Raw genomic sequence first — 57,671 nt, forward strand, 5'->3', positions numbered from 1 at the left:
CACCCCCACCCTTCCCCGCCTCCATCACCGCCCGCACCTCCTCGCGCACCTGCTGTGGTGTGCCTCGCGGCAGTGTCTCCTGGATGTCGATCCCGCCCTGGAAACACAAGTCCGTCCCGAACTCCCGCTTCAACACGCGAAGCTCCATCCCCCGGGCCCGCGGCTGCAAGGACTGCAGTACATCCAGCCCGCACTCGATGAACTCGGGGATCAGCTCCACCACCGACCCGCAGGTGTGGTGCATCACCTTGATGCCATACCCGTGCGCGAGTTCGATGTACCGGCGGAAGCCCTCCCTGAAGAACCGACGCCAAGTGTCCAGGCTCATCATCGGGCCGGTCTGGGTGCCAAAGTCATCGCCCATCATGAAGATGTCAATGGCGTCCCCGGCGGCGACGAAGACGCACTCATTGTACTGTAGGAAGTAGGCCACGATGTGGGCAATGATGGCCTCGGCCACGTCGGGGTTGAGCGCCAGGTCCAAGTACGTCTGCTCCATGCCGCGCAGGTACATCATCGGCTTGAGCTGCGCCGTGCGGTCCAGGCGGTCGCCGGCATTGACGACGGCATACCCCGCTTGCGCCCGGCACTGCTTCCGAAGCTGCGCGTAGTCCCACCAGTCGGCGCTGGGCCAGCGCGCATAGGCCTCAATGTCGGCTGCCGTCTGCGCCGCCTGCAGGGGCGACTGCACCACGTGTTGGTAGGTCCAGGTGTAGCTGCCGCCGGTCACGGTGCGCGGTCGGCGACGCACCCCCCACAGGTCCTCGACGCTGCCGTCGGGATGGGTGCGCAGGCTCTGGCCCACGTACGAAGGCCCCTCCACATAGCGCAGGTCTATCCCCAGCTGCCGCAGCAAGCTCTCCCGGTCCGGCAGGCCGAAGTGCTCCCGGAGCCTTTGCGTGACCTCCGGTGTGGCCCAGTAGTCACGCGGGAGGCGGTCCGGCGGCTGGTGGAACAGGGCGGTCAGGACGCGAGCGCGGGAATCCATGGCTTCCGTCGTTCACCTGCGGTGGGGGTCGCTCTACGCGCGGGAGCTAGTGCGTGCCCCCGGTGGCCTGGGTCAGGGGTAGCCGCACGGTGAACACGCTGCGCACACCGAGTTGGCTCTCGACGCGGATGTCGCCATGATAGCTGCTTATGATGCGGCGCACAATGGCCAGGCCCAGCCCCGTGCCGACCACCATGCGCGTGGCGTCCGTCTTCTCACGGTAGAACTCGTCGAAAATGCGCCGCAGACCTTCCTCGGAGATGCCCACCCCCGTGTCGGACACCTCAATGACCGCATACGGCGGCTCCGCCAGCACCCGCACCGCCACCTTGCCCTGCGGCCGGTTATACTTGATGGCGTTGCTGATCAGGTTGCTGAAGATGGCGCTCATCTCCTGGGCATCGGCCTCGATCGGCGGCATGGGCTCCTGCACCTCGACCGAGATCGTCACGCCGTGCTCGCGGGCCGCTTCCTCCATGAGCGCGCCGACCTCACGGGCGATGGCGCCCAGGTCCAGCGCCCGAATCTCCCGGACGGTCGTGCCGGCGTCCGAGCGCGAGATGACCAGCAGATCGTTCACCAGCTCCAGCAGCGCCCGCAGGCGCGCGTGCGACCGGTCGAGCAGCTCGAACTGCTTCTGGACGTCCTTGACGTAGCCCTGGAGGATGGCCTGGACCTGTGAGTCCACGGCGGCCAGCGGCGCGCGTAGCTCGTGGGCCACCATGTTGATGAACTGGGCCTTGACCAGCTCGACCTTCTTGAGCTCGCTGACATCGTGCAGCACAGTGACGACGCCCAGGCAGCGCTCCTCGGCGTCGGTCACCGGCGCCGCCGAGGCCTCCACCACCTCGTGCGCCTCCGGCCCCACTGAGATCTCGCGGCTCCGCAACTCCACCTCGGGCTGGCCGCTGGCCTCCTCGATCAGCGCCACCAGGTCGGGCGGGTAGCCGCAATCGGCCAGGGGCGTCGGGCCGCCCTCCGGCGCGCGGCAGCCGGTGAAGGCGGCCGCCGCGGCATTGTGCAGTACGACTTGCCCCTCGCGGTTGGTGACGATGACCCCGTCCCGCATGGCCTCGACGATGGAGCGCAGGCGACCCTTCTCGGTCGCCAGTTCGAGCAGCCGCCGGTCCCGCTCCTCGTACAGGCGGTTGCGCTCCCGCACGAGCCGGGCGCGTTCGAGGGCCCGGCGCGTCATCGTGATCAGTTCATCGGGAGTGAAGGGCTTGGCGACGAAGTCGTAGGCGCCGCGCTTGGTGGCCTCGACGGCCATGTCGAGGGTGGCGAAAGCCGTGATGACGACGAAGACGCTCTCGACCGGCAACTCGTGGGCGGCGGACAGGAACTCCAGACCGTCCATGCCGGGCATCTTCACATCCACGTAGACGAGGTCATAATCGGTCTGCTTGAGCAGGTCCAGGCCGGCGAAGGCATCCTCGGCGATGTCCACCGCGACCTGGTCATCCTGCAGCACGCGGCGGCAACCCTCGCGCACGCCCTTCTCATCATCAATGACGAGGATACGTGTGGAGGTGCTGGGGTCGGCGCTGGTGATCTGCAATGGGTGCTCCTGCCCGGCAGTACGCCCGACACTCTTGTCGGGCGCCGGATCGGGGTCGGGCGCGTCCGGGCGAGCCTCAGCTCGCCGCGGGCTCCCCGATCGTTTCAGGCTGATCGCCCTCGATGGGCGTGTGCACCGGCAGCGTCACCGTCACCACCGCGCCCCCTCCGGGACGGTTGGCGATGGTGATGTCACCATGGTGCAGCTTGACGATCCCCCGGGCGATGGCGAGCCCCAGGCCTGTGCCCTGCCCCGGTGGCTTGGTGGTGAAGAACGGGTCGAAGACGTGGGGGATCACGTCCTCGTCCAGGCCGGGGCCGGTGTCGGCGAAGCTCACCGCCAGCATGTCCTCGCCGCGCCGGGCCGTGGCGACCGTCAGCGTCCCCGCCCGGTCCATCGCCTCGCAAGCGTTGTCCACGACGTTCTGGAACACCTGCGTCAACTGGTCCACATCGGCGAGCATGTCGGGCAGGTCCGCGGCGAACTCGCGAACGACTTCAACCTCGCCCATCTTCGGGGCCCCCGTGGTCAGGACCGAGTCCAGGAGCTGGTTGAGGTCGAAGCTGGTGAGCTTGAGGCGGTTCTGACGGGCGAAACTGAGCAGGGCGACCATGATGCTGCGGCAGCGGGCCGCCTCGTCGGCGATGACCTGCAGGTCCTCGCGGCGCGGATCGGTCGGGTCCAGTTGCCGCAAGATGAGATGGCTATAGAGCAGCACCGTGGACAGCGGGTTGTTGACTTGGTGGGCCACCCCGGCCGCGAGCTGCCCGATGGCGGCCAGCTTCTCCGCCTGCACCAGGCGCTCCTGCGTGCTGGCCAGAGCCGCATGGGAGCGCGTCAGCTCTTCCAGCGACTTCTGCGTCTCGTCAATCAGGTACGGCAGGCACATCTGGGCCTCGGCGAGTCCCTGGCAGACGGCGATCGCTTTCTCGCGGCAGGTGGAGTACCCGCAGGCCATGCAGTTCAGCTCGTCGGCCTCGCTGAACTTGTTGATGCTGGCCAGGGCCTCCTTGATCTCCTCCTCCGACGGCATGGGCGCGACGATCGGTGGCGCGGTGTACTCACGCGTGAGGTCCACGTCGTCATACTGCGCCAGGAAGGCCTCCGCCTCCTCGGGGCTGAGCGCCTCGCCGCGCGTGACGTAGTCGCTGACTAGCTCCTTGCGGGCGAACTCCCCCGCCTGGCCGCCCATCACCGGGCCGTTGATGCACCCCTCGCACATCAGCACATCCACGATGCCGGCATGGATCTCGCCCTTCTGGAGGTCCTCGATCAGCCGCTGCACCCGCAACATGCCGTCGGTGACCAGGATGCGGTTGTCGAGGACATCCTGCTGCACGGCGGCGGTGCGGAGCAACCCACCGGACACGGGGAACACGCGGCCGAGCATGGCCCGCGGGGGGTCGAAATCGCTGTCGGGCTCGGCGGTCAGGTCTACCTCCGCCTCCTCCAGCATCGCGCGCAGCTCGTCGAACGTCAGGGCGACCTCAATCGCGCCGGCGACATCCGGGTCGCGGATCTCGCTCTTCTTGGCCGTGCAGGGGCCGATGAACACGATCCGCGCCTCCGGCCAGTGCTTCTGCTTGAGGGCACGGCCCAGCGCGACCATGGGTGACACCAGCGGCGCCAGGTCGGGCACCAGCGCCGGCGCGAACTTCTCCACATACGCGACCAGCGCCGGACAGGGGCTGGTGAGCATCGGCGTACCGTTCTGGGTCGCCATGAGCTTCCGGTAACGGCGGGCCACGAGGTCGGCCCCGAAGGCCACCTCGACGACCCGCGTGAAGCCCAGACGGCGCAGCGCGCTGACCACCTGGCCCGGGCGTGCGGGGCTGAAGGCCGCCGGGAAGGACGGCGCCAGCGCGGCCACCACCTCGCCACCCTCCGCCAGCACCGCGCGGGTGTCCTCGATGCCGCTCTCGATCTGCTTGGCCTGCTGGGCGCACACGCGGAAGCAGTTGCCGCAGGCGAGGCAGCGCTCCTCCACGACCGTGGCCTGCCCCTCCACGACCTTGATGGCCTTGGCCGGACAGTGCCGCACGCAGTGGTAGCAACGCTTGCAGCGGTCGCCGATGGTCTGGATGATGCTGGCCATGTCATTCACCCAAGACGACAGAACTATACTACGGGGCGGACGTTCCCTCAACGGCGTCGGCCTCGGCCCCTGCTGCCGCGGGCGCCACCGGGAGCGCCACGGTGAAGGTCGTCCCCTGGCCGACCTCGCTGGCCACTGCTATCTCCCCACCGTGTGCTGTGACGACGGCCTTGACGATGGCCAGCCCGAGGCCCGACCCGTGCACCTGCAGAGCGCGGGCGGCCTCGGTGCGGAAGAACTCGTCAAACACCCGCGGCAGGTCGGCCGCGGCGATGCCGATGCCGGTGTCGGCGATGCGCACCAGCACACGGCGGCGGTCGTCATCGGGGACGGCACTGAGTGTGACGCGGCCGCCGGCCGGCGTGTACTTGATCGCATTGCCCAGCAGGTTCTCCAGCGCGGTCCGCAGCCCCTCAGGCTGTCCGTGCAGAGGCGGCAGGCCCGGCTCTACCTGCACGTCCAGCGCCACACCGCGCTGTTCGGCTGAGTCGGTCAGCGCGTCCACGGCCTGGCCTACCAGATGGCTGAGCGCCACCGGCGCAAAGGGCTCCTGCAGCGGTGCCTGACGCATGCGGCTGAGGGTCAGGAGGTCGCCCACGGTGTCCAGCAGTGTCTCGGTTCGCGCCTCTGCCCGCGCGGTCAGTTCGCGCACCTTGTCGGGGACGTCGCCGGCCCGGCCATCCCGGATCGCGCGCAGCGTCATGTTGATGCTGGCGAGCGGGGCGCGTAGCTCGTGCGACACCTTCCGCATGTACTGCAGTTGCATCTCCTGGGTGCGCTGCAGGTCGTCGCGGGCCAGGTCGCACGACGCGGCGTGATGCTCCACCTCGTCCAGCGCCTCGGCCAGTTCCCGTTCGCGCTGCCGCAGCTTCTGGCTGACGGTGACGGTAAGGAACACCGCGATGAAGAGCGCGGAGGTCATGACCCCGACGTGGGCTGCCGTATCGAGACCCCCCAGCAGCCCTCTCCCGGCGAAGATCGGCACATGCGGCAGCAGTCGGTAGTGCTCGCCGAACACCACTGCCGCGTACAGCGTGGAGGCCAGGGCGGCCTGCGCGTAGGCATGGTCCGGGGGGAGCAGAATGCTGGCGATGATCATGTGGAAGACGAGGTAGAGGGCGAAGGGGTTGTCCAGGCCGCCGGCGAGGTGGATGAGCACCGCCACGGCGATGAGGTCCAGGGAGATCTGCGCGTTGGCCAGGCACCGGGCGGCCCGGCCGTTGCCCACCCCCGACCGACGCAGATGGCGCGCGACAGCCGCCAGCACGGCGTTGTACGCCGCCACAGCCACGCCGAGCAGCACCAGCTTGACCAGCGGCACGGGGTAGCCCAGAGGGCCGGAAGCCACAGCGGCGGCCAGCACGATGCCGACCGCCGCCAGCCATCGAAGTCGTATCAACCAGCGGTTGTTGCTCGCCAACTCCTGCTCGGGAGACATCGAGGTGTTGACGGGATCTCACTCCTGGTCGAGACTACTTGCGCCACATCTGCAACACCTGCTCGATCCGCTTGAGCAGCATCTCCGGCTCGGCCGGCTTGTCAATGAAGCCCTGGACCGGCAGGAATTCCCCCGACCGGTAGGTGCCGTCGCTCTGCTCCGGGTAGAAGCGCAGCTTGGTGGTCCCGTGGATCGCTGACAGCACGATGATCGGCGTGTCCGCCAGTTCGGCAGGGAACTCGTTGCGCAGCTTCCAGACGAACTGGAAGCCCTCGGTGCCGTCGGGCATCATCACATCCAGCAGGATCAGGTCGGGACAGAAGCCCGGCACCTTGTCCAGGGCCTCGGGCGCGCTGTTGGCCGCGGCGACGTCGTAACCGGCCGTCTCCAGCACCAGGCGCAGGATCTCGACCACATCGGGGTCATCGTCAACCACCATGATCTTGGCTTGTGCCACGGCAGGACCCTCCTTGACCATCATGTTCCCAGACCACGGCCCCGTCTCACGGCGCCAGCGCAACGGCCTCTTCGCATGTCAGCCCATCTTCGCGCAGCAGCCGTCGCACTTCCGCCAGCGCCACCGGCACCGCGCGCGCGGCGGCCTCGCTCAGGGCCAAGCCCGGCGCAACGCGCTCCGGCTCGATGCCGACGACGTGCAGGCGCGGCGTCACCCCCATGAGTTCGGCCAGCCCCAACACCTGCTCCAGCCCGATATGGTGCAACGAGGCCACCGTGCCAGGCGGCAGCAGCTTCACTTGCTCGGGTGTGAAGACCACGACCTCGCCCGGCGCCCGGCCCATGGCCACGGCATCCACGAAGATGACGTGATCGGCCTCCTCCATGTCGAAGAGCAGGTCGAGCCCGCCCACATGGCCCTCGATGACCTCCACGCCCGCTGGCGGGCCGGCGGTGGCCAGCTCGCGCGCCACCACCACCCCCACACCGTCGTCGGCATACAGTTCGTTGCCCACGCCGACGATCACCACGCGCCACGCCACACCTTCGGGCCTCACACGAACTCGACCTTCAGCAAGTGCGTGGCGCAGGAGATGCACGGATCGTAGGCCCGCACCAGCATCTCCAGTTGCAGGGCGATCTCGTCTTGCGGCCGGTCCAGAATCTGCGGCACGAGCGCCCGCATGTCGTGCTCGATGTTGCTCAGGTTCTGGCCCGTCGGGATGATGAGGTTGCAGTCCACGATCGTGCCCTCATCGTCCACCGCGTACTCATGGTAGAGTGTACCCCGCGGCACCTCCGACGCCCCCACGCCGCGGCCGGCCTTGACCTCCACCGTCATGTCCTCCTCGTGCAGCCCCATGTCCACTAGCCGGTCAATGAACTCAATGCCGTCGAGGGTGCACTCGACACACTCGACGACCTGCGCGATGGTGTTCATGAAGGGATTGTAGGAGACCGGTTGCAGACCCAGCGCCGCGGCGACCTCCTTGGACTCGGGCCGCAGCTGGTCGTAGTTGATGTTGAACCGCGCCAGCGCGCCGACCATGTATGGCCCGACCGCCGAGGCCACGTGCTTGGCATGGGAATGCGGCGCCACGAATTCGCGCACCTGCTGCTTGTAGTCAGGGATCGCGGTGTCCCCGGTCTTGGTGGAGCGGATCACCTCCCCCCGGTACAGTGCGTACTCCTCGGGATGGTGCAGCGCCGTGAACTCCATGTCGCGCTCGAACTGCGGCAGCGCGAGGGTCTGGAGCAGCGCGACCGTGGCGTGCAGGTCGGGCACCGAGTCCACCAGTCGCTGGCGCAGCGCCAGGAGGTCCTCCGCCTGCGGCACCTTGGGGAAGGCCTTGACCTTCATCGCGCAGGCATGGATGTGCCGGCCGGCGACGGTGCAGCAGATGTCGTTGCCCAGGCGCTTGAGGCGCAGCGCCATCTTCACGACCTCGGGGTGCGACGCCACCAGGGGCAGCACGCTGGGCACCCCCAGCAGGTCCGGCGCCACCAGGTAGAAGGCGTGCAGATAGTGGCTCTGCAGCGTCTCGCCGGCGAACGTCAGCTTGCGCAGCAGCAGCGTCTGGTCGGAGATCTCCACGCCGAGGGCGTTCTCCATGGCCTGCAGCGAGGCGCTGGTGTGGCCGACCGAGCAGATGCCGCAGATGCGGCACGTGATGTGCGCGGCCTCGTACCACTTGCGGCCCAGCAGGAAGGCCTCGAAGAAGCGCGGCGACTCGGTGATGGCGAGCTTCAGCTCCTTGATCTCCCCGGACTGCACGTCCAGGACGACATCCCCGTGGCCCTCCACGCGCGTGACGTCATGGATGTTGATCTTCACCTCGTTCATGCCCGTACCTCGCTTGCTCGTTCGTGAGCCGACGCGCCCATGCGCCACGCGTTACGCCGGTTGGTCTTCCTGGTAGCTGTTGAACATGTTGAAGTGCATCAGCACCTCGTCCACCTTCAGTCCGTGCTCGGCCAGCGTTTCCTTGTGGGCCTGTTCGTTGGGGTGGCTCACCAGGCCCCGGCAGGCCTCGCAGCCGTCCCCGTGGGTCGGGCAGATCGCGCCGCACCCGGCGCGGACCACCGGGCCCATGCAGAAGCGACCCTGGAAGAACACGCAGACGTTCTCCTTCTTCTTGCACTCCACGCACAGCGGGTAGTCGGGCAGACGCGGGGCCTTGCCCAGAGCCACGTCCCGCACCACGCTCAGGAACTCCGTGCGGTCAATGGGGCAGCCGGGCAGGAACAGGTCCACCGGCACGACGGCGCTGAGCGGCCGGGCGGGAATGGTATCGAACTGTGCCCCCGCCTCGCCATAGACCATCTGCTTGACCTGGTTCATGCCATAGCGGTTCTTGAGGGCGTTCAGGCCGCCGGTGTGGGCGCAGGCGCCGAGGGCTACCAGAACCTTCGCGCGCTCGCGGATCGCCTTGAGCTTCTGCTCGTCGGCGTGGGTGGAGATGCTGCCCTCCACCAGCGCGATTTCCAACTCCGGCGGATTGGCCTTCTCGCTGAGGCCCTCACGCCACTCGACCAGGTCAATGAGGCTGAGCACATCGAGCAGTTCGTTCTCACACTCGATCACTGCGAGGCCGCAGCCCTCGCAGCAGGTGAAGGCAAACATGCCGACCCGTGGCTTCATTCAGATCGCCTCCCACATGTGCTTCAGCTCCGAGTAGGTGAAGACGGGGCCATCGAGGCAGACGTACTTGTTGTTGATCTGGCAGTGCCCGCACTTGCCCACGCCGCACTTCATGTTGCGCTCCAGCGACAGGATGATGTTCTCATCCGCGAGGGCCTTGTTCTGGCACTCGAGGATCACGAAGCGGTACATGATGGGCGGGCCGACGACCACGGCGCGAGTCCGCGCCGGGTCCGGGTCCAGGTCCGGGAACAAGGTGGTGATGACCCCGACATGCCCGGACCAGTCGGGGTGCGGCCGGTCTATGGTCAGGTGCAGGTCCACCGCGTCGCTCGCCTGCCACTGTTCGACCTCGTCCCGGAACAGCATCTCCTCCGGTCGCTTCATCCCGTACAGCAGCGTGAAGGTACCGTAGTCGAAGCGGTTGCACATGATGTGGTGGATCAGCGGCCGCACCGGGATCAGACCAATGCCGCCGGCCACGATCAGGACGTCCTGCCCGTGGAGGGCCTCGTCTGGGAACCCGTTCCCGTAGGGCCCACGGATGCCCACCAGCGCCCCCTCCTGCAGGTTGTGCAGCGCCGTCGTCACATTGCCGACGCGGCGCACGCACAGCTCGAAGATGGGGTCCTCACAGGGGGCCGACGCGATCGAGATCGGCGCCTCGCCGATCCCGGGGAGCGAGACCTCTACGAACTGCCCCGCGCGGTGCCCCAGCGGCTGGCCGTCCTCGAAGCGGAACTGGAGGAGCGTCTCCAGCGGCGTCTGCGGGGTGATGTGCTCCAAAACGGCCAGCTTGGGCACGTACAGTTGGCGATTGGCTTCACACTGGCAGGTGGCGGCCATCAGCTGCGCCTCCCTTCGGCCTCGGCGATCAGGTCGTTGAGGACCTCCACCGGGTCTATGTGTACGAGACACTGGCGCACGCAGCGGCCGCAGCCGCAGCAGTAGGGCCGCCCGTACTTGGTGAACAGATAGGAGTACTTGCGGTAGAAGCGATGGCGCAGCCGGTCCTCCCGCTCCTCGCGGAAGTTCTCACCCGTGGCCACCTTGCTGAACTCCTCGAGCATGCACCCGTCCCACTCCCGCTCCTTGGTGCCGCGGTCCAGCGTCAGCGCCATGCGGTCTATGACATTGAAGCAAAAGCAGGTCGGGCAGACGAGGTTGCAGGTGCCGCAACTGTAGCACTTGGTGGCGTGCTCGCCCCACTGCTCGCTGTCCGCCAGCCCCGACAGGAGCAACGGCAGGCTGTGGCACTCCGCGCTGACCCGTGTGGTCTGCTGGATGCGCCGCGCCAGACGCTCCTTGGCCTGGGCCAACGCGGCGGCGCTCGCCTCCTGCGTCGGCAGGCCATCGAGCATCGCGGCTCCCGCCTCGGTGCCGATCTCCACCAGGTAGCCGCCCTCGACCACCGTCAGGAACAGGTCAAAGCCCTCGGCGGGGGTGGCCGTGCCCATGCTGCCACAGAAGCAGTGCTCGTCGGGCACGCAGTCCACGCCCACGATCCGCATCCCGCTGCGATGGGCCGTGTAGTTGGGGTCCACGTTCACATCACAGAAGGCCTGGTCCAGCGCCCAGAGGCCGTGGATGTCGCAGGGGTGGGCGCCGAAGATGACGAGCGGCTCGCTCTCCACCACCGCCTCCATGAGGGGGCGCTCCGCCAGCTCGTAGCGCACGAGTTGCTCCACCGGCGGGAAGGCGTACTTCTTGGCCGGCAGGACGGTGCTGATGTACTCCAGCTCGACCTCGCAGGGGTCCCTGACCTCCGCATAGGCCCACTGGTCTGCGCCAGTGCGGCGGTGAGGCGCCACCACCCGGGCCTCCGCCATGAGCCTGGCCAGGAGCTGCGGGACCACCTCGCAGCCGATCACCTGTAGCGGCATGCAGATACCTCCTTAGGCGGCCTGTCCCACGCCACCAACCCGCGTCCCGTCGCCGCCGGACCAAAACAACAAGCCCACCTCCGCCAGCGAGCCATCGCTGACGACGGTGGGCTCTATGTCTCTTTGGATGTGATCCCGGGCTCTACGGCCATCTTGGACCTGACCGATCCGCGACACGGCCCTCGCTATCCACGATGCTCCGGAAATCAGCCCTTCCGGACCGGCCGCGACCCGCCCCCGCCACCCCTGTGGGATCGCGTACCACTACGACCTGGCACTCCGCCAGTCGGCGTGTGGCCTCATGGGCCTGGGGCGTATTCGCACGCCCTGATGACAACGGTCTCGCCGCCACACAGGCGCACATCCCGGGCGCCGCAGGCGGGGCACGTCATGTCCTCATCCAGTGGCGACGTCTCGTGGCAGGTGTTGCAGCATCCCAGCAGTGGGACTGTCTCCACCCGCAACGCCACCGGCGGTAGCCCCTCGTGCTCACACACATGGTCCAGGCTCGCCTGCAGGGCCTCCTCGCTCACCCCTCCGAGTTCGGAGACCAGCACAGTAAGGGCCTGCGGAATAGCCTGCGGTGGGCGATGTGGATGGTTCAGCACGGTATGGAGGATGTGATCAGCGAGTCCGTGCTCGTGCATGCCACCGGTGCCCCGACGAAGTGGCTGAGGTCGTGATATTGTCCACAATATGAAGATTGTGATAGAATTCACAAACCCATATACCAGTTTACCCCTTTCCCGCGCCCCTGTCAACCGCCTTTCTCCGACAGCCGTTAGGAGCGCGACCCCTCGGCGGGCCGCTTGATTTGCCCCACCGCGCAGGTACCTCCCATCTGCACGACGAACTGGCAACTACGGTCGAGACCCACGGCCCTCAGGCAGCAACGACTTCCCCAGCCCGAGTGGCCCGCCCAAATGGAGCCTGGCATGAGTCCCTCGCCCTCCCCGCACAGCGACTGGTCGCCCGCGCAGGTGGCGGCCGCGGCCCAGGCCATCGTTCAGCCCGCAGCGATCACCGCACTGCTGGAGCACAGCACCGGGGCCAGCGCGGCCGATGTGCGGGATATCCTCTTCGAGGCCGGCCACTGTCGCGGGCTGACGCTCCCGCAGGCGGCGACGTTGCTGCAGGTCACCGACCCGCCGCTGCGCGAGCGCATCACGACCACGGCGCGCGTGGTGCATGAGCGCATGTTCGCGCGCCGCGTCCGGCTGTCCGATCCCGTCTGCCCCACCAACCGCTGTGTCAATGACTGCCTGTACTGTCCCCTGCGGCGCTCCAACACGCACCTGCGGCGCCATACCACCGGGCCGCGCGACCTGCAGCGGGAGGTCATCCCACTGCTCGAGGAGGGCCACCGGCACCTGACGCTGGTGTTCGGCGATAGCCGCACCGGCATCCAGTACGTCCGCGATGTCGTAGACGCGGTGTACGCACTGCGCTCGCGCACCGGCCGCGTCCAGCGGGTGGATGTGAACCTGAACTCGTCGGGACCCGAGGAGTTGGCGGCGCTGGCGGGCGTCGAGCGCCTGGGCACCTACCACCTCTACCAGGAGACGTACCATCCCGAGACGTACGCCCGCCTGCACCCCGAGGGCCCCAAGGCTGACTTCGCCTGGCGGCTCACCAGCCACGACCGCGCCGCGGAGGCGGGTCTGCGCGATCTGGGCCTGGGGGTCTTGCTGGGCGTGTACGACCCCTGCTTCGATGTGCTGGCGCTGCTCACCCACGCCCACGTGCTGGTGACGACCGGCCGCGCCCGCTCGGTGACGGTGTCATACCCGCGGCTGCTGGCGACACCCGTAGCCCCGGCCTCGGCCGAGACGACCTGGGCCGTAGACGACGATAGCTTCGCCTTCCTGGTGGCGGTGACGCGGCTGGCCCTGCCGCGCACCGAGATCATCCTCAACACCCCTGCGCCCTCGGAGGTGCGACGCACGCTCTACGCCCAGGGCGTGTCACAAGTCAGCGTGGGCTCCTCCAGCTACCCCGGCGTGTACAGCGCCGACGGAGCCCCCGAGGCAGGCGGTCGCCTGACCATCGGCCGCCCGCGCAACCTGGAGACCCTCGTCTACCGCATGTGCGAGGTGGGCTTCGTTCCGGACTTCTGCGCCGTGTCCGGCGCAGGGCCCGAGCCACCGGCCGACGCCGGCCCTGACGCGGCGCGCCTGGCCCTCGACCACAAGGCGGCCAACTCGCTGCTGGCCCTCAAGGAGTACTTGCTGGACTATGCCTCCGAGGACACGCAGACCATCGCCGCCGGCATCATCCAGGAGGAGCTGGCCCGCCTGTCCAAGAAGGTCCGCAACCAGACGCTGGAGCTGATGGAAGAGGCCGAAGCCGGCTTCCGCGGCCAGCGCCTGTAGCCGCTCGGCGATCCACATTCCGTCGGGCCGCGCGAGGGAACACCGGGGCTGCCACCGTTGTCTGAGAAGACAGCGGGACCGGTCGCCCTGCGGCCTCGCGAACCGCCACACCTGGAGGGGGCCTCCCCGATGAGAACCATCCCTTGTGCCGGACTCACTCTCGCCGTGGTCGTCGCGCTGATGGGGGCGGGCCCCGCGTTGGCGGTGCCGCTCACGTTCTCAGGCACCGTCGTGGATGCCGCCGGCCACCCGATCGCTGACGCGCAGGTGGCGGCGGTGGTCGTCGCCCTGCCCAACAGCACTGCACTCACGGTCTTCAAGACCGACGCAGCCGGGGCGTTCACCTTCCAGTCAGAGCCCCTGCCGTATGACCAGCGCAACGCCAGGCGGCCCGTGCTGGCCTACAAGGCCGGCCTGGCGATGGCGTTGGGCAGCGCGGAGGCGGGGAAACCGCTCGTGCTGACGCTGGGCGACAAGCCCGAGCAGCGCTCCGGTCTGGTGCTGGGCCCGGACGGCAAGCCGCTCGCGGGCGTGCCTGTGAGGGCTACCTCAGTCTCCCAGACCGACAGCGGAGGGGCCAACGCCCTTTCCAGCTCATCGCTGCCCTCGTCCGAGGGCCAGACGGTGACGGACGCGCAGGGACGCTTCGACCTCCCGGGCTTCGCGCCGGGCATAAGTGTGTTCGTCAGCATGGAAGCGGAGGGCTGCGCCGGTGCGGGCGTACGGATCACCGATACCACCCCGATGACGATAGCCCTCAAGCCCGAGGCCACCGTCAGCGGCAAGGTGCTGGTGAACGGGCAGCCTCAGGCCGGCGTGCGCGTGTGGTCGTACCCGACACAGCCGATGGCGGGCGCGCGTTCGGCCTCAGCCCAGACCGCCGCCGACGGCACGTACACGCTGCATCACCTGGGGGCCGGCGTGCTGTCCGTGTCTGTCAGTGGCGCCCCCGGCATGGCGCGTCCGCTGGAGCAGATCGTCACGATCAAGGCCGGGCAGGCTGAGAAGGGCGTAGACTTCACGCTGACGCCCGGCGCCCTCATCCGGGGCAAAGTCACCGATGAGAAGACCGGGCAGCCTGTGGCGAAGGCCAGTGTCACCACCATGACCGCCGAAGGCCGGTCGCCGGCCAGCGCCTCCACCGACGCCGATGGCAAGTATGAGCTGCGCGTGCCGCCGGGAACCTATCGGCTCGTCTGCCAGGGCGTCGGCGGGGCCTGGACAGGGCCCGTGTTCGTGACTGTCGGCGGACGTCCCCAGCCCGTTGGCTCCGTCGAGGTCACGGTCAAGGAAGGGGATGCTCTCGAGGGCCAGAACCTCACCACACGCCTGCCGCGGACGATCAAGGGTCAGGTGCTCTTGCCCGACGGCCAGCCCGCCACGGGCGCCTTGCTGACCATGCTGGGCGGGTTCGAGGGGCGGGCGATGCCCGACCTGCAGCCGGAGGCGCGGTTTGAGCTGAAGCTGCCCGACCCACCCACGACGCCCGGTCCCCTCTCGTACCAGTCCCAGCCCACTCTCCTCGTCACGGAGCCGACGCGCAACCTGGCGGCTGCCATTCAGAGCCCGTTCGCCGACAGCCTGACGGTCGCACTGCAACCCGCCGCGACGGTCAGTGTGCTGATCGCCGACGAACAGAACCACCCGCTCCCGGGCTTCCGGGTGTCCGTCAGCTACCCGATGGGGGAACATAGCTGGATGAGCCAGGGGTCGGTGGTGTCGGACGCGCTGGGCCTGGTGCGGCTGGCGCTGCTGCCGCCGGGCTTCAAGCTGCGGGTCACCCCGGACACCACGCTGCAGCAGTTGATGGTCAACGACACGGCGCTGCGCGAAGCCGAGTTCGTGCTGAAGCCGGGCGAGGAGCGGCAACTGCCGACGATCATCGTCAACCCCGCCGGGCGCAGCCTGAACGTGTTCGTGGGCGAGGCGGACGGCAAGCCGGTCGCCGGCGCCCAGGTGTATGCTCCCGGGGCGCAGACCCCGGCGCTCACCGACGCCGCCGGGAAGGTGACCCTGACGAAGCTGCCGCTGAAGGGGAAGGTGCTGCTCATCGCGTTCCATCCCACGGAGGAACGGCTCGCGGTCGAGAGCGTAGACCCCGACGCGGGGGTGTGGCCGGGCCTGATCGTCAAGCCCCGGGGCACGACGACCGGGATGCTCATCGCCAAGCCGGGCGGCAAGCCGCTGGAGGGCTGGCAGGTCTGGTGTTGGGCGCGGGGCGACATATGGCGCCTCCCGTATGAGGTGCAGCAGCGCCTCGGGACCTCGGGCGGCGAGCGGCCGCGCAGCACCACCGATGCCCAGGGGCGCTGGCGCCTGGAAGGCCTCATCCCGGGGCTCGAGTACCAGTTGGTCGGCTCCACCGACGCGGCCGGCGGGGCCCGCTGGGGGGGCCGGGGCATCAGCACCTTCACGGCCGCCGGCGGGCCCGACCAGCAGGACCTCGGGATCGTGGAGTGCGACGTGCCCGAGGGGCAGTAGACGGCGCGGTCAGCCTCCGACCCGCAGGGCATGGCCCGGCCCCGTCGCGACGTGGCGGCCCAGCGACTGCAGCCGCGCCTCCAGGCAGCCACGACAGTGCTCCGGCTGCTCGTCGAGGCAGATCTTGCCCGGGTAGATCTCGTACGCCGCCCGATACACCTGCGGCGTCGCGTTCGGCATCATGACGTTGGCCCCCGCCTGCAGCCCCTTCTCCCGGCCCAGCGGATCAATGCTCCCCAGCGCCGTCGTCGCCACGAGATGGCACTGCGGCAGTAGCAGCCGTGCCAGCGCCATCATGCGCAGCACCAGCCCGACCTCACACCGGGGCGCCTCCGCCAGCGGTGTCTGGGGGTGCGGGATGAACGGGCCGAGGCCGACCATGTCGGGCGCCAGGTCGCGCAGGAAGAGCAGGTCGCGCGCCAGCAGGGCCGGGGTCTGGCCGGGGAGGCCCACGAGCAGCCCCGAGCCGACCTGATAGCCCAGCTCCCGGAGGTCGCACAGGCAGCGCACCCGGAGGGCGAAGCTCATGCCGGGGTGCAGGTTCGCGTACAGGTCCCGGTCGCTGGTCTCGATGCGCAGCAGGTAGCGGTCCGCGCCCGCTTCACGCCAGGCGGCATAGTCCTCACGGGGGCGCTCGCCGAGACACAGGGTGACGGCCATGCCCGTCTCGCCCTTGATCCGCCGCACGAGGTCGGCGACGACCGTGCGGCCGAACCACGCATCCTCGCCCGACTGCAGCACGACCGTCTGGTAGCCCAGGCTCGCGGCGTGGCGCGCGGCGGCGGCAACGGCCTCGGGCGTCATGCGGTAGCGAGGCAGTCCGTGGTTGGGCGCCCGCAGGCCGCAGTACCGGCACGTGCGGGTGCAGTGGCTGGAGAACTCGATCAGGGCGCGCAGGTGCACCCCCTCGCCCATGTGCTCCTGGCGCACCCGGTCGGCAGCCGCGTACAACGCCGCCTCGAGGGCCTCGTCGCTTGTCGTCAGCAGTGCCTCGAGCACCTCCGTCTCGATCTCCCCCGCCAGCAAACGCTCTACCAGGGTCATCGTTGGCCTCCGATCCGCTCTACCAGGAAGAGACCGGCGTCCGCCCGCAGGTTCGGCAGGAACCGCACCACCCGGCACCGGCCGCGCGCATCCGTGCGCAGCGGGACCTCGCGCAGGATGCGCAGGTCCGCGAGCCGGCAGAAGTCCCGGAAGTCCTTCAGGGTCGTGAGGTGGATATTGGGTGTGTCATACCACTCGTACGGCAGACGGGCGGTCTTGGGCATGCGCCCGCCGAAGAAGAGCTGCGCCCGGGCGGACCAGTGGGCGAAGTTCGGCAGCCCGATGATGCAGCGCCGGCCCACCCGCGCCACCTCCCGCAGCAGGTGGAGCGGTCGCTGTAGGACCTGGATGGTGTTCGTCAGGATGACGACATCCACAGACTGGTCGGCGTAGTCGGCCAGCCCCTCGTCCAGGTCGCCGTGGACGATGTTGGTCAGGCCCCGGGCCACGCAGGCCTGGATGCACTGCTCGGACAGCTCGATCCCCAGGCCGCGGACGTGCCGCTCGCGGCTCAGCGCTGCCAGCAAGTCGCCGTTGCCGCAGCCCAGGTCCAGGACGGTGCTGCCCGGCTCGACCAGCTCAATGACATGCCGGAAGTCCTGCGGCGGACATCCCACCCAGGAGGCCGGCTGTGTCAGCGTTGAGGCAGTCATCGGTTCATCTCCTCTCTTCCTGCCCCGCCAGGAACCCTCGCACCAGGCTGGTCAGGCTCTCGGCCTCCAGCAAGAAGGCGTCATGCCCGTAGTCGGTGCTGATCTCGGCATAGACGACGTCCAGACCGTTCTGGCGGAGGGCCGTCACGATCTCGCGCGATTGGTAGGACGGGAACAGCCAGTCGGATGAGAACGAGGCCACCAGGAATCTCGACCGCGCGCGGGCGACGGCCTCGCGCAGGGAGCCGTAGGCCCGTGTGAGGTCGAAGTAGTCCATGGCCTTGCTGATGTACAGGTACGAATTGGCGTCGAAGCGCTTGACGAAGCTGTCGCCCTTGTAGTGCAGGTAGCTCTCGACCTGGAAGTCGGTGACGAAGTCGTAGCCGTACTCGGCCTTGTCCTGCAGCCGGCGCCCGAACTTCTGGCGCATGGACTGGTCGGACAGGTAGGTGATGTGGCCGACCATCCGCGCGATGGACAGGCCGCGGACCGGTATGCTCTTGCCGTAGTACTCCCCGCCCATCCAGTCCGGGTCGGCCATGATCGCCTGCCGGCCCACCTCGTCGAAGGCGATGGCCTGCGGTGACAGGCAGTGGGTCGTGGCCAGCGGCAGGACCAGCCGCACGCGCTCGGGATAGCTCACCGCCCACTGCAACACCTGCATTCCGCCCATCGAGCCGCCGACGACGGCATGCAGCACGTCAATGCCCAGGTGGTCCACCAGGACGCGCTGCGCGTTCACCATGTCCTCGACCGTCAGAACCGGGAAAGACAGGGCATAGGGGCGCCCTGTCCGGGGGTTGATGCTGGAGGGTCCGGTGGATCCTTTACAGCCGCCGATGATGTTGGAGCAGAGCACGAAGTACTTGTTGGTGTCGAGCGCGCGGCCCGGCCCGATCATCACATCCCACCAGCCGGGCGCCGTGTCCTGGGCACTGTGGTACCCCGCCACATGCGCATCGCCCGACAGGGCGTGGCACACGAGGATGGCATTGTCCTTCGCCGCATTCAGCTCGCCGTAGGTCTCGTACGCGAGCGTAACCGGCCCGAGTTGCTGCCCGCTGGTCAACACGAGTTCATCCGGCGCGGCGCCGAAGGTATGGGTCTGCGTCTCAACGATGCCGACTGATCCCTGTTGCATCATGCACCTCCTTTCCGACATGCCCATCAGGCCCGGATGTCGGGAGGTGACATCCGGGCCTGGGATAGGGTCGCGGAGACAGCCCGCGAGGTCCGGCAACCGCTACGCCTGCGAGGCCGCCAGGGCCTGCTCGATGTCGGCGATGATGTCGCCGACGGATTCGATCCCCACCACCAGCCGGATGAAGTCATCGCTCACGCCGGTGGCGAAGCGCTCGTCATCCGACAACTGGGCATGCGTCGTGCTCCACGGGTGCACCACCAGCGACTTGGCGTCCCCGATGTTCACCAGGTGCGACAGCAGCTTGACGTTGTTGATGAACTTGATGGCGGCCTGAGCCCCGCCCTTGATGCCGAAGCCCAGGATGGCCCCGTAGCCGTGACGCAGGTACTTCTGGGCCAGGTGGTGCGTCGGGTGGCTGGCCAGGCCCGGGTAGTTCACCCACGACACCGCCGGGTGGCTCTGCAGGTGGTTCGCCACCGCCAGGGCGTTGTCGCTGTGCCGCTGCACCCGCAGACCCAGGGTCTCCACGCCCTGCAGGATCAGGAAGGCGTTGAAGGGGCTGAGGGCCGGGCCCACATCGCGCAGCAGTTGCGTGCGGGCCTTGACGACATACGCGACCGCCCCGAAGGTGTCCCAGAACCGCAGGCCGTGGTAGCTCGGGTCGGGTTCGGTGAAGGCCGGGAACTTGCCGTTGGCCCAGTTGAACTTGCCGCTGTCCACGATGATCCCGCCGACCGAGGTGCCATGCCCGCCCAGGAACTTGGTGAGCGAGTGCAGGACGATGTCCGCGCCCCACTGGATCGGGTTGAGCAGGTACGGCGTCGTCACCGTGTTGTCAATGATGAGCGGCAGCCCCGCCTCGTGCGCCACGTCGGCCACCGCCTGGATGTCGAGCACGTCGTTCTTGGGGTTGCCCAGGCTCTCGGCATACACGAGCTTGGTGTTGTCCCGGATGGCCCGGCCGAAGGCGCCCGGGTCGGACGGGTCGGGGTCCACGAAAGTCGTCTCAATCCCGAGCTTCTTGAGGGTGTAGTGGAGCAGGTTGTAGGTGCCCCCGTAGAGACTCGACGAGGCCACGATGTGGTCGCCGGCGCCGGCGAGGTTGAGGATCGCCAGTGTCTCGGCCGCCTGCCCGGAGGCGGTCACCAACGCCGCCGCCCCACCCTCCAGCGCGGCGATGCGCTGCTCGAGTACGTCCCACGTCGGGTTGGTGATCCGGGCGTAGATCTGGCCGGCCTCCTTGAGCGCGAAGCGGTTGGCGGCCTGGTCGGTGTCCTTGAACACGTATGAAGTTGTCTGGTAGATCGGTACGGCGCGCGATCCGGTATCCGAATCGGGTTGCTGCCCGGCGTGCAGCGCGAGGGTATCGAAGCCGGTGTAGTCGCCGATGGTAGACATGGTCTTCCCCTTCTCAACCGGCGTCCTCCGGACGCCGCGGTTCACACTAGAACACGTGTGTCACAGCTACGGCAAACTGGTCGTCGAGGTCGTCGTTGATGCGGGCCAGGCCGGCATCAACGAAGGTGTTGGCGTCCGCGACATAGCGCGCCGCCAGGTCGAGCCAGGCATCCGCCTCGGGCTGGTCGTAGTACTCCACGCCGACGATCAGCTTGGGGGTGGCTTGCACGCCCAGGAAGCCGCCGAGCTGGAAGCTGCGGTCATCGTCCTTGCCGAACAGCCCCGAACCAAGACCGTCGGTGTTGCGGAGCGTTACGCTGGCGATGACTGGCGTCTTGGACGGGAAGATCTTCGTGGCGGCGAGGTAGATGTCACTCGTGGTCGGCCCGTCGTCCTCGTTGAGGCGCAGGACGCCGCCCAGCGCGACATTCGGCGCTCCGCCCTTGCCCGGCCAGACGTACTTGGCGTGCAGGAGGTCTATGGAGGTCAGCCCGCCCACCGCCAGGTCAGCGCGCGTGACGCCCACTTCGAGGTTGTCATAGGCGCCATAGACGAGGCCGTAGGTCGTCAGGCCGCCCGCGGGCTGCAGGTTCAGGTAGTGGAAGGTCGCGGCGGCCTTGTCCCGGCCCAGGTTGAGGGCCAACGGGTTGAGGAAGACCCCGGTGGGGCCCTCCCAGGTGCCCTGTGCGCACGCGGCGGTGGCGGCGACGACGATCAGCAAGACGGCAAGCAAGGTCGTGACGGTTCTCACGGAAGTAGCCTTTCTCACAGCGCCTCTGCCGGCGCTGCTGTCGGTGTATTTGGCTGCGGCGGGCGCAGCCGCGATGCGTCATGGACGGCGGGTGGTGAACCAGGGGTGACGAAGGGGGAGAGAGGGGAAGACCGCTTCAGCCCTATGCTACCGCTTCGTACACCCCGGGCGCATGCTACATAGGCATCGCATCATGGCTACCTCCTTGTGGCGCGCCGGGCGCGGGGCTACTCCAGCTCCACGCGCTCCAGCACGGCAGGATCGTACTCGAACAGGTCGGTGGACAGGTACCGCTCGCCGGTGTCCGGCAGCAGCACGACGATCAGCTTGCCCTCACTCTCGGGTCGGGCCGCGATCTGCAGGGCGGCGTACGTGGCTGCGCCCGATGAGACGCCGGCCACGACACCCTCGGTGCGCGCCAACCGCCGGGCCGTCGCCACGGCATCATCCCCCGTGACCTGGAGGATCTCGTCAATGAACTCGCGCCGCAGCACCTCCGGCACGAACCCGGCCCCGATGCCCTGAATGCGGTGGGGGCCCGCCTGCCCGCCCGACAGCACCGGCGACTCCGCGGGCTCGACGGCGACCAGCTTCAGCTCGGGCTTCAGCGGCTTGATGGCCTCGGCGACGCCGGTGAGCGTGCCGCCGGTGCCGATGCCCGAGACGAACACGTCTACGCCGCCGCGGGTGTCCCGCCAGATCTCCGGCCCGGTGCTGCGCCGGTGGGCATAGGGGTTGGCCAGGTTCTCGAACTGCTGCAAGAGCAGGTACCTGCTGTCCTCAGCGGCAAGCTGCGTGGCGTAGGCGACAGCGCCTTTCATGCCCTTGGCGGCCGGCGTCAGGATGAGCTTGGCTCCGAGGGCGATCAGCAGGCGGCGGCGCTCCTCAGTCATGCTCTCGGGCATCACCAGCGTGAGCTGGTAGCCCCGGACGGCCGCGACCAGGGCCAGGCCAATGCCGGTGTTGCCCGAGGTGGGCTCCAGGAGAATGGTGTCCGGCCCGATCCGGCCGATGGCCTCCGCGGCCTCGATCATGCTCAGGGCGATGCGGTCCTTCACGCTGGATAGGGGGTTGAACGACTCCAGCTTGGCCGTGACGCGCCCCGGCAGGCCTGCCGCCAGGCGGTCCAAGTAGACCAGGGGGGTCTCACCGATCAGTTCTGTTGCGTCGGCAGCGATGGGCATGGTGGTCTCACTTTCGCTCGATCAGAGCGTCTTCCGCAGCCTGGGACACTGGGTCGTGCCGTGCTCTGATCGCAAAGTCAAGTATGTGGGTCGGGATTATATAGATTTGCAGCCGCCTGTCAAGACCCTTTTTCGCGGCGTCGTGCGGAATCTCTACCCGCCGTGGCTCCCATCCCCAGAACCGACGCAGGGCAGGCGCTGTCGCCTGCCCTGCCGTACCCCCCAAGATGCCCCGTCAGGAGCCTATCCGCCCACGTACACCTTCACGTTATCGAACTCGCCCTTGGCCCAGGTCCACAGCCCCGGGAAGCGCGGCCGCGCCGGGAGAGCGCGGCCCTTGTAGTCCAACGCCATCTGGTTGTCCACGATGAGCTGCACCCGTTGGTCGGGGAGTACCTGCGCGATGACATGCTGCCACTGGTTCGGCCGGGCCAGAGGCCTCTCGGAAGTGGCCACTTCCTCCCCGTCCACCATCAGCTTGTTGAGGCCGTTGTTGTTGGAGGCGAAGCCGAACAGCAGCCCGCGGGTGAAGTCCGGTGGCTCGTCGAGCACGAAGGCCGACAGGTCGCCGGGAGCGGCGCTGCGGGCGTCATACTCGATCCGCACGACCGGCGAAGTCTGCGCCTGGGGCAGGCAGATGAAGGCGCGCGGCCCCTCGCCACTCAGGATGCCACCGCCCATGCGCCACGTGCCCGAGGCCAGGCGCCACTTGTCCGTCAGCTTGCCACCCTCGAAGTCGTCTTCGGCCAGCAGCCGCCAGGCCACGTTGCCCGGGTGCTGCAGCTCGCCATGGGTCGCGGGCGGGAGGGGCTGGGGGGTCAGCTCGGGCAAGTCCTTGAGCTGCTCGGCGGGGACAATGCTGATCCGCCCGCCGACGCTCGCCGACGCATCATCGAGGTTGACGTACGTCAGCCCCCACTTGCCCGTCGCGGTGCTGGAGATCTTCAGCAGCAGCAGGTTGAGACCGGCGTTGAGCTGGACCTCGGTTTGCCCGCCCGCCCCGGCGTACGCGGGGATGGCGCTGCCGTTGAGCCAGGCCCGCAGGCCGCCATCGCACGCGATCAGCAGTGTCGCGGCGGTCGGCTCGGCGGCGCGCACGGCCGTGAGCACATAGGCCGTCGCGGGGCCCGTCGGCTTCAGCGCAGTCGCCAGGGCGATGCCCCGGTTGCGGATCGTCTGCCAGCGCACCTTGCCGCCCAGGCCGTCACACTCAGCCTTCAGGTCCAGCCGCGTCTCCGGCGGGTGCACGTAGTCGTCCACCGCCTTGCCCTCACGGTTGGGGAAGGGGCCCACGCACGCGAAGTCGAGCACCACGCCTGCGCCGACCACGAAGCTGGTGTCGAAGGCGAGGGGCGGCAGGCCCTCGCCCGACAGCCGCAGCTTCATCGGCACCGTGTAGGGCCCCCACGCCCCGGCGGGGGCCTTCACCTCCAGGGGCACGGGCGTCTCGGCGCCGGGCTTGAGTTCGGCCGTGGCGCTGGCCGCCGTCGGCTGCCAGCCGTCCGGCCAGGTCGGGGTGACCTGCAGCGTCAGCGGCGGGGCCTCCGCCGGCAGCGTCGCCAGCACCGCCCACTTGCCGTCGCCGCCCTTGCCCTCGTGCAGCAGGCGGTGGAGCGACGAGGTCTTCCAGCCCTCCTCCGTCAGCTTCAGGCCCGACAGGAGTTCGATCAGCTCCAGGCTGTAGCCGCCGGGGCGGAACTCGGCCAGGTCCTGCCAGAGGAGGCGGGTGAGCCGGGCCGGGTCCACCTGCCCGGCAGCCTTCGTCCGCTTCCAGGCGGGGGCCTGGCCGAAGGCTTCCCGGGCCAGCACGTCCACCGTCTGCAGCCGCGCCGCCAGCAGTCGCTCCGGCTGCACCCAGGCGTCCTGCAGGCCGTCGCCCCCCAGCGGGCGCTTCACGTCGGTGCAGTCGTTGTTGCGCACCAGCACCCGCGCCGCGTTGGGGGCGACATCCACGCCCCAGTCGGACCGGGCGATGCGGTTGCCCTCGACGACGGCGTCCTCCAGGACCGGCGCCGCGACCTGGCCCGAGGTGCTCACGCGAATGCGGGCGTTGGAGTCCAGCCGGTTGTCGCGGATGACGATACCCAGGGCCATGGGGTACTTCCAGGGCGAGCCGTCGGGGTTGGTCGAGGGGTGGGCGCCGACGCCGATGGCCGAGTCACCCCCGCCGTACTGGTAGCCCGCGGGCACAGCGTGAATGTGGTTGCCCTCGGTGATGTGATTGCCCAGGTACTGGATGAAAAACTGGGGCTGGGAGCCCTTCTGCGGCGGCCCGGCGTAGTGCGAGGCGTGGCTCCAGAACCCCCCGGCCCGCGACGCCTCGTTCTCGGCCACGAGGCTCTCCATCCCCGTGCCATAGAACTGGAAGGCGATGCGCACCTCGGCGTACTTGTTCTGCACCACCAGGAAGCGGTCCATGGTGTGGTTGATGCCGATGACAGACGTGGCATCGGGCGGCAGGGCGAAGGGCTCGTCCACTGTGACCGTGGTGTCGGTGTTGCCCACCACGCGCCGGTACTGGCCCTTGCCCCGCCCGCCGACGAGGTACAGCGTGTGCCCGGCCAGCACGTCCGGCTTCCACTCCTGGGCGGCCGGCAGCGTCACCGTCGTTGCCGTGGCTGAGGCCACGCTGCCGAAGTACTGGCCGCTGGCCCCGTCGGTGCTGTTGCACTCCCGGTCCCAGCCCCAGATGTCGCGGAACTCGTTGCGGGCCAGGTAGATGCGCGACACGGTCGGCCCGGCCAGGTGCGAGCTGAAGAACAGGGCGCTGCGGGCGGTGTTGTCGGCGCCGAGGAACTGGTTGTTCTCGATGGTCAGCCGCTCGCCGTCATGCACGAAGCAGTAGCCGAGGCTGCCGATGCGCAGGCGGTTGTTCTGGATGCGCGCGCCCCGGCCGTTCATGAGCCAGAAGACATTGCCGGAGCTCTCCAGGTCGCAGTCGGTCACCTCCACATTCCTGCCGCCCAGGTGCAGCAGCGTACCCTTGGCCCCGGCCCCGCCGTCGGTCGCGGTCTGCCGGAAGATCTCGTTGTGGTCCACGATGTTGATGTAGCCGCCGTACATGATCCACTGCATCCGCACCCGCCGCACGAACACATTCCCTGCCTCCGGCGGCTTGTCGTCAGCCAGCAGGCCATTGTTGGCGTTGACAAACCAGAACGTCAGGTCCTCGAGGCCGAAGTCGTGTGTGCCGCGCAGGACGCAGTCCATGCGGTTGGTCGGGGTGTCCTTCCACGCACTGCGGCCGTCGCCCCAGAAGAGCTGCGACAGGCTCCGGCCCTCGCCGCGCAAGACCGTCTTGACGGGGATCGTCAGCGGGCGCTTCAGCAGGTACCGGCCGCGCGGGAAGGTGACGATGCCGCCCCCGCCCTGCTCGGCCTGCTTCAGCGCCGCCTCCACCGCGGCGGTATCATCGGCCAGGCCGTTGCCCAGCGCACCGAACTTGCGCACATCCAGCACTGTCTGCGGCCACACGGGCCGCGCCTCCACCGTGAGCTTCACCGGGGCGCTCCAGGCCAGGTCGCCGCCCTTGCCCCCGTGAGCGAACACCTCGTACTGACCGGGCGGCAGGTTCGTCGGCAGCTTCGCCTGCTCAGCATAGGCATCGCCGGTGGGCGTTAGCATGAGGCTCCGGGGCCCCCGGAGCCACAGGCGCGGCGGCACAGCCCCGGCCCACGCCAGGTTCTTGCCGAAAGCGCGGACCCAGCCGCCAGGGCTGGCGGTCAGGCCCAGGTCGCCCTGCACCCACCAGACCTGCGGGTGGTTGAGCAGGCCCCGCACGGAGCCTGCAGCCGAGGTGAGGCGATACGCGAAGACACCGGGTGCGAAGGCGGCGGGGACGATGAACTTGACGGAGATGTCGGAGGGCTGGATTGCCTCAACCGGCTGCCATACTTGCGGCCAGGCCGGGGCGGCGACGCAGGCCGTTGCGGCCTTGTCAGGCAGCCGCGCGATCTCGGCTTTGACTCCGACCCCGAAGTCCCCGCCGCACACCAGTGCGGTCTCATCGGGCCGGATAGGGTCACTCGCCCAGTACACAGCCGGGGCCGCCGCCAGCGGCAGCACCCCCGTCACCCAACACGTCACAATGACGGTCACGAGTCGGAGACGAGCCATGGCAGACACCTCCGCGCAGGGTCGGCACATCTTCCCTGCGGCGGGCCGGTTCTCCTCGCCCCGGCCTGTTCTTCCTGGCACGCGACCACCGGTAGAGCAGGTTTCGTGGCCCACGCCTGCGAAGGACCCTCCGTCATGGCTCCGGTCGCACAGACTGTGGCGACTGCGGTTTCCGCGTCGCCCCATGTTCACAGGAGGCGCCGACATGCGATGGCTGCTCACGTGGTGTGCTGTGTGCGCCGTGCTTGCCGCTCCGGTCGCGGCCCAGCCCCAGCCCAACCTCCTGGCCAACTCCGGCTTCGAGGAGATCGGCGCGGACGGCAAGCCCCTGCAGTGGAGCTTCCTGGGCAAGGGTGAGCTGGTCACCGATGGGAAGCTGGCCCATGGCGGCAAGCACTATGCCCGGGTGCGCTTCGAGGACTGCGCCATCCAGACCGTCCCCATCGAGCCGAACACCTACTACTTCGTCGAGGGGTTCGTGCGGGGGGAGAAGCCCGACACCGACGAGGTGCCGCGCATCAAGGTGTACTTCCAGAACCCCGCCGGCAAGAGCAGCCTCATTGCCGGCGGCTACATCACCAAGCCCTCGTATCGCGACTGGCAGCCCTTCCGCATTACGCTGCGGTCACCGCAGGATGGCGTCAGCGTCGCCGTGCGGCTCATCGGCCAGTACAACGGCTACGACTGGTTCCACTTCGACGAGGTGACGATGCGTAAGGTGCCGCTGCGCGAGTGGCCGGCCGCTGCCGACCTGCCCGACGTCAACGGCCAGACAGTCGTCGTGCCCGATCTGGAGGATGTCTGGTCATTCGCCCTGTATCGGGTGCCACCGGCGGCGCAGGCGCCGATTGACGGGCTGCTGACCACCCAGGCGTGGACGGCCCGCGCCCGGGAAGTCGTCTCGCGTCCCCCCACCTGCGACTTCGACCTCCGCTTCCGCCGGCCGGTCAACACCTCCTGGGTGCTCATCCACGCCATCAGCCCCGACGAGAGGCTGGGGCAGGCGGCGCTGTTCACGCTGCCGCCGGACCGGCACGATGAGGGGCGGAAGCTACTCGACATCCCGGCGGGGGACAACGTCATCCACTCCCTGCGCCTCAAGCCGCAGCCGCTGCCGGGCCTGCGGGTGCGCCTGTATGGCACCGACCGGCGCACCGCGCTCGTGCAGGAGATCCAGGCCTTCGGCGTGCGCCCCGGTCTGGCCGAGCAGGGGGCGGCAGTGCGCTTCGGGACGGGGGCTCCGCGGGACGCTGAGCGGGCCGCGCTGGAGGCGGTGTACGCCAACGACGAGGACCGGCAGGCGCTGGTGGGCGGGCTGGAAGCCCGCACTACTTCAGAGGCTCCCCCCGCCTCCCCCCTGACCGTGAAGGCGGGCAAGACGCTGAGCCTGTTCGCCGATGTCACTGGTGGCAAGGCCTGTGGCGTGAAGTCCGTGACGCTGCGTGTGCAGCCGCAGGGACTGCCGGCCGGGTCCGTCATGGAAGTCTGCCTCAAGCAGCCGGCCGAGCTGGACCTGAACCTGGGCTATGCCGAGCTGACCGACCGCCGCGAGGAGCGGGCCAAGACGCTCCGGCCGCGCAACTATGCCGACCTGTGCCGGGTTCTCGCACCGGTCGGCCCACAGGGCCTGGCCCTGACCCTCGACGTGCCGGACCTTCTGCTGCCTGCCGGGGAGAGCCTGTGGCTGACGCTGCGCGCCGAGAACGGCTTCAGCCTCGACCCGAGCCGCCTGAAGCTGTCGGCCGAGACATGTGCGGAGGCCGCCGCCGTGGCCGAGTATGCCCCGCGCCTGGACCGCATCATGCGGCGGCTGTACTCCGACGAGACCGAAGCCCACCCGTACGACGGCCTGCCCTACCAGGACATGATCCTGTACCGGCTGACGCAGCGGGTGCTGGCGCTGGACCCGGGCAATGAGCCGGCGCAGCTCATCCAGCGGCGGATGGCGCACCGCTGGTGGCCGGTGGAAGTCAGGAGCGCGGGCTTGCCAGCCCGCGAAGACACGCCGCGGGCTGGCAAGCCCGCGCTCCCACCCGAGTGGGCCGTGTGGGGACGGCACTGCGCCCGCGAGTGGAAGCGCGTGGGCGACTGGTGGCTGGCGAACCGCTGGGTGGAGAACGGCGAGCTGGGGGCGGTGCTGGGCGATGACGGTGAGTACACCTGCCACTGGCCGCTGGCCTATCTCATCACCGGCGATGACCGCTACCGCCTGGCCCAGGGCGCGATCGCCGATGCGGTCTGGGAGCAAAGCGGCGGCAACGGCTATGCCATCAGCGCCTCCGATGTCGAACATGCGGCCGAGGACTCCAGTTGCACGCTCCCGCAGATGCTGCTATGCGAGTACGGCAGCCCGGTCCATGTCGAACGCATGATGAAGATGAGTGAGCACATCCCCTTCTGGACGGGGATCAACGACCAGGGCCGGCGCCACTTCCGCTCCTACATCTTCAGCACCAAGATGGTCAAAGACCAGCCGAAGGACGACATTGACCACCTGTACTGCTCCCTGGCGATGTGCGGGGCCACACACCTGGCCTGGTACTGCCGCAACCCCCAGCCATTGGGCTGGGTGCACGAGTACGAGCAGGCCTGGTGCGCGGTGGCGATGAGCACCGAGAAGGGGAAGCCCGTCGGGGCGCTGCCCTGCGACGTGCGCTTCAAGACCGGAGAGATCGCCCCATACACCGACAAGTGGAACCGGAGCGTCTACTACTCGTTCGGGGACTACGTGACCAAGAACTTCCTGTGGGGGGCCCAGGAGCTGACGCGCGACCCGGCGTTGCAGCCGGCCGTAGACCTGCAGTTGCCCCGGATCGAGGCCGCCATCCAGAGCGCGGACGCCAACCTGCAGCGCTTCGCCAACCCACCCGTGGGCGACCCGGCGAAGCCCGAGAGCCTCGACAAGACGTGGCGCGGCGCCGGCGACGAGCTGACCATGTGGCGCGCGGCCATGGCCACCGGCAAGCAGGAGTACCTCGTCGGCTGCCTGAAGGAGCTGGCGGCTGAGTTCGAGCGCACCCGCTGGCTCATCACCGCGGCCGAGCCGATCACCGACCGCGTCCCCGTGCCCGGCACGACCCTCCTACGCTACATGTTCCTCGGCGGGGACTGCGGCGGCAAGACCCATGTGCCGCGCCTCGGCGTATCATGGGAGGGCGGCGGCACCGACTTCGCCGCCTTCGTGCTCAAGAACGGCTATGACGCGCTCAAGGTGCTGCTCTACAACTTCCGCGACAAGCCCATGGCCCTCACCATGCGCGTGTGGAAGCTGGACCACGGCACCTACGAGCTACGCGTGGGCGCGGACGTCCCGGGCGCGGCGCAGGCCGCGCGCAAGCTGGAGCTGTGCCGCTACGCGGCGGTGCCACTGACGCTGCCGCCCGGCCAGACGACCGTCGTGGAGGCACGCCAACTGGCGAAGCTGGAACCACTGGAGGGGCGCGCGGACGTGGCGCTGTCGGATCGCGACCTGGAGATGGTGGGGCCGAAGGAAGTGCGGGTCACGGTGCACAACATCGGCGCGGCGGCGGCCGAGAACATCGTCGTGGTGCTGAAGGACAAGAGCGGCAAGGTGGTAGATCGGCAGGTCATCGCCAAACTCGACCCGCCGGCGGACCTCAAGCCCAAGACGGCGACGGTGACGCTGAAGGGCGCTGCCCCCGCGAGCATCGCCATTGACCCCGACGACAAGATCGCGGAGATCTATGAGGGCAACAACAGCATGGCCGTGGGGCCCAGGCGGGGGAGGTTCGTCTATCTGAGGTAGGGCGGAAATGGCAAGATCGGTCATCAGCCGCAAGGAATTGCGAGCCGGAAGGAGAAGAACGTAAGAATACCATAGCGCCGGGAAACGCCCCGGGAGGCCCATGCCATGTCCCGACGAGGCTTCACGCTCATCGAGCTTCTGGTGGTCATCGCGATCATCGCCATCCTGGCGGCGATCCTCTTTCCGGTCTTTGCCAGGGCCCGCGAGAAGGCGCGTCAGGTGTCGTGCCTGAGCAATCTACGACAGCTCACCACCGCGGCGAATGCGTACGCGAACGATTGGGACGAGATGTTCTGCACGACCGCGTATCGGGGCTATACCTGGTACGCCGACTTCCTGCAACCCTACATCAGGAACACGCAGATTCTCATCTGCCCCACGAGCAAGCGGACCTACGGCTACAGCGTATACGTCGGCGGAGTATTGGTTTGCACGACGTCCCTCGCGGTCTTCACCAAGCCCGCTGAGACAGTGATCCATGCCGACTCCTACAGCTACTGCATGTTGCCGACCTCGCATCGCAACCCGGCCGGCAATCCGCTGGGCAGCGCCTATGGTTTCTTCCCCGCGGCATGCCCCTGGCGCAGCCCCAGCGCTCCGCACCATGACGGCGGCAACTTCGCCTTCGTGGACGGCCATGCCAAGCACCTGAAGCCGATCATGGACAACTACCGGCCCGGCCTGGCCGCCTGTCCTGACTCGCCCACGCCCGACTATCGCGGCTTCGAGGAAGTCAGCCGAGACATCTGGCTGATCGCGAAGTAACACGACGCGATAGCCGCTCGCCGTTGCCCTCAACCCTCCAGAATCGTCTCCACGCACGCCACCGCGTTCTCCGTCCGCACGTCCGGCAGGATCGGCTTCTTCGGGCCGAGGACGAAGCCGCCGTCGCGGCAAGTTCGTGTACCTGAGATAGGGGAGGGCGCGTCAGGGCGTCTCATCCATGGGCAGGTACGGGAAGCAGCCCGCGCCGACCGGCGCCGGGGCGGGCGTGGTCAGCCGCGTCATCACCGCCGGCGTGATCCAGGAGCGGTCCTGCCCCTCCTCCAGCCGCCAGTGGATGTTGCGGAGCCACGCGTCATTGCGCGGCTCGGGGAAGTCGTGACGCCAGAAGCACCCCCGCGTCTCCTCGCGCATGAGTGAGGCGAGGAGGATGGGGCGGGCGAGCGTCAGCAGGTTCAGGCACTCCAGCCCGCCGCGCAGCTCCGCCGGCGAGCCCACCCGCAGCGTCGGTCGCAGCGTTTCGAGTCGCTCCAGCTCGCGCAGGCCGATCTCCAACGCGCCGCGTGACTTGATCGCCCCGCAGTACCGCCACATGAGGGCGTGCAGCCGGGCCGTGACCTCCTCGGCCGTCGGCCCCTCGCCCGTCAGCAGCGCCGCCACGCGAGCCCGGCCCTCGCGCACCTGCGCCTTGTCGGGCTCGCAGGCTTCCGTCGCCGCCGCATGGGCCGCGGCCTCGCGCCCGGCGATGGCCCCGAAGACGAGCACGTCCGCCACGGCCGCCCCCCCCAGCCGGGCAGCCCCGAAGAGTCCGCCCGTCGTCTCCCCGGCGCCAAAGAGCCCGGCCAGGCCGGTCTGGCAGCGGTCGTCTATGGCGATGCCTCCCAGGAAGTAGTGCGCCGCTCCGGCCGAGAGCAGTGACTCGACTGGCACCCCCGGCGCGGCGAACGCCTCGGCGATGCGCCTGGTCGGGAACTGGAAGCTGATGAGTTCCATGTCCACCAGGTCCGCGCCCGCATGGTAGGCCAGGGCGATGCCGTCACCCGTCGTGCCGGGCGGGTTGTCGGTGCGCTCAAACAGGCAAGCGCCGCCGCCGCAGGCGATGATGACCGCCTTCGCAGCGATGACCACCGGTGTGCCGTCGCGCAGTTGCACCCCCAGTGCCCCGGTCACGCGCCCGTCGCGGACCAGCAGGGACGCGATCATCAGCTCGTCCACGAATCCCACACCCGCCTCCATGGCCCGGCGGCGCAGCGGCCGCACCATGCCGAAGCCCCGCGGCCCGTTCCCGCCCCGTACCCGCGCCACCCCGAGGCGCCCCTCGGTGTCGGCGTGGTCGAGGATGTCCAGCGGCACCTCGCAGTCCACCAGATCGGCGACGCTCTCGGGCACGCCGCGCACGAAGGCCTCGACGAGGCGTTGGTTGCTCAGGAAGCCCCCGGTGTGGACGACCTGGCGGAACAACTCCGTCTCGTGGGCAGGCGTGGCGTAGGTCGTGCCGCCCCACGCCGCCGCAGTGCAGTTGGGGTCCTCGGCCTGCATCTTGGACACGACCAGCACCTTAGCCCCGGCCTGCCGTGCCGCCAGGGCGGCGCGCAGCCCCGCCCCCCCGGTCCCCAACACCAGCACGTCAGTCTGCAACCGCAACTCGTCTGGACCGCTCATCTGCATGCTCTCCCCGCTGTGGCGATGATGCAGGAGTGCTTCGCCGCACGCGTGGCGCGCTCCTTGCCCGGAGGTCTTCCCGTCCGCCAGGCGGAAACGAGCCCCCCGTTCGCGCCGCCCGCGGCAGCACAGCGGGCATGCCGTCACCATCGGAGGGGCTCGGATGATGAGCAGAAGGTCTGTTGTGCTGGTGCTGGCTGTCGTAGTCGGGGCATGGGCAACCACGGTGGCCCACGCCCAGCCGGCACGCGGCGGCCCGGGCGGGCTGCTGCGCGAGTACCAGCAGCTCCTCACGCAGGTGCGCAACCAGGGCGGCGACACCCGCCAGGCCGAGCAGCTCGCCACGCAGTCACGCGTCGCCGCGCAGCGCGGCAAGCAGCAACAGGCTCAGCAACTGCTCCAGCAGGCGGTGAACCTGCTGCGCGCCCGCACGGGTGGCACGGGAACCGCTCCCCCGGCCACCACCCCTCCGACTTCGGGCGGGCAGGCGCCCGTCTACATCTGCGCCTTCACCCACCACTACAGCGGCCCCGGCGGCTACTACGCCAGCGCGGCCGAGGTGCGCACTATCGCCACCTTCTTCCACCAGTACGCCATCCCCGGCACGCTGTTCTTTGACGGAATCCTGGTTGAGCGGCTGCAGCGCGAAGACCCGGCCCTCTTCGCCCAGATCAACGAATGGAAGCTCCCGCTGGGCTACCACGGCGAGGAGACCCATGGGCCCTACCCGGTCCCCTCCGACCTGTTCGCCGAAGTGTACCCGCTGCGCGAGGCCCAGGGCTTTGCGGGGAAGTGGTCGCTGACCACCGGGCTGGAATGGGACGAAGCCGTGCGCCAGACGACGGAGCGCACCACCCACCGCGTGCCGTGGATCGTGGATGAGAAGACGCGGATGCTCGACCGGCGGCGCGAGGCGGCGTCGGACCTGTCCCGGATCGGCGGGCTGGCGCTGGTGCAGCAGGCCTTCGGGCGGGATGTCTCGATGATGCCCAGCCACGCGTTGGAGAGCGCCCCCGAGGGCTACGCCTTCCGCCGGATGAGCAGCTTCGGCCTCGATCAGCCGGCGGTGCCGACCGCCGCCCACGCTCTGCGCATCTACCACCTGGACCAGTACGTGAGTGCCGTGATGTCCATTGCCGGCGCGGAGACGAGCATCTTCTGGTACATGGGCCGCCTGACCAGCAAGGGCGACGACATCGGCGAGGCGGGCTATCGCCTCGGGCCGCTGCGCGCGGATCTGGCGCGGCTGGACCGCAGCCGGCCGCGCCTGCTGCTCATGGGCTTCAGCCGCCTGCAGGAGCAGGAAGCCGCGCCGACCGTCCGCTATCTCAACGAGGAGTTCTTCCCCCGCAACCCCGGCAGCCGCTGGGTGAGCGGCGACACACTGCCGGACTGCTTCGAGCCGGAGAAGGGCTACGCCCCCACGACGGCCGACCTGCGGGCGCTCAGCCAGGCGCTGGTGTCCTCGTGGCGCGGCCGCCCGCCGGACATGGTCCGCACCCCCGGCCGCGACTTCTCGCTCTGTGACGCCTACGAGGCCCTCGCGCAGGCCCTGGCCACCACTGCCGGGTCGGGAAAGCTGCCCGAGCGTGTGGAGCTACACCCGCTGTACGGCCCGGTGGCGCGGGACGGTCGGGCGTCCCTGCGGGGCCAGTGCAGTCTGTCGCTGCCCGATGTCGCCGCTGCCGCACAGGCGGCGCTGGCGACCTTCCCGGCCGAGGGTGACCGCTTCGTCCCCACCACCACCCGTGCCGGGGGCGTTACCCTCAACGCCGCCGAGTTGCTGGTCGCCATGGCCTCGGCCGTCCTGGCTCTGAGCGACGGCGGCACGGGCCCCGTCAGCGTGTCGCCGGCCACGCTCTTCCCGCCCTACGGCGACACCCTCGACCAGGTCTGCCGACCGCGCGCGGTGGAGCCCTTGTGCTACACCAAGGGGCAGTTGTGGACAGTGAAGCCCGCCCTCGTGCGCGACCAGGCGCCGCAGCCACAGCCGCAGCCCCCCACCGCCGGCCCGGCCCCCGCCGCCAGCGTCGGTCGCCTGCTGATCGTCTTCGCCGCGAACCTGAGCGGCAGTGGGCGCTGCTACCGCGAGGAGCCCTTCGGGGCGGACCTGTACCGCGTGACGTACGACCTGGGCAGCGGCAAAGCCTCCGACCTGCGCCGCCTCACCAGCGCCGCCGACAGCGCCGAGTGGTTCCCCGCGCTCTCCCCGGATGGGGCCTTCGTCGTCTACAACGCCACGCGCAGCGGAGCGCGCGGGGCGGCCAACTCCCTGCGCGCCATCAACATGGCCACCGGCGCCGACAGCCTGCTCGCCGACAACGGGCGCTTCCCCTGCTTCTCGGCCGACGGCACGCGCCTCGCGTACAGTATGACCCAGGGGCCGACGCACCGGATCCTCGTGGCGCCGGTGCAGCGCGACGGACAGGGCGGGCTGCAGCTCGGGCAGCCCCAGGTCGTCGCGGACCAGCGCCAGGGCGCCGAGCGGGTCGAGGACCCCTGCTTCTTCCCCAAGGGCACCCACCTGGTCTTCCACCTCAAGCAGGACACGCGCACCCCCGCCGCGTTGGGGACCATCGGCGTGGACGGCGCCGGCTTCGGGTGCATCACCCCGGCCAGCGGGGCGGGCCATGCCACCACCTGCCCGACCGGCGTGGCCGTTGCCTACACGCTGTCGTCCAACGGCCAGGCGATGGTCCTGTCCGCCTCGGGCGGCGCGTGGGGCACCCCCGCGGCCCTGCCACTGTCCACCAACCCCGCCGACTACGCCAGCCTCGACTCGCGTTATGCCGGGGCGCCGCAGGTGCGGGCCAGCTACCTGGAATGGATCGCGCCCGACCTGCTACTGGCGACGTCGCATGGCTCGGACGCAGGCGGGAAGTTCAGCTTCGCGCGCCTGTATCTGCTGCAACTGGCCGGCAGCGGCGGCCAGCCGCGCCTGCACGACCTCTCCGGAGCCATCGAGGCTCTGGCGGGGGTGAAGGGGTGTGACTTCTGCACGGCAGACGGGCTGCCGCTGTAGGGCAGAGGAGCGCCCCAACGGCGCCTTTGGCGGGGGCGCTAGCGCGGGAGGCGATACCGTAGCGCGATGCCGCTGAAGGACACGCCGTTGTGGTAGGGGACGAAGTAGATGTGCTTGCCGTCTGAAGCCGAGAACTTGTAGCCGCGCGTGGTCAGGCCGCCAATGGCCTCCGCGTTGAAGGCCGACCAACTGGCCGCGGCCTGGAAGTCTCCCGTGGTGTCGTACCGGAGCATGCGGGCGTGGAAGATGTTGCCGTCCCCGCTGTAGGGGATGAAGTACAGGTACCGCCCGTCGAACTCCGCGCCCACGTAGCCGCGCGTGTCGAGCCCCCCGGTCCTGCCGGCGTCATAGGCCGACCAGCTCGTCGTGTTGCCGAAGTCGCCCCGGGTGTCGTACCGCAGCACCCGGCCATGGCAGCCGTCAGCGCTGCGGAAGGGCACGAAGTACATGTACCGGCCATCGCAGGCAGCGCCCTTGTAGCCGACGGTCCGCAGGCCGTTGGTGGTCGCAGCATCATGCGCGCTCCAGCTGGCCGCGGCCCCGAACTCCCCCCGCGTATCGTACCGCAGCACGCGGCCATGGAAGCTCCGGCCATCGTTGAAGGGCACGAAGTACACATGCCGGCCGTCGTAGCCGGCCCCGTAGTACCCACGCGTATCGAGCCCGCCGGTGCGGCTCGCGTCGTACACCCGCCAACTCGCCGCGCTCCTGAACTCCCCCTGCGTGTCGTACCGCAGCACCCGGCCATGCGCGTACGGCTGGTAGCCGAACGGAGCGAAGTACAGGTAGCGGCCGTCACTGACGGCGCCTGTGAACCCGCTGTGCCGCAGCCCGATAACGGGCCCGGCGTCGAAGGCGCTCCAACTGGCGGGACGGGTGAAGTCCCCGCGGGTGTCGCAGCGCAGCACGCGCGCATGGCGGGTCTGGGCGTCAGCGAAGGGGACGAAGTAGACGTAGGGCGCCTGGTAGACCGCGCCGGCGTAGCCGACCGTCCGCAAGCCGTCGGTGTGGCCGGCATCGTAGGCGGCCCAACTGCCCGGCGCCTGGAAGCTGCCGGTGGTGTCATAGCGCAGGACGACGCCATGGAACGCGGCCGTCCGGCAGGGCGCGTAGTACACGTAGCGGCCATCGCAGGCCGCGCCGAAGTAGCCCTTGGCCTGGAGCCCGCCGGTGTTCCCGGCGTCGAACGCCTCCCAGGCGGTGGGGTCGGCGAAGTTGTCGGCGGTACAGCCGCGAGATGCTGCTCCACAGACCAGGAAGGCACAGATCAGACCGGCCGACGACATGGCTCGAAGCATGGTCTCATCACTCTCCGTTCCCGCAGTGGCGCGGTGACCGCCGTCGGACGCTCAGGGCTCTATCTGGCGCATCACCACGTTGTCCAAGTACAGTTCGCATGCCTCCAGGCTGTTGCTCACGAAGCCCAGCCACTCGAGTCGGTTGAACTCCGGGCCGCAGGCCAGGTCCTGGCCCTCGAACAGCACCTTGCCCGCCTGATCGGTGATCTTCATGCTCCACTTGGCGTCGGCGCACTTGCCGAGCCCGTCGGTGATCGTGAAGTGCACCCACTGGCTGTCGGGCAGGCGGACTTCCGTCGGCTTCTTCTCGTTGAGGAGCAGTCGGCCATCCTTCTCGACCCACAGCGACGGCCCCAGCTTGGCGTATGAGGCCGTGTTGCGCCATTCGCTCCACAGCATCGCGCCCGGCTCGCGGTACAGGTCGAAGTCCAGTTGCAGCTTCACATCGCCCGTCAGGTGGGGGCTGTAGTAGATGTGCGGCATGTAGTACGTCAGGCCCGGCGCGTCCACGAAGCGCAGGCTGTAGGGCTTGGACAGCGCCCGCTTGTCGCTGACCTCCACGTAGGCCCCGCCCTTGACGTCCTCGACCACCGACGCATAGGCCGGCTTCTGGCCCGGCTGGGCGTCATCGAAGTTGTCCTCGGGCAGCATCGAGCGCAGGTGGCGCTCGTTGGGCGACAGGTCCGACATCGCCGTCTGGCCCGGCAGGGCCTTCCAGGCTGCGTCGCCATAGAGCCCCACCGTGCTCGTGTCAATGGGCCGGAAGCCCATTGCCAGGGCCGGCGACTTGGGCTGCAGGCGGAAGTCGCGCCTGGCGGCATCCACGAAGAGCGGGTCGGCGATCCGCGAATGGCGGTCCATCACCGGCTGGTACCAGATGTCGTTGATGCCCTCCTTCTTGCGCCACTCATCCCAGGTGAAGCCCAGGAACTTGATCGGCTGGCCGTCCGGCCGCCAGTAGAGGTTGTAGTCAATGATCTTGTTGTAGGTCTGCCACTCGGGAATGTCGTAGAACGGCGTGCCGGCGCCGTCGAGCAGGACGATGTTGTTCTCGAAGATGTTCGTGCGCTCGGAGTCAATGCCCAGGCCCCAGCCATTGAAGGCCGAGATGTTGTTGAGCACCGTGATGCAGGAGGTGCCATGCTGGATGCGGATGCCCCCGTGGCCGCAGTCGTAGCAGACGTTGTTCTCGCACAGCAGGCCCGAGCTGCCGCCGTCAATGTAGATGCCGTGGCCGATGCGGGCGGGCGGGGTGCCCACATCGTGCACGACGTTGTGGCGGATCACCGAACCCGGGGTCAGGCCCAGGCTGTAGATGCCGCCCCCGTCCTCCAGGGTCCGCATGACATGGTGCACGTGGTTGTACTCGACGATGTTCTCGCGCGTGCCCGAGTACACGAGGTCCCACGTCCAGCCCACCGAGATGCCGGTATAGCGCAGATCGCAGACCTCGTTGTGTGAGAACGTGTTGTTGGCCCCGTACGCCATGTAGATGCCGGTCGCGCCGGGGTTCGTGTGCCCGCCGTCGTGGATGAAGTTGTTGTCCACGAGGTTGTGGTGGGCGACACGCTCGAAGGGCGACGGGCGATCGGTGGTGCCGATGCGCACCCCGCCCCCGCCCAGGTCGTGCAGATGGCACCGCTGGACCGTGTTGTACGAGCTGTCGCGGTCGAAGGCGATGCCGTAGCGGTCCACGTGGACGACCTCACAGCCGACGACGGCGCAGTAGCGCGCGGCCTGGAAGTCCAGGGCCGCCCCGAGGCCGCTCGCGGCCTGCGGGAAGGAGAAGCCCGTAGGCGGCAAGTCCCACCCCGCGTGCTGGAACGACAGGCCCTCGAAGCGCACGTACTCGACGAAGCGGTTGCCGTCATACGAGCCCTGCGCGGCAATGAGACGCTCGCACGTCGGCGCCACCACCTCGGCCTTGCCGAGGTCCTCGCCGGCGAAGGGGATGATCTTCAGCTCGCCGGTCTCGCGATTGAGCTGCCATTCGCCGGGGGCATCGCAGGCGCCGGGGTGGTTCATCACGAGGTACGGGCAGGTCGCCCAGCCGGGCTTGGGCAGCTCCCAGACGGCCGGGCCGCCCAGGGTCGCCAGGTGGGTCTGCGGGTCCACGCTCTTGAGCGGGAAGGTGCCGGTGTTCCAACTGAAGGTGAGGCGCACCTCGACATCCGACAGGTTGGGCCAGGGCTTGAGGTCCTCGCCCCGGAAGACGAAGCGGTCGCGCGAGGCGCCAGCCGGGCCGGTGCTTCCCTCAGGCGGCACGCCACGGACGATGTAGTACTGGCCCTCGTTGGGCGAGCGTGCCGGGATGTAGCGCCTGCCATTGACGTAGAGCTCGCGGAAGACCCACTTGTGCCCCGCCGCCTGCGGGATGGTCGTGCCCCACGAACCGTCAGCGTTCCGGCGCAGCCCCGTGATGACGCGACCGGCCGACAGCACCGGCTGCGCGCCGGGCGCCGCGGCGTACAAGATCGGACCACGGGCGGTCCCGGAGTCCTCCGGTCCCAGCGCCAGCGGCGCGGTCAGCCGGTATGTCCCCGCGTGGACGAGGACGCGCGCACCCTCGACCGGCAGCTTTCTGCCGCGCTTGAGCGCCCGGATGGCGTCACGGGCGCGGGTCAGCGTCCGGAAGGGCGCCTTCTGCGTGCCCGTGGCCTGGTCGTTGCCATTGACGGCTACGTGCAGCGCCACCGGGGCGGCGCCACAGACAGACATGAGCAGCAGGCCGACAGCAGCGGCCATCGCGACGCGGCGTACGCGCAGCATGGGCAGTCTCCTTGGGAAGGCGGCGGGCCGAGCGTGCGCCCACCGTGTCATCAGCCCCGGATAGTTGGCGGCCCGCCCGTGCCTCACCTCCCCGCGACTGCCGCGCGCTCGGTCCCGAGGGCGACAAGGACTCGGCCCGCCCGGCTGCGAAACAGCGCCTGACGCCGGTCGCGACAGACGCAGGCGGGAGGCAGGAACCCATGGCAGGTCGGCACGGCTGGTTGATGGCGCTGGGGATGTGTCTGCAGGTGCTGCTCGTCGTCGGCACAGGGCACGGGGCCCCGGCCGAGCAAGCGTTCCGCTCCGCCGCGGCCGCCTTCAGCGAGAACCGGGCCCTGCCTGCGGACGCGGGCTGCGTGCGCACGTGGCTGCGCTGTGGCCCGGCCGGGGTGCAGGTCGCCCTGACCACCCGCGAAGGCGCGAAGGCTTCCCTGACGCTGAAGCCCTTCAGCGCCTCACTCCCGGCAGCAGGCGCCGCGACCGCCCCCACCCCCCTGCCCGACGCCGGCCTGCAGATCCCCGAACTGCGGGTCCGCCGCTACGTGCGCCCCAATCCGGCCTTGCTCAAGGGCGAGGCCCGCAGTCGCGTGCTGAAGGCATGGGACACACTGCCCTCCCCGCTGACGCGGCCTGCCCTCCTCGGTTTCACCCAGAGCGGCAGCGAGGTGGCCTGCACCCTCGACGGGCTCTACTGCGGCACGGCCCTCCGGGGCGGCACGCTCCAGTCGGTGCGGTTCACCCTCCCGCCCGGCTCGGCGCTGGGCCCCTCGGACTTTGGCCCGGCCCCCGAGGCAGGCTTCGTCCCGGTGGACATCCGCGCTCTCGACCAACCCGGCGCGCTGGCCGGGGCCTCGGTGGAGCCGAACCGCGCGCGGCTGCCCGTGCCCCTGCTGGAAGCCTCCGCCGCCAATCTCGATCTGGGCGCCACGGCGCCGCAGAGCGACCTGTACAGCGACTACACCAACCGCAGCGCCTTCGACGCCCTGCCGGGCTCCTTCGTCCTCACCGTCCCGAGCGCCCAGTACGCCCGCGCATGGGTGCTGTGCGCCGTCGAGGACGATCCGGCGCGCGACCCGGCCCTCACTGTGCGGCTGACTCGCTTCGTCTCGGGCGGGCCCTACACGGGCCGGGCGCGGGACTGCCTGGCCGACACGACGGTGGCTCTGCCCCGCGACGGCGCCGCGCCGGCCGCGGGCGTCACGCAGGCCGGCTCCGTCACGGTCGGGGGCAAGCAGCGGCCGCTGTACCTGGTGGAGGTCCCGCTGGCCTCCAGCGACATCCAGGACCTGATCTTCCAGGAGACGCCCCAGCGCGGCACGGCCAACATCGGCCCGTACCTGGACCTGGAGTTGCTGGGTCGGCTGCGGCCGCAGGACCGGCCCCACCCCTTCGGCGACGGACGGTACCTCCCCGACAGCCGGCAGGTCAGCGGCGTCCACGTCTTCGGCGTCACGCTGGAGCGGACGCCGGTCGAGATGGAAGTCCGCCCCACGCAGCCCGGCAACATCTTCTGCGGCAGCGAGAAGCCGGAGATGCTGGTGGCCCTGCGGCCCCGGGTGACGGGGACGTATGAGCTGTGCTGGGCCATGCGCGATGCCGCGGGCCAGCCCTGCGGCGGCGGGCGGAAGAGCCTGTCGCTGCAGGCGGGCGAGGCGGAGTTGACCGTCCCGATCTCCCTGGCTCAGCCGCAGGTCGGTTGGTATGCGGTCGAGTGCTCGCTGTGGCAGGACTCGCGGGCGCTGTTGACTCACCACGCGGCCTGTGCCCTGCTGCCCCCGGACACGCGGCAGGCCGGCTTCGAGTCGCCCTACGCCTCGTGGTGGTTCGACCACCACTACGGCACCAGCGACCCGCGGATCATCGGCCCCCTAGTCCTGAAAGCCGGGTTTCGCCGCATGGCCTATGGCTGCGCGCGCCACACCGAGGCCGAGCTGGCGCCCTGGAAGTTCACCGCCGCCGCCGTGGGCTGGGGGACGTTGCGCGACCCGAAGATGACGGACCAGGAGATTGCGGACGCCATCCGCGCGACGGCAGACAAGTTCCCCCACTGCGGCAACATCCTGCTCTTCCACGAGAGCATGCCCAACGCGCCGCTGGGTACGCGCACGGCGTGGGAGCTGTTCAGACTGCCGGTGAAGGAATACCCGGGCGCCGACGAGCGCTGGGCGCAGGTCACGCGCGTGGCGCGGATCGTGCGCGACAAGTTCCCGCAGTTGAAGATCTACCTGGGCAACTCCGGAGCCTCGTCCGAACTCATCGCCGAGGGGCTGCGGCGCGGCTTTGCGAAGGAGTATGCCGACTACGTCGGGATCGAGACCGTGGGTCGGACGGGCCACCCGGAGAAGCTGTGGGAGGGGGGCCTGCCGGGGGTGTGGCTGCTGCGTGAGACTGTCCGCCAGCGGGGCTACCCGTGGGGCGTCACGAGCTGCTTCGAGACCAACTACCGGCAGGAGCGCCTGCTGGGCCCGCAGCGCCAGGCCGAGTGGTATGTGCGCGATGTCCTGCTGTCGCACGCCTACCGCTTCCCGTACATCTCCATCGCCCTGCTGCACGATGTGGGCAACAGCTACCATGGCAGCTTCTGGGGCGCGACGGGCCTGTGCCGGCGCTTCCCGCTGCTGTACCCCAAGCCGTCCTATGTGGCGATGGCCACGGTCACGCGGGTGCTGGATCGCGTGACGCTGCGCCGGGAGGTGCCAACCGGCTCGAACTGCGTCTACGCCCTGGACTTCGCCCGCGCCGACGGCCAGCACGTCTACCCGGTCTGGACCGCCCGCGGCACGTGCGCCCTGACCGTCGTGGTCAGGGGCGCGAGCCGCCTGCAAGTGGTGGACCTCTACGGCCGCACACGCCCGCTCGCGACGACCGCCGGGAAGGCGACCCTCACCGCCGGCACGGCCGTGCAGTATCTCGTGACCTCGGGCACCCTCGCGAGCGTCACCTGCGGCAAGCGGACCTATGCCGGAGACCAGCCCCCCGCCGCCTTCGCGGTGGCCAACGCCATGGACAAGCCCGCGCAGTGGCAGCTCGCCACGATGACTGACCCGCTGCTGGAGCAGACCACGGCGGCCCACCTGCCCTTCCGGACGGCGGGACAGTTCAGCCTGCGCGGTGTGAAGGACGCAGAGAAGGGAAGCTGCCTGGAGGTGGAACTGACGCCCCGCCGCGATCTGCCGACGCCGCTGCTCAGCGAGTACGGGGTGCTGCGCCTCAAGCAGCCGGTCACGCTGCCCGGCCGCCCGACGACGCTGGGCGTATGGGTGAAGGGCAACTCCGGTTGGGGTCAGGTGTACTGGGAGATCGAGGACGCCGCCGGGGTGCGGCGCGTGTCGTGCGGTACGGTCGTCCACGATGCCGATGTGTTCGACTACGATGGCCGGGTGTCAGTGGACTTCGACGGCTGGGCGTTCCTGAGCTTCCCGATCACCGATGCCTCGCCCATCCCGGACCTTTCCACCGGCGCGGTCGGCAACCTGTGGGAGGCCACCGACCGGCCCAAGGCCGTCACGTACCCGATCAAGCTGACGGGCGTCGCCTTCTCGCTGCCGCAGCAGGCGCTGCACCTGACCGAGATGACCCCCGTCCGGCAGGTGCTGCGCTTCCGCGACGTAGGGGCGTATGAGTGAGCGCCGGGCCGGCTGCTACAGGCTCCCGTAGTCCATCGCCGCCAGGAAGTCGTCGGCCTTGCCGACATACAGCAGGCGCGTCGTCTCGGCGGCCTCGTCGAGCGTGAACGACTCCACGTCACGGAACAGGATCTTCCCCTCGTAGACCTCCACCACGTCGGCGCGCCGGGGCAGATGGATCGTCTTCTCCCCGGCGGTGCTGGTGTGCAGCATCACGAAGCTGTCGTTGGCGTGCAGCACGTCGCCCGAGTCGCTGTAGACGTGCACCCCGGCGGCGCGGGCGAGATTGCGGAGGAGATCCGGCGGCAGAATGTGCGAGCCGCAGAAGATGCTGCGGCTGCGCCCCACCTGCTTGACCGCCAGCGCCACCTGGCCCGTGTCGCGATAGACCCCGAGCGCCTCGGCCGCGGGGTCCTGCACAGTGAACAGCGGGTCCAGCTCATACGGGGCCCCGAACGACAGGCTCTGCAGGCCCGTGGCAGTCAGCGGATGCTGCAGGTTCGTGACATTGACGACCGGCGTGGACGGGCCAGACACGCGCTGCAGGCCGAAGCCCGTGAGGGTCTCCATGTTGCGCACATCGGCCTTGCCATCCCGGATGAAGCCAGGGGCATAGCACCACAGCACGGTGGCGCCGCGGTCGCGGACTTGCTTGCGGACGGCCGTCAGTGTCGCCTCGTCATACTGGCAGCAACTGAGCATGACATAGAGCTTGTAGTCCAGCGGGGCCTGCTTGAGGTCGCTCAAGAGCATGATGTCCACCGGGGCGCCGATCCGCGCCAGGCGGCTGCGCTGGGTGCCGATCAGTTCGGCGGCCAGGTTGTTGACGCGGCGATCATAGAGCCACTGGTCGCCGTTCCACGCCGTTACCGGCTGGAGCTGCCCGGAGGCGAAGCGCGCCTGGTCGTACGACAAGTACTTGAGGCTGTCCTCGTCAATGACAGCGGCGATCTCGGCGCGGCGGCACACGCCGGTGCGCAGCGCGAACTCCCCGGCGCGGCGCGTGATGCGGCTATCGCGAGCGATGGCGTCCGAAGCGAGTTCGTGCCCGGACTCCAGTTGCAGGAAGCCCACCGGGTTCAGGTGGCACAGCTCCTTGCCGAAGTTGCGGCGTAGCGCCTCGCGGGTCTGGGCGGGGTTCACCGTCGGGTTGTAGTCCGCCGGGCCCGACAGGTGAGTGCGGCTGTCGTCATCGGGCCAGAAGAGCTTGCCCGCGCGGTTGATGGAGGCAAAGGCCCACATCCAGCCCATGTCGTCGCCAAGGCGGCGGATGGCATAGCTGTGCGGGGCGGAGAGGAAGTCCAGGTCGGGCGAGTCCAGCGCCCGCCGCACGGCGTTGTGCCCGCTCATCTGCAGGCACCAGTCCATGTTCGCGTACTCCAGCGAGTAGCCGAAGTACGCGCCGGTGATCTTGCGGCGGCCGGTCGCGGCCTTCGCGGCCCCCAGGCACGTCAGCATGGTCTGGACGACGCTCTCGGAGTACATCTCGTTGTACGCGATCGCGGCCCCGGCGCGGGCCGGGTCGCGGAAGACACCCAGCTCGCGGCCCAGGCGGGTGGCGAGGTCGGGGATGCCGGCCTGCGCCCACTCCGGGTGGTCGGGATAGTGGGCCTTCACATAGGCCGCGAAGGCTGCCTGCTCGGGCGCGGAGTAGTCCATGAGGTGCCTAGCTGCCGCGCTGCCGTGGCAGCCCCAGCCCTGCCATTCGGCCGAGACGCCGCCCACGATCCAGTAGCCCAGGATGCGCGAGGCATACGGAGCGGCCTCGACGTGCCGGACGAAGGCGGCCATGGCCGCGGCGGCGTCCTCGCGCCAGCGCCGCGAGTTGAACGACGGCGTGCTCTTGTAGTAGCCCCAGGTAGCGCCGTCGCTGAAGCGCGCGATCTCGTCCGGGTGCTCCTCCGCCCACCACGGCGGGGGCGCGGCCCACACGATGGGCAGCACCAGCGCCGCCGGGTCGCGGTCCAGTTGGGCGATGATGGCCTCGTCCACGTGCGCGAAGTCGTACGCCGCCGGGCCCGTCCACCACTGCGGCTGGCCCATGGGGTCCAGCCAGATGGCCGAGACATTGAAGCCGGCGGCCTTGTAGGCCGCAGCGGTGCCCTCGCGGTCGCGCCCCTCGCCGTTCCCCACCATGGCGAAGAACGGCTGGTCGTTGACGAACAGACGCGGCGTGCTGTCCACGACGCGCACTTCGCTGGTGAGGTTGGCAGGCCTGGCCTCGCTGCGGAAGGCGAAGCGCGCGGCCGGCTCCGGCGTGTCCGCGAGGGCCCGCCCCGCCAGGTTGACCCGCAGCTGCAGCGGCATTGAGGGGTACCAACGGGAGAGAGGAATGCTCAGGCCGGACACCGTGACGCCGCCCTCCGCGGCGGCCTGGCACTGCGCGGCCTGCAGCACGAACTCGCGCTCCAGCAGCTTCTGGCCGGTGTCGGTGCGCGTCAGCGTCGCTGCGAGCGCATCGCCCGCACCCACGGGCTTCTCGGACTGGAAGCGGCAGGTGAAGTCCTGGCTCTCGCCGCCCGCCACGATGGGCCTGACGGTCAGGGCCAGCAGGCGTGTCGGGGGTTCCCACACCTTGTTGACATAGGGGATGGTCACGACCCACGGCGCGTTGGGCGGGCCGGGCTGCAGGATCGGCGCGACCCAGCCGCGGTCGTCAAAGGCCGGGCCCGTCCATCCCGCCGGGGCCGTGCCGCTGCAGCGCCACTTGTCATCGGACACGACGCGCGTGCAGGCATGGCCGGGCTGGTTCATGACCAGGTCAAGCAGCACGCCACTCGGGCCGCTGACGTTGTAGGCCTCGACCGCCACGCAGTTGCTTTGCCCGCGCTTCAGCCGGGCAGTGACGTCCAGCAGCGTCGGCGTCATCCACGAGTTGGTCTCCAGATTCTCGGCGATCTTCTCCCCATTCAGATACAGCCGGAAGTAGTCGTCCACGGTGATCTGCAGCCAGGCGTCCGTCAGGTCCGCAGGCGCCTCGAAGGTGCGGCGGAAGACGGTGCGCGTGGCCTGCAGTGCCTCATCCCGCTCGCCGGGCTGCGGGCAGGCGAGCATGTCGCCCCGCCAGTACGGACGCTGCAGGCTCAGACGCTTCGCGGTCGGGGGGGTGATGGTGCTCGTGACCGGCTGTAGCGCGGCGACCGGGCGATCGCGCGGCGGGTTGGCGCCCTCGGCGATGAGCACGGCATCGAGCCACACGCCCAACGCGGCGGGACGGGCCAGCGTCAGCCGTCCCCCGGCACTGCCGCCCAGACGCACCCATACCAGCTTGCCGGTGTCGCCCCCGGGAGCCGGCTGCAGCGTCACGCCGGAGGCGACCGTCTGACGCAGGGCTTCATACGCCCCGGGCACGTCGAGCATCCGCTGCCACACGCTGTACTGCCCCTCGGGGAGCGTCAGCGTGCAGCAGCGCGGCGCCTTCGCCCCCTCCGTGCCGGGCGCCAAGGCCGCGGCCGGGAGCAGGTAGTGCCGCCCGCCCGGCAGGAGCAACTCGGCCTCCGACGTCACCTGCAGGCGCGAGGTCGTGAACACGAATGCGATCTCTGCCTTGCCCGGCGCCTGGTCTACGAGGTCCAGGCGTAGCTTCGTGATCGGGCCGCCCAACGCCCAGTCCTGATAGCCCCGCCCCAGGGCCGTCGCGGCATCAATCACCAGGTCATGCCACTGGCCGTCGGTGGTCAGCGAGGGGACCGGTAGGCGGTACTCGGCCGCGATGTCGTGGCGGCTGTTGGCGTAGAAGATCTGCCCGCCCGTCTCCTTGGCGATGAAGTCCCAGGCCCGATAGCGCAGCACGAAGAAGCGCGCCGCGGCCGGGTCCAGCGGCACATCGGCGCAGTATAGGCGGCAGTCCGGCTCGCGAATGTCGAGCACGAGCAACCCGCGCTCCTGGCGGTGGGTGAGGGCGTACGGCTGTTCCCATCGGGTCAGACAGCGGCCCTCGGCCGGCACCAGCGCCTCATCGCGCTGGGCGGTGAGGCGCACCGCGCCGATCTCGAGGTTGCCGGGCGCCTCGTCCACCAGGTCCAGCCGCACCGACGTGATCGGGCCGTTGCTCCACCAGTCCGACGCATCCCCGCGCATGGACAGGGCGAGGTTGACCCACAGGTCGTGCCAGCGCCCATCGGTGACGAGGGAGGGCAGATGGACATACTGCGCGTCGGCGAAGTCGTGGGCGCTGTTGGCGTAGAACAGCTCCCCTCGCGTGGTCGAGGCGGTGAAGCCCGAGGCGCGGTAGCGCACGTGTAGCCACGCGACCATCCCCCCGTCCACGTCCAGATCGCTGCGCGCGAGGGAGGAGTCTGGCTGCTGGATGGCGAGCTTGAGCAGGCCCGTGCCGGCGGTCAGCGTCAGGCCCCGAGGCTGCCCCCAGCCCTGCACGCCGGCCACGTCCGGGTCGAACAGGACGACATCGTTGAGGTGGTGCCACGAGGCCGCCGGGGCGATGGTCGCCAGGCACAGGCAGAGCGCGGCGACGCCGTGGCGCAAGCTGAGCTTCGTCATGCAGGTCCTCTTCTCGTGTGATGGCTGGGAGGGGTCAGGGCTTCTCGACCCGCAGCACCCACGTCCGGTGGGCGGGCAGGCTCAGCCGACACGACAGGGCCGCACCGGCGGCCTCGGCGCGAACGGTGTCGCCCGTCACGATGGAGCGGAACGCGATCGCCCCACTGTGGCCCCGCGCCTGCTCCCACCAGGGCCGGTCCAGTGACAGCGTCACCTCCCGCGCGGCGGCGGAGGTGTTGGCGACGGCCAGGAGGGCCTCCTGCCCCCGGCCGAAGCGCTCGACGCGGACCTCCGGCACGTTCGCGCGCACATGGGTGACGGGCTCCCAGCCCGCGTGGTTCAGCGCGTCGAAGACGGGTAGATAGCGCGCAAAGAGCGGCCGGTCACGCGCCAGCAGCGCGGCGTCCTCGAAGTAGCGGTGCATGTGGGCATAGCCCGGCTCGGTGCCGCCGCCGGCAGTGCTGATCCCCGGCCAGAAGCCGTACAGGAGCTGATTGGCCACGTAGCTCTCCATCTCCTCGGGGGTCATCGCCGGGACGCGCACCCGCACCGCCGAGCGCCACTGCAGCAGGTTCGACACCGGCCGCCGGTAGGCGTAGATGCGCTGCTGCATCGCCTCCCCATCCTCCTGCAGGTCCAGCAACTCGGAGCCGACGACATCGCCCATGTGGCCATACAGGCGCGTGGCGGGCGGGAAGAGATTGAGCATCAGCAGCTTGCCGCGCCCGTGCATGTCATCCCACAGGCGGTGCATGAACTCGTACGCGGCGAAGGCGCTGAGGACCACCGGCGTGCCCGTGCGCAGCGAGAAGGCCAACGGCAGGTCCGCGGCGGCGAGGTGCGCGGGTGTGTAGTCCTCCCACTGTCCGAAGTACAGACTGACGCTGTCGAGATACACGCCGTCGGCCCACTGCAGGGCCGGCTCGATCTCGTACGTGCGGCAGACGGAGGCGATGCTGGGCTCGGGCAGGTCAGGGTCGGTGTTCAGTTGCCACCACTGGGCCCAACTGCTGTAGTAGTCCACCAGGTATGCGCCCATGCCATCGGGGCCCAGGATCATCGAGTTGAGCACCGCCCGGGCCATCTCGTCGCGCGGGGCCGCACCCCACCTCTTCCCCTCGACCTTCTGCTCCGCGAGGCTCTTCAGGAAGGCCAGGCGCTCGGCGTAGGGTGGCAGCTCGGCGCTGGACTTGGCGTCCCCGAGGTTCTGCCGCTGCCCCCACGGTTCGCTGTAGGGGAAGGTCAGCACGCCATGGGCGCGGCAGTACTCGCGCTTCTCCGGTGTCAGCGCGTTGCACTCGTAGAAGGCGAGGCCGAACGCCTCGGGGGTGGCATGCTCGGGCTTCGGTATCCGGAGCGTCCATGCGCCCCCGCGCGGCGTCGCGGGTGCGAACAGGCCAGGGAAGAGGGCATAGTAGCGCTCCAGCGCCGCCCGGAACGTCCAGGCCGGGTCATGGCGGTAGAGGCTGAACACAAACCGCCCCGTCGCCCGCGGGGCCTGGGGCGAGAGGCCGAGGTCTACGGTGGTGACGAGACCCTCGGCGCCGGCGGTGAGGGTCTGCAGGGCGGGCTGATCCAGCGGCACAGCCAGGGCCAGCCCGACCGGCCCCTTGCTGACGGAGACCAGCGGATAGCGGCTGAGGCGATGGCCGGCCAGACCGAACTCGTTCTCGTAGCGGCCGGTCGCGGCGATCCTCTCGTCGCGGCACGGGTCGGCCGACCACGTCCAGCCCGTCAGGGCCAGCGGCAGGCGGTAGCGCAACTGCAGGCACCGCCCGCGCGGCTGTGCCCCGGTGGCCGAGACCTCGACCGTGGCGCGGAGTTGCCCCGCCTCCTGCGCATAGCGTGTCTCGAACGTCAGCCCCGCTGAAGGCACTGCCGCGCGCTGGCGCAGACCGTCAGGCGTCCGCTCGATCTTGCCGCTGACAGCGGTCTCGTCGCTCCAATGGCCCGCAGTGGCGGACACCTGGATGTCGTCCACATCAGCCTGCAGGTCCCCCCCGGTGTACACGCGCAGGGACAGCCGCGCCGAGACGACCTCCTCGTCCACGGCGTAGGCACTGGAGAGACGCTCCCAGGTGTCGGCCTTCGTGTTGCCGATGTCCGAGCGGTAGTGCGCCTTCGAGTAGGGGCTCCATGCCCACCCGGGGGGCGCCGGCACGCTCTCGGTGATGTCACGGCCGTCCTTGTCGAAGACCCGCATGCACAGGATGTAGGTCAGGTCCGTCTTGTGGGTGCGCCCCCACCACGAGATGGTGCAGTCGCCGCCCGGTGGCAGGGGCATCGTCCCGGCGACGGCCATGCCCACCCCGGCGTCCTTGCCGTTGCCCAGTTGCAGGTAGGCCTCCCCCTCGGGCGCGCCGCCGGTGCGGTGTCGGGCGTAGTCGCCGGTCGCCTGCCAGTCGGCGAAGGAGGCCTGCAACCAGGTCTGCTCCTGGCCCTCAGCCCCGAGTTGCAGCACCACGCGCGCGGGGGCGGACGGGTCGCGGGTGAACTCCCGGAACGACAGCCCTCCGCCGCCCGTGAGCTTCAGAGCCTGGCCGTTCACGGTCACGCTCTCGATCTTGCCGGACCGGTCGGCGAGGGACACGGCCAGGCCGTCTCCCGTCCGCCACTGGGCCGCGGCGGCGGGGAGGCATAGCACAACGAGTCCGGCGAAGACGGCCGTGGCAGCCTGCACAGCGTGTCTCATCGCAGTGGTCCCTTCTGGGGCATAGCGGCGCCGACCCTAGCGGAAGGTCAGCGTGCCGAAGTTAGCCAGGTCCTTGAAGCCGCCGGCCAGCGGCGCCCAGACCATCAGCTCCATCGTCGGGTTGTTCCGCCCGGGCGCGCGTCCCCGACACAGGCTGATCTTCCACGTATCGCCCGGACGCGGTGGCCTGGCGTCCAGCCCGGCGCAGGGGATCTCCATCTCGACGGTCCACGGCGCGCCCTCGACGACATGGACGGCGGTCGTCGCGCCGATGGGCCCGGGGCCACTCTCCCGGTACTCCGCCTTGCTGTTGGCGCCGTTGACGATGACCTGCCGGTAGGTCTTGCCGTCTCCGTCGGCATCAATCCACACCTCCACCTCGTCGTCGTCCCACGGCGGGCCGCCGATGATCAGCGGCTTCTTGCGGTCCGGTTCGGTGCAGACGAACGCCACGTACAGGTTGGTGTCATCGTACATCAGCAGGGCGGCGGTGCCGGCCCTCGATACACCGTCGCCACCCAGCAGGAAGAAGTCCTCAGTCCGGGCCGCCTCCCGCCACGACTCCTCGGAGAGCGACCCGTCAATGATGATCCCGCCCGGCGAGCGTGGCGCCGCCAAGCGGCGCGGCTTGGCGTATGCCTCGCGGAAGGCCTTGGGGTCCACGCCGCTGAGGAACGGCCCCGTCACGGCCTCATTGGCAGCCAGGATCTGCAACTCCAGGCGGCGGTTCGGGCAGATCCAGTCGCTGCCCACGCTGAGCCACACCTGCCCGTCCCAATCTGCGGGGGCACAGGGCTGCAGGTCCAGGGCGAAGGTCCTCTCGGGTGTCTCGACCAGGGCGGCCCCCAGGTCGCGGCTTTCATCGGCCACGCGCGCCCGGCCCCAGTCCGGCGCCGTGGAGCTGCAGGTGCGGTGCAGCACGCCGGTCGCGAAGGCAACGCGCTTCGTGTAGCCCGCGGGCGTGTGGTAATCCACAACGATCCCGGCGAAGTTGCGCGAGTTGGCTCGCTCGGGCACGTGGAAGCCCGGCCCGCGCATGTGGAAGGCGCTATGGAAGGTGTTGGCGAGACGGAGCTGCACCCGGCGCAGGTTCTTGACCTCCAGCCCCGCGAACGCCGCCCCTAGGAGCCCGTCCTGTCCCTGCAGGATGGCGCGGCTCGTGCCCGCGGTCAGGGTGAGCGTGTCAGGTTGGGCCTGCGCGGTGAGCATTCCCAGGCCCGGCTGCATCTCGTTCGGCGTCTCACCGCTGGTCAGCGTGGCTGCGTTGAGGACCTCGAGGCCCCGGATGGTGCGGTTCACGGGCGCGACGGTGCGCTCGTTCGGCCCTCGAGTGGCGCGTTCAGAGGGCACGCCGAGGTCCGGTTTGGCGGCGGGGAGCTCTACGGCGGTCTCGACGGCCTCCGCCGGGCGCAGTTCTCCTGTGCTCTCGACCACGGCGTGGACCGCGACCGTGTACGCGCCCCCCTCCGGCCGGGCCGGGGACAGCGGTACAGTGAGCTTCCCGCCCGCGCCGGCTACCAGGCGGTTGTAGAGCACCCGGTCGCCCCGAGCCACCGTCACGACCGCGGCCTGCAGCCCCGGCGTCGCCAGCGTGAGGCCGGTCGATGACGCCGTCGCGGTCAGACTGCTGACGCGGGCCGGCACGGCGACCGGCTCTGCCGCGAAGGCCACATCCAGCACGTGACGCCCGGGGCCGACCTTCACGACAGGGAAGACCTCATCCCCCTCGCAGACCCAGTCGGGCCTCACCGGCTTGCCATCGAGGGTGACGACCCGCGGGCGGTAGTTCCTGAGCGGGAGCAGGAGGATGATCTCGGCCTCGTCGCGGCGCGAGTCGACCTGCGCCTTCAGCGTGCCCTGCTGCCAGTCCGCCTTCGTCTGCAGGGCGACCCGTGGCATTGCCCCGAACAGGTAGTTGCCCGCCAGGCCGTTCTCGGAGTAGACGGCGGCGGGCTCGGCCGTGACATAGAGCTGGTGGAGGATGAGAGGCTTCATCTCCAGCTTGAGGTCCAGGGCCGCCTGGTACGGCCCGGACCACAGTAACCGCCGCCGCGTCACACGGTCCAGTTGCCAGCCCGTCTCCCGGTACACCCGGCGGGCGAGGCTCTCCGTCACCTGGCCCTCGTAGGCAAGCGCGTCCTCCACCTCGTACCCCCACACGAACACCCGGCCCGTGCGGTCCAGGTTCAGGCTGTCCACGTCCAGCCGCAGCGGGACCGTCTCGGTGTCCTCGGCGTGGTTGATGAAGGAGAGCAGGACGCCCCGATCGCCGTGCCGCTGCACGGCGTACGACTCCAGGTTGGTGGTCTTGTCGCTCTTCCAGTCAGGCTCGTAGCGCGCCGGGACGGAGGTGCAGTTGCCGACCTCATACGCCGCCTGAAAGAACGGGCGGCTGGCCACGACCCCGCAGTAGTCCAGCGACGCCAGCCAGCCCAGGGCCAGCACCCGGTTCATGTACTCGCGCCGCAGCGGCGGGGTGAAGTAGAGCAGGTTGATGCGGGCGTCCGGCCGGGCGGAGCTGACGAAGGCCTGCGTCACTGCCGCCAGCCCGGCGAAGTTGCGCCAATAGTTGGCCCGCAGTTGGTCGCGCGCCTCGATGAAGTTCACGTCGCCGTACGGGTTGCCCCGGTTGTTGAAGAAGATCATCGTGTCGGGGCTATGCCTGGCCGCCAGGCGCTTGAGGTCCAGGAAGAACCGGAAGGACAGATCATCCCGCGTGTACTCGCCCGATTGCCACTCGATCAGGTTGATCGCCTTGGGGTCGTCCAGGTAGATGAAGTCGGTGCCCAGGGCGTTGAGCACCGTGTCGAACTGCGACAGCAGCTCCTGGTAGCACGCCGGGATGGACAGCAACTGCGCGAAGTTGGGGGCCATCCCGGGGAAGGTGGACAGGGGCTCCCCGTCCTTGTTGCTGTGACGGAACCACTCCGGGTGCGCCCGGTGGATGCGGGTGCCCACGTAGGTGGAGAGCTGCCACATGTACAGGCCGACCTTGATGCGCGGCGACAGCGCCTTGATCCGCCGGATGTGGTCGCGCAGCTCCGGACCCGTAATCCACCCGCCGTAGCCGCCCTCCATGCCTCTGTCCACATAGTAGTCCGCCCAGCTTCCGCTCAGGCTGAGCAGGACCATGATGGTCCCCTCATCCGTGGCCTGGACCATCTGGCGCAGACGGCCCAGGTCGGCGCCGGTCTCGATCTTGATGTCGCTGACCCAGGCGGGCACGGGAGGGATCTGCCGGAGGGCCTGCTGCACTTCCGGCAGGGCGGGGTACTCGCGGCGCAGGAACGTCTGCCAGTCGCCCGGGAAGATGCTCACGAACTGCTCGTACGAGGTCTCGCGGGTCGGCGACAGCTTCGAGGTGCCCAGCGACATGTCCCAGCCATCCGGGGTGTAGCTCATCGCGTTGGGCGCCTCGACGTACGAGGCGATCGCCCCCGTGAAGAAGGGCCAGACGAACTGGTCATCCAGCTTCGTGCGCGTGTGGGCGAAGCTGTAACCCCGCGCCGGTTGGTGGAGCAACATGCTCTTGGCGGTGCTCTGGTACTGGGTGACCTTCTGCCACTCGCCAATCTGCGGCGCCGGGACGAGGGGGCCGCCGCCATCGGCCCCGCCCATGTGGTAGCCGCCGTTGCGGTATGCGGGGGTGAACGCTGCCTGGGTGTTGAAGGTGATGAACTGCAGGTCGCGGCTCGTCGTGCGGAAGGCCACACGCTGGAAGAGCTTGTTGCCGCTGAGCCAGTACTGCTTGCCGATGGTCAGGTCCGGCACGGTCGGGTTGGCGCAGGTCAGGTCGAGGCGCTGCTCGCGCTCGCGGAACTGTGCCTGCCGCACCCGGTCGTCGCGCGACTGCCCCGTCACCAGCGACTTGCGGTCCTCCAGGTGGTAGCGCCCCTCCAGGAAGTTGAGGAGTCGCTCCTGGGTCCGCACGTTCCAGCCGCCGACCACTTGGCCGGTCGCCTTGGAGATGGCCCAGGCCACGTCAGCGTTGCCCAGGAACCACGCCGCTTCGGTCTGCTGGGGAAAGCGCCAGGAGGCCGGCATCGCTGCGGGGTCCTCTAGATGGACGGGCTTGCCCCCTGCCGTGATGCTGAGGCCGTCGAGAACCATGGTGTGCTCCGGGGCCATGAAGGCCTGCTCGTAGAACGCCACGCGCACGACGACGCCCCACGGTTGCTGCCTGGGGTTCTCCCAGTGGGCCGGGTCCAGGTCCAGCTCCACGCGCGTCCACGCGCCCTGCTGCACCGCGAACGAGCGATTGAAGGGGCCCCGGGCCGTCCAGAGCTGCACGCGCATCCCGCTGCCGTAGGTCTGCTTCACCCAGAAGCCGAGCCTGTCGGCCGGGCCGGCGCCGGTGAGGTCCAGCTCGCGGTGCAGGTTCATCCCCCGGTACGGCTTCGCGCCTGCCTGGGGCTGGGCCAGCAGGGCATACCGGCCGACCTTGCTCTCCCGCGTGACCGACAGCGTCGTGTGGTCGGTCACGTCCCAGCCGCCGGCGGTAGCTGCGTTGAGGTCGGCGAACTCGATACCGTCCGTCTCCTGGCCGAAGGCGAGGCCTCCGCAGACGACGCAGAGCAGCAGTGCGACCGTGCAGCGATGCATGGCATGGCTCCCTGGCTGTGGGGCGTGGTGCAGGCCCCCGCCCTACAGTCGCGTCAGCGGTTGAGGATCAACTCGCGCACTCCCCTGATCTCCGTCTCCAGCGTCGCGTACACGGACTCCTCCACGGCCTCGGTCTTGACGCGCACCCGCTTGCCGTCGAGGGTCGCACTGCTGCACTTCGGCCATCCCGGCAGCAGGAGGCGGAGAGAGACCTCTTCGCCGGTGCCGCCGAACTGCACCTGCAGACGGTCCCTGGTCCTTGCGTAACGGTACGAGAAGTGGGTGTCCGAGGCGGGGAAGTGAGCCGTGACCGCCGCTCGCTTGACGCCTACCGCCGGCCAGCGCGGCGCACAGAGCACGCGCCGCAGCAGCTTGCCCTGCGACTGGATGCCCGCCAGTTCCTCAATGATCGCCGTCGCCCACGGGCTCAGGCCCCACGGGTCGTAGTTCGTCTGGTTGTGCGGCGCGTTGATGGCCGCCGTGCCGTCGGCATGGTACCAGGTGAACATTGCGCCGTGGTCGCGCCGGAGCACGGCGTGCACGTCGCGCAGCAGGCGACAGGCAAACTCCTCGCGTCCATGCCGCAGAGCGGCGCGGCACAGCTCGCCCCCGACCCACGGGAAGAGACCGCCGTTGCAGTACTCGCCCTCGCCGCGCGTCCAGGCCCCGGCGTTGCGACGGAAGTAGCCCAGGCGGTCGGGGTAGCCCGGCTGCAGGCTCCACCACGGAAAGGCATCCCCCGTCTCCTCCCAGCGCCGGACGTACTCGTCAATGATCGATACAGCCTGCGCGTGGTCGGCAAACTCGCGGTTGAGCGCCGCCGCGTTGCTCATGGTGAGCTGGTTGTCCTCGTCGAAGTCGCCATGGTCGAAGGGGTCCAGGTGGATGTGGGGTCGGTACTTCACTCCATCCCAGAACAGCGCGTTGCCCTGCGCGCGGTAGTAGGCGTGCAGGCGGCGGTAGTGGTCGGACCGCTCGCGGTCGCCCAGGGAGGCGAAGCCCTCGGCCAGGAGCGCGCAGGCGTGGCAGATCTGCGACGTGTCGCCCTGCATCAGCACCCACTTGCGGGCCGTCTCGGCGAAGGCGTGCTCGCCGTCCTCGTCAAAGGCGATGTCCCACTCGTCGAGCGTGTGGGGGCGCCTGATGACCCCATGCTGGCCGTCGAACATCATCGGGTCGGTGGTGGCGAAGTCTAGGCCGGCCTCCACCTGCGGCAGCATCTTCTGCAGCCACGCATCGTCGCCGTGGGCCACCCAGCCCTTGCACAGCGTGGTGGCCATGCCGATCTCCAGGTCGGCCATGCACGTGCGGAGCTTGCGCGGGGTGCGCGCGTACGGGTAGTTGTCGCCGTAGACGTGGTCGGGCAGGCGGCCATCCGGCCACTGGTTGTCGTACACCGCCTCGAACATGCTCTTGACGTCGGCGATGAAGTAACGCAGGCCGTCAATGCCGAAGGCGGGGTACGCGAGGTTCTGGCGCGTGTTGTCGGCGGCCTTGTAGTACGTACGCAGCTTGCCGTTGACCTGGGTGACATCGAGCGTCTGCCGCAGCCCCTCTGCCAGCAGGTCCAGCAGCTCATCCATCTCCCCCGTGTCCGTAGTGATGCCCGTCTGCGCACAGACCCGGAAGCTGCCATGCCGCACGTACGGGGTCTCGCCCGTGCGGGGCGTCGTGGCCGTGATGAGGTGCACCCCCGGCTGGCCGCCGGGCTGCACGACGACTTCGGCCTTACCCTTCCCAGCGGTCACGGTCCGCTCGCAGTATGGATGGTGGGCGGCATCGGTGAGCACGAACGTCACGGGCTGTCCGGCCAGCCCCTGCCACTCAAAGGTGATCTTCACCTCATCCAAGGGCGCGCACCGGTTCGGGTCTGTCCAGATGACTCCGGCCTGTCTCAAGCGCATGCGACCGCCTCCTGCCATGGTGGCGTCCTGGTGTCGTCCGGCACAGCGCAGGTGGGCAGGCGGCTTGCCTGCCCACGCACCGACGAGACGCCCACGCCACTGCGGAACGTAGCGACCTCGTCGCTCAGTCGTACTGGAAGCCGCTGATGCGCAGCCAGTTGCGCTGTGTGGGCTTCCAGTGGATCAGGTTCCGGCTGGCGTTGCCCAGTACGCCGCTCTGCAGGCGGCTGTTGAGCACCGCCACATACAGCTTCACCTCGACGGTGTTGACGTCCACCACCTGGTTGAGGCGGAAGACGCAGAAGCCCGGCGAGTACCACTCCGGGGTCAGCACCTTCGTCCGCCGCATGGCATCGGTGATCTCGATCTTGTCCACGCGCACTACCGTGTCTCCACCGCCCCGGAAGCCCACGCCGATGGGCACATCGGTGGACAGGGGGATGTCAATCAGTGGGTCCTGCTCATACTTGGTCTGGGTGTGGGTCGTATACGTCGCCACGATCTTGTTGTTGCGGTGCATCATCGAGGGGTCCACGGGGCCCTGCAGCCACGCGGCCAGCTTGTTCACCCCATCGAGCACCTTGAAGCCCTTGCCCACGCCGTCGAGCACGTCCTTCATGATGCCGACCTTCAGGGTGTCCATCTCGACCCCGGTCAGGTTCTCGATGCCGACCTCCGCCGAGACGCCGCCCTGGATGAAGTCCCCGCCCTGCAGCCAGATGATGAGATTGTCCAGCGTGATGTCGGTCTGCCCGGCAGTGGCGTGGTACATCAGGCCCAGGGCGCCCTGGAAGGCGCCGAACTTGGTGTCCACCTTGATGGCCGGGATGTTGCCGGCCGCGGCCGTTTGCTCGCAGATCGCCCAGGTCGTCGCGTCGAAGTCAATGCTGGTGAACTTCGGGCTG

General features: G+C 69.3%; 31 protein-coding genes and 1 pseudogene (1 of these 32 running past the window's edge). 6 read left to right on the top strand and 26 right to left on the bottom strand.

The window, feature by feature from the left end; genetic code table 11:
* The 11 genes from LLH23_02580 to LLH23_02630 all read right to left on the bottom strand — a co-directional run.
* A partial coding sequence (locus tag LLH23_02580; GenBank protein ID MCE5237358.1) for a hypothetical protein occupies positions 1–988 on the bottom strand: 988 nt, incomplete at its 3' end.
* 46 nt (positions 989–1,034) lie between these two features.
* Positions 1,035–2,546, bottom strand: a complete 1,512-nt coding sequence (locus LLH23_02585; GenBank protein MCE5237359.1) for a response regulator — start codon at positions 2,544–2,546, stop codon at positions 1,035–1,037.
* Positions 2,547–2,622: 76 nt separating this feature from the next.
* On the bottom strand, positions 2,623–4,641 hold the full coding sequence (locus tag LLH23_02590; GenBank protein ID MCE5237360.1) for a histidine kinase: 2,019 nt from the start codon (positions 4,639–4,641) through the stop codon (positions 2,623–2,625).
* A 28-nt stretch (positions 4,642–4,669) separates the two neighbouring features.
* A complete protein-coding gene (locus LLH23_02595) occupies positions 4,670–6,040 on the bottom strand; it encodes a HAMP domain-containing histidine kinase (GenBank protein MCE5237361.1) in 1,371 nt (456 codons plus the stop codon).
* A 73-nt stretch (positions 6,041–6,113) separates the two neighbouring features.
* Positions 6,114–6,536 (bottom strand): response regulator, encoded by a 423-nt coding sequence (locus LLH23_02600; protein MCE5237362.1) that lies wholly within the window; start codon positions 6,534–6,536, stop codon positions 6,114–6,116.
* A gap of 46 nt (positions 6,537–6,582) precedes the next feature.
* Positions 6,583–7,092, bottom strand: coding sequence for a hydrogenase maturation protease (locus LLH23_02605; protein MCE5237363.1), 510 nt, complete (start codon positions 7,090–7,092; stop codon positions 6,583–6,585).
* Complete coding sequence (locus LLH23_02610; GenBank protein ID MCE5237364.1) at positions 7,089–8,378, bottom strand: Ni/Fe hydrogenase subunit alpha; 1,290 nt, start codon at positions 8,376–8,378, stop codon at positions 7,089–7,091. The genes LLH23_02605 and LLH23_02610 overlap by 4 nt, the downstream gene beginning before the upstream one ends.
* Before the next feature lie 51 nt (positions 8,379–8,429).
* Positions 8,430–9,176, bottom strand: a complete 747-nt coding sequence (locus LLH23_02615) for an NADH:ubiquinone oxidoreductase (GenBank protein MCE5237365.1) — start codon at positions 9,174–9,176, stop codon at positions 8,430–8,432.
* Positions 9,177–10,022 (bottom strand): FAD/NAD(P)-binding protein, encoded by an 846-nt coding sequence (locus LLH23_02620; protein MCE5237366.1) that lies wholly within the window; start codon positions 10,020–10,022, stop codon positions 9,177–9,179.
* On the bottom strand, positions 10,022–11,059 hold the full coding sequence (locus tag LLH23_02625) for a 4Fe-4S dicluster domain-containing protein (GenBank protein MCE5237367.1): 1,038 nt from the start codon (positions 11,057–11,059) through the stop codon (positions 10,022–10,024). Before LLH23_02625 ends, LLH23_02620 begins: the two co-directional genes overlap by 1 nt.
* A 299-nt stretch (positions 11,060–11,358) precedes the next feature.
* A complete protein-coding gene (locus LLH23_02630; protein MCE5237368.1) occupies positions 11,359–11,706 on the bottom strand; it encodes a hydrogenase/urease maturation nickel metallochaperone HypA in 348 nt (115 codons plus the stop codon).
* A 288-nt stretch (positions 11,707–11,994) separates the two neighbouring features.
* Between LLH23_02630 and LLH23_02635 the strand changes: the two genes are divergently transcribed.
* Both LLH23_02635 and LLH23_02640 read left to right on the top strand, forming a co-directional pair.
* A complete protein-coding gene (locus tag LLH23_02635) occupies positions 11,995–13,431 on the top strand; it encodes a radical SAM protein (GenBank protein MCE5237369.1) in 1,437 nt (478 codons plus the stop codon).
* A 129-nt stretch (positions 13,432–13,560) separates the two neighbouring features.
* Positions 13,561–15,912: a carboxypeptidase-like regulatory domain-containing protein gene (locus tag LLH23_02640; protein MCE5237370.1), complete on the top strand. Its 2,352-nt coding sequence runs from the start codon at positions 13,561–13,563 to the stop codon at positions 15,910–15,912.
* A gap of 9 nt (positions 15,913–15,921) precedes the next feature.
* Here LLH23_02640 and hydE read toward each other — a convergent pair whose 3' ends face one another.
* The 7 genes and pseudogenes from hydE to LLH23_02675 form a co-directional block, all read right to left on the bottom strand.
* Positions 15,922–16,956 carry a [FeFe] hydrogenase H-cluster radical SAM maturase HydE gene (hydE, locus tag LLH23_02645; GenBank protein ID MCE5237371.1) on the bottom strand — a complete coding sequence of 345 codons (1,035 nt, stop codon included), beginning with the start codon at positions 16,954–16,956 and terminating at the stop codon, positions 15,922–15,924.
* Positions 16,953–17,609, bottom strand: a complete 657-nt coding sequence (metW, locus tag LLH23_02650; protein ID MCE5237372.1) for a methionine biosynthesis protein MetW — start codon at positions 17,607–17,609, stop codon at positions 16,953–16,955. The genes hydE and metW overlap by 4 nt, the downstream gene beginning before the upstream one ends.
* Before the next feature lie 25 nt (positions 17,610–17,634).
* Positions 17,635–18,750 (bottom strand): annotated as a pseudogene (locus tag LLH23_02655) (homoserine O-acetyltransferase).
* A gap of 102 nt (positions 18,751–18,852) precedes the next feature.
* A complete protein-coding gene (locus tag LLH23_02660) occupies positions 18,853–20,151 on the bottom strand; it encodes an O-acetylhomoserine aminocarboxypropyltransferase/cysteine synthase (protein ID MCE5237373.1) in 1,299 nt (432 codons plus the stop codon).
* 46 nt (positions 20,152–20,197) lie between these two features.
* Positions 20,198–20,902, bottom strand: coding sequence for a DUF3034 family protein (locus LLH23_02665; protein ID MCE5237374.1), 705 nt, complete (start codon positions 20,900–20,902; stop codon positions 20,198–20,200).
* A 227-nt stretch (positions 20,903–21,129) separates the two neighbouring features.
* Positions 21,130–22,086: a cysteine synthase A gene (gene cysK / locus LLH23_02670; protein ID MCE5237375.1), complete on the bottom strand. Its 957-nt coding sequence runs from the start codon at positions 22,084–22,086 to the stop codon at positions 21,130–21,132.
* Between the two features lie 243 nt (positions 22,087–22,329).
* A complete protein-coding gene (locus tag LLH23_02675) occupies positions 22,330–26,202 on the bottom strand; it encodes a hypothetical protein (GenBank protein ID MCE5237376.1) in 3,873 nt (1,290 codons plus the stop codon).
* Positions 26,203–26,407: 205 nt separating this feature from the next.
* On the opposite strand from LLH23_02675, the gene LLH23_02680 reads away from it, so the two are divergent.
* Positions 26,408–29,968 carry a hypothetical protein gene (locus LLH23_02680; GenBank protein ID MCE5237377.1) on the top strand — a complete coding sequence of 1,187 codons (3,561 nt, stop codon included), beginning with the start codon at positions 26,408–26,410 and terminating at the stop codon, positions 29,966–29,968.
* 105 nt (positions 29,969–30,073) lie between these two features.
* Positions 30,074–30,733 (top strand): DUF1559 domain-containing protein, encoded by a 660-nt coding sequence (locus tag LLH23_02685; protein MCE5237378.1) that lies wholly within the window; start codon positions 30,074–30,076, stop codon positions 30,731–30,733.
* A gap of 162 nt (positions 30,734–30,895) precedes the next feature.
* Here the strand turns inward: LLH23_02685 and LLH23_02690 are convergent, their stop codons facing one another.
* Positions 30,896–32,353: an FAD-binding protein gene (locus LLH23_02690; GenBank protein MCE5237379.1), complete on the bottom strand. Its 1,458-nt coding sequence runs from the start codon at positions 32,351–32,353 to the stop codon at positions 30,896–30,898.
* 166 nt (positions 32,354–32,519) lie between these two features.
* On the opposite strand from LLH23_02690, the gene LLH23_02695 reads away from it, so the two are divergent.
* Positions 32,520–35,375, top strand: a complete 2,856-nt coding sequence (locus LLH23_02695; GenBank protein ID MCE5237380.1) for a hypothetical protein — start codon at positions 32,520–32,522, stop codon at positions 35,373–35,375.
* Between the two features lie 38 nt (positions 35,376–35,413).
* Here the strand turns inward: LLH23_02695 and LLH23_02700 are convergent, their stop codons facing one another.
* A complete protein-coding gene (locus LLH23_02700) occupies positions 35,414–36,673 on the bottom strand; it encodes a hypothetical protein (GenBank protein ID MCE5237381.1) in 1,260 nt (419 codons plus the stop codon).
* A gap of 51 nt (positions 36,674–36,724) precedes the next feature.
* Positions 36,725–39,442 carry a right-handed parallel beta-helix repeat-containing protein gene (locus tag LLH23_02705; GenBank protein ID MCE5237382.1) on the bottom strand — a complete coding sequence of 906 codons (2,718 nt, stop codon included), beginning with the start codon at positions 39,440–39,442 and terminating at the stop codon, positions 36,725–36,727.
* A 200-nt stretch (positions 39,443–39,642) separates the two neighbouring features.
* Between LLH23_02705 and LLH23_02710 the strand changes: the two genes are divergently transcribed.
* A complete protein-coding gene (locus LLH23_02710; protein ID MCE5237383.1) occupies positions 39,643–43,068 on the top strand; it encodes a hypothetical protein in 3,426 nt (1,141 codons plus the stop codon).
* 15 nt (positions 43,069–43,083) lie between these two features.
* Here LLH23_02710 and LLH23_02715 read toward each other — a convergent pair whose 3' ends face one another.
* The 5 genes from LLH23_02715 to LLH23_02735 form a co-directional block, all read right to left on the bottom strand.
* Positions 43,084–47,568 carry a hypothetical protein gene (locus LLH23_02715; GenBank protein MCE5237384.1) on the bottom strand — a complete coding sequence of 1,495 codons (4,485 nt, stop codon included), beginning with the start codon at positions 47,566–47,568 and terminating at the stop codon, positions 43,084–43,086.
* Between the two features lie 34 nt (positions 47,569–47,602).
* Complete coding sequence (locus LLH23_02720; protein ID MCE5237385.1) at positions 47,603–50,260, bottom strand: hypothetical protein; 2,658 nt, start codon at positions 50,258–50,260, stop codon at positions 47,603–47,605.
* Between the two features lie 36 nt (positions 50,261–50,296).
* A complete protein-coding gene (locus LLH23_02725) occupies positions 50,297–54,862 on the bottom strand; it encodes a carbohydrate-binding family 9-like protein (protein MCE5237386.1) in 4,566 nt (1,521 codons plus the stop codon).
* A 53-nt stretch (positions 54,863–54,915) separates the two neighbouring features.
* Complete coding sequence (locus LLH23_02730) at positions 54,916–56,766, bottom strand: hypothetical protein (GenBank protein MCE5237387.1); 1,851 nt, start codon at positions 56,764–56,766, stop codon at positions 54,916–54,918.
* A 124-nt stretch (positions 56,767–56,890) separates the two neighbouring features.
* Positions 56,891–57,671, bottom strand: partial view of a carboxypeptidase regulatory-like domain-containing protein gene (locus LLH23_02735; protein MCE5237388.1) — the final stretch only. The gene runs 3,008 nt beyond the window's last position; the window shows 781 of its 3,789 coding nt (coding positions 3,009–3,789); its start codon lies off the right edge, out of view — the gene reads right to left on this strand; its stop codon occupies positions 56,891–56,893.

The sequence above is a fragment of the bacterium genome (assembly GCA_021372615.1).
GTDB lineage: Bacteria > Armatimonadota > Zipacnadia > Zipacnadales > UBA11051 > JAJFUB01.

Excerpts from the sequence above, each read along its gene's own strand:
- LLH23_02590 (MCE5237360.1), bottom strand. The coding sequence starts at position 4,641 with ATGGCCAGCATCATCCAGACCATCGGCGACCGCTGCAAGCGTTGCTAC.
- LLH23_02610 (MCE5237364.1), bottom strand. The coding sequence starts at position 8,378 with ATGAACGAGGTGAAGATCAACATCCATGACGTCACGCGCGTGGAGGGC.
- LLH23_02615 (MCE5237365.1), bottom strand. The coding sequence starts at position 9,176 with ATGAAGCCACGGGTCGGCATGTTTGCCTTCACCTGCTGCGAGGGCTGC.
- LLH23_02620 (MCE5237366.1), bottom strand. The coding sequence starts at position 10,022 with ATGGCCGCCACCTGCCAGTGTGAAGCCAATCGCCAACTGTACGTGCCC.
- LLH23_02625 (MCE5237367.1), bottom strand. The coding sequence starts at position 11,059 with ATGCCGCTACAGGTGATCGGCTGCGAGGTGGTCCCGCAGCTCCTGGCC.
- LLH23_02630 (MCE5237368.1), bottom strand. The coding sequence starts at position 11,706 with ATGCACGAGCACGGACTCGCTGATCACATCCTCCATACCGTGCTGAAC.
- LLH23_02635 (MCE5237369.1), top strand. The coding sequence starts at position 11,995 with ATGAGTCCCTCGCCCTCCCCGCACAGCGACTGGTCGCCCGCGCAGGTG.
- LLH23_02640 (MCE5237370.1), top strand. The coding sequence starts at position 13,561 with ATGAGAACCATCCCTTGTGCCGGACTCACTCTCGCCGTGGTCGTCGCG.
- hydE (MCE5237371.1), bottom strand. The coding sequence starts at position 16,956 with ATGACCCTGGTAGAGCGTTTGCTGGCGGGGGAGATCGAGACGGAGGTG.
- metW (MCE5237372.1), bottom strand. The coding sequence starts at position 17,609 with ATGACTGCCTCAACGCTGACACAGCCGGCCTCCTGGGTGGGATGTCCG.
- LLH23_02660 (MCE5237373.1), bottom strand. The coding sequence starts at position 20,151 with ATGTCTACCATCGGCGACTACACCGGCTTCGATACCCTCGCGCTGCAC.
- cysK (MCE5237375.1), bottom strand. The coding sequence starts at position 22,086 with ATGCCCATCGCTGCCGACGCAACAGAACTGATCGGTGAGACCCCCCTG.
- LLH23_02675 (MCE5237376.1), bottom strand. The coding sequence starts at position 26,202 with ATGGCTCGTCTCCGACTCGTGACCGTCATTGTGACGTGTTGGGTGACG.
- LLH23_02680 (MCE5237377.1), top strand. The coding sequence starts at position 26,408 with ATGCGATGGCTGCTCACGTGGTGTGCTGTGTGCGCCGTGCTTGCCGCT.
- LLH23_02685 (MCE5237378.1), top strand. The coding sequence starts at position 30,074 with ATGTCCCGACGAGGCTTCACGCTCATCGAGCTTCTGGTGGTCATCGCG.
- LLH23_02690 (MCE5237379.1), bottom strand. The coding sequence starts at position 32,353 with ATGAGCGGTCCAGACGAGTTGCGGTTGCAGACTGACGTGCTGGTGTTG.
- LLH23_02695 (MCE5237380.1), top strand. The coding sequence starts at position 32,520 with ATGAGCAGAAGGTCTGTTGTGCTGGTGCTGGCTGTCGTAGTCGGGGCA.
- LLH23_02700 (MCE5237381.1), bottom strand. The coding sequence starts at position 36,673 with ATGCTTCGAGCCATGTCGTCGGCCGGTCTGATCTGTGCCTTCCTGGTC.
- LLH23_02705 (MCE5237382.1), bottom strand. The coding sequence starts at position 39,442 with ATGCTGCGCGTACGCCGCGTCGCGATGGCCGCTGCTGTCGGCCTGCTG.
- LLH23_02710 (MCE5237383.1), top strand. The coding sequence starts at position 39,643 with ATGGCAGGTCGGCACGGCTGGTTGATGGCGCTGGGGATGTGTCTGCAG.
- LLH23_02715 (MCE5237384.1), bottom strand. The coding sequence starts at position 47,568 with ATGACGAAGCTCAGCTTGCGCCACGGCGTCGCCGCGCTCTGCCTGTGC.
- LLH23_02720 (MCE5237385.1), bottom strand. The coding sequence starts at position 50,260 with ATGAGACACGCTGTGCAGGCTGCCACGGCCGTCTTCGCCGGACTCGTT.
- LLH23_02725 (MCE5237386.1), bottom strand. The coding sequence starts at position 54,862 with ATGCATCGCTGCACGGTCGCACTGCTGCTCTGCGTCGTCTGCGGAGGC.
- LLH23_02730 (MCE5237387.1), bottom strand. The coding sequence starts at position 56,766 with ATGCGCTTGAGACAGGCCGGAGTCATCTGGACAGACCCGAACCGGTGC.